A 56,194-nucleotide genomic window follows, 5' to 3' on the forward strand; every position below is an offset into this window, starting at 1 on the left:
CGCAACCGGATTACAGCGGTTTGTCGTACATATAGCGGCGCGACCACGGCAGGGTTTTCGCGCTGCGGCCGGCTTTGCGGCACACCACCTGGTAGATCGAGACGTCGTCGTTTTCGAACGCGTAGGCGCAACCCGCCAGATACACGCGCCAGATACGGAATTTCTCGTCGTCGACCAGCTTGCGAGCTTCTTCCGCATGCGTTTCGAAATTTTCCGCCCAGATGTTCAGCGTGTGCGCATAGTGACGGCGCAGGCTTTCGACGTCAACCGCTTCGAGCCCGCCGCGCTGCATGGCTTCGAGTGCGAGGCTGATATGCGGCAGCTCGCCGTCGGGGAACACATAGCGGTCGATGAATTCGCCGCCGCCGAGCGCGGTCTCACCGCTGTCCGAATCGCTCGAGGTAATGCCGTGATTCATGGCGACGCCGTCGTCGACCAGCAGATCGCGGATTTTCTCGAAGTAGCCCGGCAGATTCTTGCGGCCCACGTGCTCGAACATGCCGACGCTCGTAATGCGATCGAACTGCCCCTGCACGTCGCGGTAATCCTGCAGACGAATCTCGATCTGGCTTTCCAGGCCCGCGGCTTTCACGCGCGCGGTGGCAAGGTCGAACTGGTTCTGCGAGAGCGTCACGCCCACACACTTCGCGCCGAACTTCTGCGCCGCGCGCAAAACGAGCGCGCCCCAGCCGCAGCCGATATCGAGCAGGCGCTGCCCCGGTTGCAACTGGATCTTGGTGAGGATGTGGTCGATCTTCTTGATCTGCGCGGTGGCGAGATCTTCGTCGCCGTTCTCGAAGTACGCGCACGAGTACACCATGTTCTCGTCGAGCCACAACCTGTAGAACTCGTTCGAGACGTCGTAGTGATACTCGATCGCCTTCTTGTCCGACGCCTTCGAATGATTGAAGTAGCGCCGCACGCGCGCCAGCTTGCCCGCGGTCGTGACGGTATTGCGCGCCAATTCGTAGCTGACATTGATGATGTCCGACAGCTTGCCCTCGATGTCGATCTTGCCTTTCACGTACGCCTCACCGAGATTGTCGAGGCTCGGTTCGAGCAGATAGGGCAGCGCCGTGGCGCTTTTGACATGTAGCGTGACCTGAGGCGCGGCGAACTGCCCGAAGTCGTGTTGCTGACCGTCCCAGAGCACGAGGCGCGCCGGAACATTAGCTTTGGTTTTTACATCTTCCACCCACTGCGCCAGCTTCTTCTCCCAGAACATGTGATCTCTCCGTGTCCGTTGAATTAAAGCAAAGCTTGTGTGGATTGCAGCTCGATGCGGCGCAGCTCCCATGCCGCGAGATGCCATCCGGCCGGCGCGCGCTGCTGCGTTGGCAGCGCACTTGCCGGCGTTGTATTCCAATTCAGGGCGACAGGCGGGAGATTTGCCAGTCGCTATGTTCGTTCGAACGAGTGTAGAGCAAACGGTCGTGAAGACGTGATGGCCGGCCCTGCCAGAACTCGATTGCTTCGGGCACCAAACGATAGCCGCCCCAATGTGGCGGACGCGGCGGTTGGTCGCCGTATTGCAGGCTGAATTCGCGTTCGCGCGTTTCGAGCTGCGAACGGCTTTCAATTGGCTGACTTTGATTCGATGCCCACGCGCCGATACGCGAACCGAGCGGACGCGACGCGAAGTACCCGTCGCTTTCTTCCGCGCTGGTTTTGACGATGCGCCCCTCGACGCGTACCTGCCGCTCCAGTTCGATCCAGTAGAACAGCAGGCTTGCGTAAGGATTGGCCGCCAGTTCGCGGCCTTTACGGCTTTCGTAATTGGTGAAGAACACAAAGCCACGCTCGTCGACGCCTTTGATCAACACGATGCGCGCCGAGGGCCGGCCGCGCGAGTCGACCGTCGCCACCGTCATGGTGTTCGGTTCGGGCAGTTGAGCGTCCACGGCCTGTTTAAACCACGTATCGAATTGACGAAACGGGTTGCGGTCGACATCGCCGACGTCCAGAGAACCCAGCGAATAGTTTTTTCGAAGTTCGGCGAGTGAGGTCATGTTCTTATGCGAACGCTACAGTTTAACCAGTATAGCCAAGGCGCTAATTTTTTGCGCGCAGCCAAGTCAAGGTCTAGCGTGGTGAGCGGAGCATGCCGACGCGCCGCGAGCCTTTGAGTTGTTCTCTACCCGGCGATGCAACTTGGTGCGTTCAGGCAAAATACGGGGCTGCGTATGCATTCGCGTCGCCACCTTGTATTTTTGCCTGACCAACGAGCCCTGCCATCATGTCCAGCACCACCGCGCCATCCGATCTTACTACCAGCCTCGACGGGAGTGAAACCGCCGACCGCGCGCGGCGCTTCGGCGGCATTGCCCGCCTGTACGGCGCACCGGCGCTCGCCGCCTTCGAAGGCGCGCACGTGGCCGTGATCGGCATTGGCGGCGTGGGGTCGTGGGTGGCCGAGGCGCTCGCGCGCAGCGCGGTCGGCACGCTGACACTGATCGACCTCGACAACGTCGCCGAGAGCAACACTAACCGGCAGATCCACGCGCTCGACGGCAACTACGGGAAACCGAAGGTCGAAGCGATGGCGGAACGCATCGCGGCGATCAATCCGTTTTGCGACGTGCGGCTGATCGAAGACTTCGTCGAGCCGGACAATTTTGACGCCACCCTCGGCGGCGGCTTCGATTACGTGATCGATGCGATCGACAGCGTGCGCACCAAGACCGCGTTGATCGCATGGTGCGTGGAGAGGAAGCAGCCGTTGATCACGATTGGCGGCGCGGGTGGTCAACTCGATCCGACGCGCATTCGCATCGACGATCTCGCGCTGACGATCCAGGACCCGTTGCTGTCGAAAGTGCGCGGACAGTTGCGCAAGCAGCACGGTTTTCCGCGCGGGCCGAAGGCCAGGTTCAAGGTGAGCGCGGTGTATTCCGACGAACCGTTGATCTATCCGGAAGCCGCCGTCTGCGATATCGACGCGGAAGCCGAGCACGTGAGCACGTCGCCGGGACACACGGGACCGGTCGGTTTGAACTGCGCGGGATTTGGTTCGAGCGTGTGCGTGACGGCGAGCTTCGGTTTTGCCGCGGCCGCGCACGTGCTGCGGGCGTTGGCGAAGCAGGCGACAGCTTGAGGTGATTCACGTCGCGGCAAATGCCGCGGCGTCTTCAGGAATTGAGACCTGCAGGCATTCAGGCGCGGCACAGTGGCCACGCCCGAACACTGGTCAGGCGGATCAGTACAGCGCGGCGCTCAGCTTGCGCCGCCATTGCGCCACCAGCTCCGGCTGATGCGCGGCCAGATCGAACACCGACAGCATCGTCTTACGGCCGATATCGTCACGGAACGTGCGGTCGCGTTGCACGATCGCCAGCAGTTGTTCGAGCGCTTCCGCGTATTTGAGGCGGGCGATGAACGCGCTGGCCAGATCGAAGCGCGCTTCGAGATCGGTTGGGTCGGCGGCGACCTTGGCTTCCAGCGCGTCGGTCGGCGGCAAGTCCGCGGCGGCGTCTACCGCGTCGAGGCGCGTCTTGATCGCGTTGAAACGCGCGTCGATACCTTGCGTGGTTTTCGGCGATAGCAGATCGATTTCGTTGCGGACCTCGTCGATACGGTTGTCTTCGAGCAGCATTTCAATGCGGTCCATGCGTGCTTCGTCGAAACCCGGGTCGTAGGCGAGGGCGGCTTGCAGCGCGTCGTAGGCATCGTCGCGGCGGCCTTCGGCCAGTGCGGTTTGCGCCTCGAGGCGCGCGGCGTCAGCGCCCTGCGGCACGAGCCGCTCGATAAACTCGCGCAACTGGCCTTCAGGCAGCACGCCGACAAACTGATCGACCGGCTGTCCGTCAGCAAAGGCCATGACGTGCGGAATGCTGCGCACCTGGAAGTGCGCGGCCAGTTCCTGGTTTTCGTCTACGTTGACTTTCACCAGCTTCCATTTGCCGGCGGCTTCGGCTTCGAGCTTTTCGAGCATCGGGCCGAGAGTCTTGCACGGGCCGCACCAGGGCGCCCAGAAATCGACCAGCACGGGGGCCAGTGTCGACGCCGTGATGACGTCCTGTTCGAAAGTGGCCAGAGTGGTGTCCATTGCGTCCTCGTCGATAAAACGGTCTATTGATTATTTGGGGCCGAACGCCGCGGATTCAATGCGGGCCGAGCGCGCTTGCGCCGATTCTCGCTCAGTTGCGCTTACTTGCGCGCCTTGGCGATCATTTACGCTGGGGCAGCGGAATCCATTCGGTTTCGCCCGGCACCTTGCCCATTTCCTGATTGGTCCATGCGAGCTTCGCGGCTTCGATTTTCTCGCGCGAACTGGCGACGAAATTCCACTCGATAAAGCGCTCGCCCTCCAGCTTCTCGCCGCCGAGCAGCATGACGCGCGCGCCGTGGGTGCTCGCCAGCGTGACCGTTTCGTCGAGCGCAAGCACGGCCATCTGGCCGACTTCGAGCGGCGTGCCGTCGATTTCCAGATCGCCGTCCACGAGATAGACGCCGCGTTCCTCGTGCTCCGGTTCGAGCGCGAAGGCGCCGCCCGGCGCGAATTCGCCGGCGACATACAGCGTGCCCGAAAACGTCGCGACCGGCGAGGTCGCGCCGAACGCCGTGCCCGCGATCACCCGCAGCGTCACGCCGTTGCGCTCGACCACCGGCAGCGTGTCCGCCGCGTGATGGGCGAACGATGGCTCGATCTCTTCGTCTTCGAGCGGCAGCGCGACCCACGTCTGAATGCCGTGCATGGTCAGGCCGCTCGCGCGGTCCTCTTCCGGCGTGCGCTCGGAGTGGACGATACCGCGCCCAGCCGTCATCCAGTTGACGTCGCCGGGGACGATCTTCTGCGCCGAGCCGAGGCTGTCGCGATGCATGATCGCGCCTTCGAACAGATAGGTCACCGTGGCAAGGCCGATATGCGGATGCGGGCGCACGTCGAGGCCGACACCGGGTTCCAGGGTGGCCGGGCCCATATGGTCGAAGAAGATGAACGGACCGATCAGACGCGCCGCCATGGCCGGCAGCACGCGCCGCACGGTCAGACTGCCGACGTCGCGCAGGTGCGGCTTGAGGACTGCTTTGATCGAGGAAGACATGGGCAGACTCGGCTGGGAAGGTGGGAGGAAATTTTTGCTGAATGGACGATTCTACTGCGGAGGACGCAATGATGAGGGCTGAGCGCCATGTCGACGCTCCGGGAATCCGTAGCGCGGCCCGTCGCTTGCCGTTGCCGGCTCCGCTAAACTGCCGGATCGAACAATCAATTGGAGACCGGGATGTCGCCCAAGGATTTGCTGCTCGCGCTGGTTGTCGTCGTGGCGTGGGGCGTCAACTTCGTCGTGATCAAGGTCGGCCTGCATGGCGTGCCGCCCATGCTGCTCGGCGCGCTGCGCTTCACGCTCGCCGCGGTGCCGGCGGTGTTTTTCATCAAACGGCCCAACCTGCCGTGGCGCTGGCTGCTCGCGTACGGCGCGACGATTTCATTCGGGCAGTTCGCTTTTCTGTTCTCGGCCATGTATGTCGGCATGCCGGCCGGACTCGCTTCGCTGGTGTTGCAGGCGCAGGCGTTTTTTACGCTGATATTCGCGGCCATCTTCCTGCATGAGCGGTTCCGCTTGCCGAATGTCGTGGGTTTGGTGATCGCGGCGGGCGGGCTTGCCGTGATCGGACTGCAAGGCGGCCACGCCATGACGCTGGCCGGATTTGTCCTCACATTGTGCGCCGCGTGCTCGTGGGCGCTGGGCAACATCGTCACGAAGAAGGTCGGCAAGGTCGATCTCGTCGGACTCGTGGTGTGGGGCAGCCTGATTCCGCCGCTGCCGTTTTTCGCGCTGTCGTATGCGTTCGAGGGGCCGCAGCGGATCGTCGCGGCGCTTTCTGGCATCAGCGCGATGTCGATCTTCGCCATCGTGTATCTCGCGTTCATCGCCACGCTGATCGGCTACGGATTGTGGAGCCGCCTGCTGTCGCGCTATCCGGCAAGCCAGGTCGCGCCGTTTTCGCTGCTGGTGCCGATCGTCGGGCTCGCGTCGGCTTCGCTGTTTCTCGACGAGCAACTGTCCGCGGCGCAGATCGCCGGCGCTTTGCTGGTGATGGCAGGGTTGGCCGTGAACGTGTTCGGCGGCTGGGTCATGCAGCGGTTTTTACCGGCGCGCCGGGCAACCGGCGCGTCCGATTGAGGACGAAAAAGCGGACGAAAATGCGGACAAAAAGACGCGGACGATAAAACGCAAACCAGAGCGCGCACAGCGCCGACAACCACACCACCAACGAAACTACGGCCGCATCGAGCGGCCGTGTTTCATTGCATCGTTGCAAGCGAAAGCATCACGTCATGCGGTTCTTCGCGAGCGGCGGATTCGCCGCGAAATAGCGCTTGATGCCGGTCATGATCGCATCGGCCATCTTGTCGCGATACGCGTCGTCGTTCAGGCGGCGCTCTTCGTCCGGGTTGCTGATGAAGGCGGTTTCCACGAGGATCGACGGAATGTCCGGCGCCTTCAGCACCGCGAACCCCGCCTGTTCGACCGAGCCCTTGTGCAGCTTGTTGATGCCGCCAATTTCCTTCAGCACGAAGTTGCCGTAGCGCATCGAGTCGCGAATCTGCGCGGTAGTGGACATATCGAACAGTGCGCGGTTGACGGTGGCGTCGGCGGACTTGATATTGATCCCGCCGATCTCATCCGACGAGTTCTCCTTGTTCGCCATCCAGCGCGCCGCGGCGCTCGACGCGCCATGCTCGGACAGCGCGAACACCGACGAGCCCTTGGCGTCGGGCGTGGTGAACGCGTCGGCGTGGATCGATACGAACAGGTCCGCGCCGACGCGGCGCGCTTTCTGCACACGTACGTTCAGCGGCACGAAGAAGTCGGCGTCGCGCGTCATCATGGAGCGCATGTTCGGTTGCGCGTCGATCTTCGCGCGCAGCTTCTTGGCGATGTCGAGCGCGACGTGTTTCTCGTAGGTGCCCGAGCCGCCGATCGCGCCCGGGTCTTCGCCGCCGTGACCCGGGTCGATCGCGACAGTCAGCAAACGCACCGTGTTGCTCTTGCCGGATTTTGGCGTGGTGAATGCGTAGGTATCGTCGCTGCTGGCATCGTCCGCGCCCAGCGTGCTGGCGCTGTTGCCGCTATTGCCTTTATTGCGCGCGATGGCCGTGGACGGCGCCGGCGGCGTGGCGGGCTTGCCGACGATCGGCGGTGCAGGCGTTGGCGTGACATGCACAGGCGGACGCGGCACGTTCGGCGTGGACCCGCTGCCGCCGTTCTGCGCGTAACGCTCGAAGAATGCCTCGCTGTTGTCGGCGGCGGGCGGCGTGGTGCCCGGACCGCTCAAGGTGGCGGGCGGTGGCGCGGCGTTCTGGTCGTTCAGCGTCTGCTGCTTGCGTTCTGTCTGCGCGAGCAGATCCATCAATGGATCGGGCGCGACCGCGGGATACAGGTCGAACACGAGCCGGTATTTGTATGCGCCGACCGGTGGCAGCGTGAACACCTGCGGCTTCACCGAGCCCTTCAGGTCGAACACCATGCGCACCACATGCGGCTGATATTGCCCCACACGCACCGATTGAATTTGCGGATCGTTCGGTGTGATTTTCGACACGAGGTCCTTGAGCGCCTGATCCAGATCGAGGCCGCTCAGATCGACCACCAGCCGGTCAGGTCCCTGCAGCAACTGCTGGGCGTTCTGCAAAGGTTGATCGGATTCGATCGTGACGCGCGTGTAGTCGCGCGCGGGCCAGACCCGCACGCCGAGCACCGAGCTGGCCCACGCAAGACGCGGCGCGACGAGGCCGAGCACGAGCGTGGACGCACCCGCGCGCAGAATCTGCCGGCGCCGCCAGTTATGCGTTGCGGTAGCCGCCGATTCGATCGAGCGGAACGGTTTGATCAACATCTTTCGAGACATGCCTTTCCTGGTTCGCTGTATGCCCGTGCGACGAGTACACGGCCGTCGCCTTGGTTCTCATTGTCGAGGTCGAGCGAGAAGACGAGATCCGGCACGCCTAAGAGACGCCCTGCGCGTTGCGGCCATTCGACGAGGCAGACGGCGCCGCTGTCGAAGTACTCGCGAAAGCCCGCGTCGGCCCATTCGGCCGGATCGGTGAATCTGTACAGATCGAAGTGATAGAGCGCGAGTTCCCCGCTGGGGCGTTCGAGCACGTAGGGTTCGACGAGTGTGTAGGTAGGACTGCGCACGCGGCCGGTGTGGCCGAGGCCGCGCAAGGTGGCGCGCACGAGGGTGGTTTTGCCGGCGCCAAGATCGCCGACGAGTTGCACTTGCAGCCCGTGGAATGCCGTGTTGTCTTGAACGCCCGGCGCGTGTTGCGACGCTTCACGCACGCTTTCAATCGCCTTCGCGAAGCGCTCGCCGAATGCGAGTGTGGCGGCTTCGTCCGCGAGCGCGAAGGTGCGTTCGAGCAGGACATTGGCGGGCGGTTGGATCGCGAGATCGGGATTGTCAGGCATTCTCGTAAAATGGCGTGATGAACCGAAGTCCGGAGTCCCCTGTTTCCTGCCCGCCTGCGTCTGACGACGATGCGCGTGCCGAGCGTCATTTCGATGAAACGGCGCTGAATGCGCTCGCGCTGAACATCAAAACGTGGGGCCGTGAACTGGGTTTCGGAGCAATCGGCATTAGCGACACCGATCTCTCCGCGGCCGAAGCGCCGCTTGCAGCCTGGCTGGAAGCGGGGTGCCACGGCGAGATGGATTATATGGCGAAACACGGCATGAAACGCGCGCGGCCCGCCGAGCTTGTGGCCGGCACGCGACGTGTGATTACCGCGCGCATCGCTTATTTGCCCGCTCAGACACTGAGCGGAAAGGCGCCCGAAAGCGCTTTGCATGACGGCCCGCTGATGCAGGACAGCCGGGACTGGCGCGCAGCCGAGCATGCGCGGCTCGCGGACCCGTCGGCGGCGGTGGTGTCGATCTATGCGCGCGGCCGCGACTATCACAAGGTCATGCGTAACCGTCTGCAACATCTCGCCGAAAAAATCGAGGCGGAGATCGGCGCATTTGGCTACCGCGTATTTACCGATTCGGCGCCGGTGCTGGAGGTAGAACTTGCCCAGAAGGCCGGCATCGGCTGGCGCGGCAAGCACACGCTGCTGTTGCAGCGCGACGCCGGGTCGCTGTTTTTTCTCGGCGAAATCTATGTCGATGTGCCGTTGCCGACGGATGCCGAAACCTCGCCCGAGGTCGCGCCCGAAACGCCGGGCTCGCACTGCGGCAGTTGCACACGTTGCCTCGGCGCCTGTCCGACCGGCGCGATCGTCGCGCCTTACAAGGTCGATGCGCGTTTGTGCATCTCCTATCTGACGATCGAATTGAAGGGCAGCATTCCGCTGGAAATGCGTCCGCTGATCGGCAATCGCGTGTACGGTTGCGACGATTGTCAGCTCGTGTGCCCATGGAACAAGTTCGCACAGGCCGCGCCGGTCGCCGATTTCGACGTGCGGCATGGACTAGATCGCGCGTCGCTTGTCGAGCTTTTCTCGTGGAGCGCGGACGAGTTCGATACGCGCATGCAGGGCAGTGCGATTCGCCGGATCGGCTATGAGAGCTGGCTGCGCAATCTCGCGGTGGGCATGGGCAACGCGCTGCGTGCGTCGCGCGATACTTTGAGCGAGCCGGCGCGCGAGGCGATCGTGCAGGCGCTGAAATCGCGGGCCGGCGACGCTTCGGCCGTTGTGCGCGAGCATGTGGAATGGGCGTTGGAAGCGGCGTAAAGTAGCGGCACACTATTGGGTTCGGCGTGTGCAGCGTGACGCACGACATGCTAGTGCGCCAACCTTGCAAATCGGAGCGCCGCGCCAGCAAGGAGCAGGCAATCATGTTCAACGCAGTGATCGATGCGCCGTTCGGCAAGGTCGGCATCCGTCTCGAAAACGAGGCCGTGCGCGAGATCGTCTATCTGCCGGATTCCATGCAAAGCGTCGCGCCCGACACGCCGTTGGCGAGGCGGGCGGCCGAACAGATCGAACGGTATTTCGAACGTGCTTCGGCGAAATTCGAGTTGCCGCTTGCCCCGGTCGGCACCGCATTTCAGAAGCGCGTCTGGCAGGCCATCAGCGACATTGCGCCAGGCGTCGTGCTGACCTATGGGCAATTGGCGAGGCAACTCGGCAGCGCGCCGCGCGCGGTCGGTCAGGCGTGCGGCGCGAATTACTTTCCGATCGTGATTCCCTGCCATCGGGTGGTAAGTTCGAGCGGCATCGGCGGTTTTGCGAATCACGCCGAAGATGGTTTCTTCCGCAACGTCAAGCGCTGGCTGCTGGCGCATGAAGGCATTCTCTACGCATGAGCGATACCTTGATCGACGACGCGCCCGCCGCGTCCCCTCTCTTTGTTGCAAGCTCGGCATCGATCGATGCGTTCTGCGACGCACTGTGGCTCGAACATGGCCTGTCGCGCAACACGCTCGACGCATACCGCCGCGATCTGCGTCTCTTTTGCGAATGGCTCGCGCAGAGCCGCGACGCTTCACTCGACACCGCGAGCGAAGCCGATCTGAACGCGTATAGCGCTGCACGCCAGAAGGACAAATCGACTTCGGCGAACCGGCGGCTTTCGGTGTTTCGCCGCTACTACGGTTGGGCCGTGCGCGAGCATCGCACGAAGGTCGACCCGACGGTGCGCATCCGCTCGGCGAAACAGCCGCCGCGTTTTCCGTCGACGCTCACCGAAGCGCAAGTCGAAGCACTGCTCGGCGCGCCCGACATCGATACGCCTTTGGGCCTGCGTGATCGCACGATGCTTGAACTGATGTATGCGAGCGGTTTGCGCGTGACCGAACTGGTCACGCTGAAAACCGTGGAAGTGGGACTGAACGAGGGCGTGGTCCGTGTGATGGGCAAGGGCTCGAAGGAGCGCCTGATTCCGTTCGGCGAAGAGGCGCATGGCTGGATCGAACGCTATCTGCGCGAGGCGCGGCCCGGGTTGCTCGGCGCGCGCGCAACAGATGCACTGTTCGTGACGAACCGTGCGGAGGGCATGACGCGCCAGCAGTTCTGGAACATCATCAAACGCCACGCGTTGGCGGCCGGTGTGAATGCACCTTTGTCGCCGCATACGTTGCGGCACGCGTTCGCCACGCATCTGCTCAATCACGGCGCCGATTTGCGTGTCGTGCAACTGCTGCTCGGCCACACGGATATTTCGACCACGCAGATCTACACGCACGTGGCCCGCGAACGGTTGAAGTCACTGCATGCGCAGCATCATCCGCGAGGGTGATTTGCGTTTCGCCTGGCTTGGCTCTCGTTCAGAGAAACTCGCGCAGCCGATGCTTCAGAATCTTGCCGGTTGATGCAGCCGGCAACACGGCGAGTACCTTGACTTCGGCAGGCCGCTTGTACGGCGCGAGACGCTCGCCGCACCAGTCGATCAATTCGGCGGGCGTGACGTCCGCGCCGGCCATCAACTCGACGAACGCCACCACTTCCTCGTTGCCTTCCACCGCGCGCCCGACCACCGCCGACTGCACGACCTGCGGATGCGCGTTCAACACATGCTCGACCTCGGCCGGATACACATTGAACCCCGAGCGGATGATCAACTCCTTGCTGCGCCCGACGATATGCAAGGCGCCGTCCGCGTCCTGGCGCGCGAGATCGCCGGTTTTGAGCCAGCCGTCTTCGGTCACGACCGCACGCGTCTGCTCGGGGCTGCGGTAGTAGCCGAGCATCACGTTCGGACCGCGCACCCATAGCTCGCCGATCTCGCCTTTCGCGGCATCGACACCGTCGAGTCCCACGAAACGCACCTCGACGCCCGGAATGACCTCGCCGACCGAGCAGTCGCTGCGCGGCGCGTCGAGCATGGTGTGCGACACGGTCGGGCTGCTCTCGGTCATGCCGTAGCCGTTGTGCAGCGGCAGACCGTAGACGCTCTCCACCTGCGCTTTCAGCGCGGCGTCGAGCGGCGAGCCGCCGGAATACGCGAAGCGCAATTGCGGCGCGGACCACGAGTGGCCGTGCGTGTGCAGATGCTCGAGCAATTTGGCGTGCATGGCGGGCACACCCTGGAAGATCGATACGCGTTCTTCGGCGAGAGCGCGGCGCACGGCTTCCGGCGCGAAGCGCGGCACGAGCCGCAAAGTTGCGCCTGCGTGCAGGCTGCCCAGGCACACCGACGCGAAGCCATAGACATGCGAAATCGGCAGCACGGCATAAACGACATCGTCCGGGCCGACTTTGCGCAGGCGGCTCGAGATTGCGGCAATGAAGAGCAAATTGTGATGCGAGAGCATCACGCCCTTCGGTGCGCCGGTCGTGCCGGTGGTGTAAATCAGCGCGGCGCATTGGCGGTGGTTTTCGGCTTCGACCGGTTCGGCTATCGCCGCGTTGTCCACGGTGTAGGACCACGCGCCGATATCTGGCGTGATGGCCGGCGCCGCGCTGGCTTGATGCCGCTGCGCGTGCTGCTGGGCATCGGTCGAACTTTCGGTGGCGTAGGCGACCACGCGAGGCTGCGCATGAGCGCGGATCGAATCGAGTTCGCCCGCCGACAGGCGCGCGTTCGACACCAGCGCCCACGCGTCGAGCCTCGCGGCTGCGAACAGCAGGACGATCTGCGCGATGCTGTTCTCCGCGACGATCATTACGCGATCGCCGCCACGCACGCCCCATTCGCGCAGCAGCGCGGTAGCGGCGTCCACTGCTTGCAGCAGTTGCGCGCTGCTCAAACGGCGCGCATCCTCGATCAAGGCGATATGCTGCGGATCGCGCGCGGCGGCGAGCGCCGGAATGTCGGCGATACGCGCGGGCAGGGCGGCCAGCAGCGCGGGGATGTCGATCGTGGAACGGGGGGATGAATCTGGGTTCAACGCTGTCTCCTTGGAACGGCACGTTGCCCGGCGTGCGGTGCGCCGGAATATTTTCGAACGATCGTGCCATAATCGCCGGTCCCGCACAATTGACCATTCAGCAAATAGCCGTTGCGGAAAGTCGCCATTACAATGCGCCGATGAGCAAATCCCGACACGTCTCCGAAACGCCAGCCACGCAGTTTCTGCGCCGCCACGGCGTCACTTTCGGCGAACATCCTTATGATTATGTCGAGCATGGCGGCACCGGAGAATCGGCACGTCAGCTCGGCGTGGACGAACATCACGTCGTGAAGACGCTGGTCATGGAAGACGAGCACGCCAAGCCGCTGATCGTGCTGATGCACGGCGACCGCACCGTCAGCACCAAGAACCTCGCGCGGCAGATTGGCGCGAAGCGCGTCGAGCCGTGCAAGCCTGAAGTGGCGAACCGGCATTCCGGCTACCTGATCGGCGGCACCTCGCCGTTCGGCACGAAGAAGCAGATGCCGGTGTATGTCGAGTCGAGCATTCTCGAGATGGACAAGATCTGGTTGAACGGCGGGCGGCGCGGTTTCCTGGTCAGCATCGAGCCGAAGGTGTTGACGGCGTTGCTGGCGGCAAAGGCGGTTCAGTGCGCGAGCGTCGATTGACGTTTGCCTGAATGTTTTCCGGGCGCGCCCGTTCGGTAGAATGTGCGCCGCTTTGTTCCGAGTTGCGCGCCCTGTTGCGGTTGGGGTATCGAGTTTCAGACCGCCGATCCTTATAAGAGTCCCAGATGCAAAACCTGATCGTTGCTGTCGTTGCCTACCTGATCGGTTCGGTGTCGTTTGCCGTGATCGTGAGCGCCGCGATGGGCCTCGACGACCCCCGCTCCTATGGCTCGGGCAACCCGGGCGCCACCAACGTGCTGCGCAGCGGCAGCAAGAAGGCCGCGATTCTCACGCTGATCGGCGACGCGTTCAAGGGCTGGCTGCCGGTGTGGTTCGTCGTGCATTTCGGCGCGCGCTATGGGCTCGACGAGACTTCGGTGGCGATTGCGTCGGTTGCCGTGTTTCTCGGTCACCTGTACCCGGTTTTCTTCCGCTTCAAAGGCGGCAAGGGCGTGGCGACCGCGGCGGGCGTGCTGCTCGCGATCAATCCGATCCTCGGCGTGGCGACCCTGCTGACCTGGCTGATCGTGGCGTTCTTCACGCGCTATTCGTCGCTGGCGGCACTGGCCGCGGCGGTATTCGCGCCGATCTTCGACGGTTTCCTGTTCGGGCCGCATATCATCGCGCTGGCGATCGTCGTGATGAGTTCGCTGCTGGTGTGGCGCCATCGCGGCAACATCGCCAAGCTGATGCGCGGGCAGGAGAGCCGCATTGGCGACAAGAAGAAGGCGGATGCGGCGGCAAAGCCGGCGGCGGGGAGCGACGTCTGACGGGTTGATGCATTGGCGCGCGGCGTTCGCGCGCCGAAGCATCAGTCGCGGAAGTTATTGAAGTCGAGCGGCGTGTCCGTCACGTCCTTGCGCAGCATGGCGATCACGCTTTGCAGGTCGTCGCGCTTGCCGCCGGTGATGCGCACCGCGTCGCCCTGAATGCTCGCCTGGACCTTGATCTTGCTGTCCTTCACGAGGCGCACGATTTTCTTCGACAGATCGCCCGACACGCCTTTCTTGATCTTGATGACCTGCTTGACCTTGTCGCCGCCGATCTTCTCGATCTTGCCGTAGTCGAGGAAGCGCACGTCCACGTTGCGCTTGGCCATTTTCGACAGCAGCACGTCTTTTACCTGGCCGAGTTTGAAATCATCGTCCGCGTAGGCCGTGATTTCGTTTTCCTTGTGTTCGACGCGCGCGTCCGACCCTTTGAAGTCGAAGCGCGTTGAAATTTCCTTGTTGGACTGCTCGATCGCGTTCTTGACTTCGATCATGTTCGCTTCGCAGACGACGTCAAACGATGGCATTGCTTTCTCCCAATAGTGCTGCGGTGCGCGACGCAGCCGGCCGGCTGCTCATGAGGCACTCGCTATAATCACGGACCGGACGTCATTTTACCGACGCCGCTCCCTTTTGCCCAAGGCCGCCGCGCATTGCCGCGCAGCCCGGGTCCGAAGCCGTTTTCATAGGCTGCTTATTTCGTCGTTTCATTCGTCGTTTCACTGTTCTCATTCCGATGTCCCACTCCGAATCTGCCGCGTTCGTTGCCGGCTATCCGCTGAAGCCGCACAACACCTTCGGCTTCGATGTTCGCGCGCAGTTTGCGTGCCGCATCGAGCGAGAAGAGCAATTGATGGCCGCGGTGCGTGATCCGCGCGCAGCCGGGCTGCCGCGCCTCGTGCTCGGCGGCGGCAGCAATGTCGTGCTGACCGGCGACTTTGGCGGCCTGGTGTTGCTGGTCGCGCTGCGGGGCCGCCGCGTGGTACGTGAAGACGATCATGCATGGTACGTCGAAGCGGCCGGCGGCGAGCCGTGGCATGAGTTTGTGGCCTGGACTTTGTCGCAAGGCATGGCTGGCCTCGAGAACCTCGCGCTGATTCCGGGCACGGTGGGCGCGGCGCCGATCCAGAACATCGGCGCGTACGGGTTGGAGATGTGCGAGCGTTTCGCGTCGCTGCGCGCGGTGGAGCTGGCCACGGGCGCCGTGGTCGAGCTGGACGCGCAGGCTTGCCGCTTCGGCTATCGCGACAGTTTTTTCAAGCGGGAAGGGCGCGAGCGTTTCGTGATTACGTCGGTGACGTTCCGTTTGCCGAAGGTCTGGCAGCCGCGCGCCGGGTATGCGGATCTCGCTCGCGAACTGGCCGCGAACGGCCACGCCGATACGCCGCCGACCGCGCAGGCTATCTTCGATGCGGTGGTGGCGGTGCGGCGCGCCAAGCTGCCCGATCCGCTGGAGCTCGGCAATGCCGGCAGCTTCTTCAAGAATCCTGTGGTCGAGGCGGCGCAGTTCGAGGCGCTGAAGCTCCGGGAGCCGGAAGTCGTGTCCTATGTGCAGCCGGATGGCCGGGTGAAGCTTGCCGCGGGCTGGCTGATCGATCGATGCGGCTGGAAAGGTCGCGCGATGGGCGCGGCGGCCGTGCACGAACGGCAGGCGCTGGTGCTGGTGAATCGCGGCGGCGCGAGCGGCGCGGAGGTGTTGGCGCTGGCGAAGGCGATTCAGCGCGATGTGCTGGAGAGGTTTGGGGTGGAGCTGGAGGCGGAGCCGGTTTGTTTGTGATGGGTTGAGTCGGGTTGGTCGGTGCGGACGTGTTGATGCGGATGTGTTGGTGATAAAAAAGGCGCCGGGAGTTTCCTCCCGGCGCCTTTTTTGCGTTTGGCTTCGGCCGCGCCTTTCGGCGCTGAACTTCGCTAGCGCGAAGTTAGCCTGCTGCCAAGCCGTGCTTCATCAATCGCGCTGACGGCGAGCGTTTTCCGCAATCCGCATACGCAGTGCGTTCAGCTTGATGAACCCGCCAGCGTCGGCCTGGTTGTAAGCGCCGCCGTCGTCGTCGAAAGTGGCGATGGTCTTGTCGAACAGCGTTTCCTTCGAATCGCGCGCGACGACCGACACGCTGCCCTTGTACAGCTTCACGCGCACCCAGCCGTTGACCTTCTCTTGCGTATGGTCGATCAGCACCTGGAGCGCACGGCGCTCCGGGCTCCACCAGTAGCCGTTATAGATCAGCGCCGCGTAGCGGGGCATCAGGTCGTCTTTCAGGTGAGCCACTTCACGGTCGAGCGTGATCGACTCGATGCCGCGGTGCGCCTTCAGCATGATCGTGCCGCCCGGCGTTTCATAGCAGCCGCGCGACTTCATGCCGACGTAACGGTTTTCCACCAGATCCAGACGGCCAATGCCGTGCTTGCCGCCCAGGCGGTTCAGCTCGGTGAGCATTTCCGCGGCCGACAGACGCTTGCCGTTGATCGCAACCGGATCGCCGTGCTCGTACTCGATGTCGAGGTATTCAGCCTGGTCCGGCGCCTCTTCCGGCGACACGGTCCAACGCCACATATCGGCTTCCGCTTCCGCTTTCGGATCTTCCAGGTGACGACCTTCGAACGAAATGTGCAGCAGGTTCGCGTCCATCGAATACGGCGCGCCGCCTTGCTTGTGCTTCATTTCGATCGGAATGCCGGCCTTTTCGGCGTACGCGAGCAGCTTTTCACGCGACAGCAGATCCCATTCGCGCCACGGCGCGATGACCTTGATACCCGGTTCCAGCGCGTAGTAACCGAGTTCGAAGCGAACCTGGTCGTTGCCCTTGCCGGTTGCGCCGTGCGAGACCGCTTGCGCGCCGGTGGCGCGCGCGATTTCGATCTGACGCTTGGCGATCAGCGGACGCGCGATCGACGTGCCCAGCAGATACTCGCCTTCATAGATCGTGTTGGCGCGGAACATCGGGAACACGAAGTCACGCACGAACTCTTCGCGCAGGTCTTCGATAAAGATGTTTTCCGGCTTGATGCCGAGTTGCAGGGCCTTCTTGCGCGCCGGTTCCAGCTCTTCGCCCTGGCCGATGTCGGCCGTGAACGTGACGACTTCGGCGTCGTAATTGTCCTGCAACCACTTCAGGATGACGGAGGTGTCGAGGCCGCCCGAATAGGCGAGCACGACTTTCTTGATATCGCTCATGGTGAACTCGTAGCTGGAGAAAGCGGGAAAACAAGGCGCGCCGGCGGTCCCGGAGCGCGGAAAACCACTATTTTGACACTAAACCGCGGGTTGCCCGCGTTTTTGGGGCGATGCGGTGACGAAGCCGGGTCCGCTTGACGCAGTGGACGCCGGCTCGATGCGTGGCGCTAAACGTGGATGCCTTGCCTCGTATTCAAGGCCCCGTCGCGCTACACGCAGATGCTGCATTGGGTGCTGCATTAAATGCCGGGCAGCGGCTCGCTCAGTGATTCAGCTTGCCGAGCAGCAGATATTCCATCAAGGCCTTTTGCACGTGCAAACGATTTTCCGCCTCGTCCCACACGACGCTTTGCGGGCCGTCGATCACTTCGGCGCTGACTTCCTCGCCGCGATGGGCAGGCAGGCAGTGCATAAAGAGCGCATCTGCATTGGCACGCGCCATCATGTCGGCGTCGACGCACCAGTCGGCGAAGGCTTTCTTGCGCGCTTCGTTCTCGGCCTCGAAGCCCATGCTGGTCCAGACGTCGGTGGTCACGAGGTCGGCGCCCGTGCAGGCCTCGTTCGGATCGTCGAATTCTTCGTAGAACGGCGCGCTCTCGGCGGCGACCATGGCGCGGTCGAGCTTGTAGCCCGGCGGCGTGGACAGGCGCAGCTTGAAGCCGAGAATCTGCGCGGCTTCGATCCACGTGTACAGCATGTTGTTGGCGTCGCCGACCCACGCAACCGTCTTGCCGCGAATCGGACCGCGATGCTCGAAGTACGTGAAGATGTCCGCCAGCACCTGGCACGGGTGATATTCGTTGGTCAGCCCGTTGATTACCGGCACGCGCGAATTCTCGGCGAAGCGGGTGAGAATGTCCTGGCCGAACGTGCGGATCATGATGATGTCGACCATGCGCGAGATCACTTGCGCTGCGTCTTCGATCGGTTCGCCGCGGCCAAGTTGCGTGTCACGCGTGCTCATGAAAACGGCGTGACCGCCCAACTGGAAGATGCCGGCTTCGAACGACAGGCGCGTGCGTGTCGAATTTTTTTCGAAGATCATCGCCAGCGTGCGATCGTGCAGCGGATGGTAGGTCTCGTAGTTCTTGAATTTGCGTTTCAGAATGCGCGCGCGTTCCAGCACGTACTCGTAGTCTTCCAGCGAGAAATCCTTGAACTGCAGGTAGTGGCGAATTTTCTTGGCGGTCATGAAACAAATACGGCGGTCTCACCCGGCAGGATTGCCGGACGACGCCGCCGTCGTTTGTGGTAACTCAATGCAGCATAAAGGATTTCGCCCGATTTGACGAGTCGGCCAAAAGGCCGGGCAAGCCGGCTGAAAGCGTCGCCGATATCTCAGACTTGTCTTGTGTGCGCTGCGGAAAAAGGTCCGCTGCGCTATAATCTACGGGTTATCCCAAAGCCCAGCAGGCCGGTATTTCGCTTGCGGGACACGGCTCGCGCGGCTCGGAAAGGCCTGCTCGCGGTGTGCCGTCATGACAAGCGCAAAGGCGGCTCAGCCGGCCCTTCGCGGTTTCGGTGGTGTGGTTCGCCATCGCGGCACGGTCGGCGAGTCCAGGCAATTCAAAGCCGCTTCGCCGTTCGCTTTGCCGTCATCCCGCTGGGCAGTCACACAGGTATTCCTACATGGCCGAAGCAGCTCCAACCGAATATTTCATTCAGGGCATTACGTCGACGGGAAAAAAGTTTCGGCCGAGCGACTGGTCGGAGCGCCTCGCAGGCGTCATGGCATGCTTCGGCCCCGGTGCAAGGAAGGGGCCGAACGCTTATATGCAGTACTCGCTTTACGTCCGGCCGACCATGCTCGGCGACCTCAAATGCGTGATTCTCGATTCGCGCTTGCGTGACATCGAGCCGATGGCTTTCGACTTCGTCCTCAACTTCGCGAAAGACAACGACCTTATCGTGACCGAGGCTTGCGAGTTGCCGCCGGAGCATGGCACGCAGCAGACCAAGAACACGCGCTAAGGCGCAAGCCAGTCGAGTCGGCAAAAACAAAAACCCGCCAGCAGCGGGTTTTTTTGCGGCCGAAGCATCGGCATCGGCGAGTGGGGCGCACCATCGGCCTGCGCCGGTGCCAAGCAAAAAAGCCCGCCGAGGCGGGCCTTTCTGTGCAGCGGAAACAGGAGGTAGCCCACCGAAGCGGGCTGACCGGAATTACTGCGCTGCGGACGCTTGCAGACCCTTGATGGCTGCAGCGAGGCGGCTCTTATGGCGAGCAGCCTTGTTCTTGTGAACGATGTTCTTGTCGGCAATGATGTCGATGGTCTTCGACGATGCCTGGAAGATCTCAGCGGCCTTAGCCTTGTCGCCGGCGTCGATCGCCTTGCGGACAGCCTTGATAGCCGTGCGGAACTTCGAGCGCAGTGCCGAGTTGTGCGAGTTTGCCTTGGCGGCCTGGCGGGCGCGCTTGCGTGCTTGTGCGGAGTTAGCCATGACGGTTCCTTATCCTGTTCCTGTTTCCAGTACCTGACCTTCAAGTGGTGAGGTGCTGCTTTTAGATCGAACTCTTGGAAGCGATTGCCCAAGAGCGCAAAAGTGTCGAAAAAAATCGATCGGACTACGTGAAGGCTGGCCTGTGTTTTCGGGCTATTCGAGGATGTTCGCAGGTGGCGTGTCGCCGGCCGCGACCTCGTCTGGAAGTAGACCGAAAGTTGAGCGAGCTTCGAAACCGGCGATTATAGCAACAAAATCAGGCACGTGGCAACGGGAAAGCGCTACGAAGTCCTGCCGCCCCGTGGCGTAAAGCCTGGCACCCGGCTGGCGGCGATGCCGGGGCCGCCGCCCGAAGTCTGGCCGGAGTCCGCCTGGAAGTGGGCTGCGGGGATGTCCGACAGGACGCCGCCGCGCGGGCGGGCCACAAAAAACGCGCCAATCCGCCTGTCGGATCGAACGTCTGCGCGGCAAATCGGTCCGAATCGCGTTCCGGCTCGTCGTCCGCACTTGCGGCACCCGTATAATAAGCGCCCCATGAATCTATTCCGAGCCCTGCTGACGGTCAGCGGCTTCACGCTGCTGTCGCGCGTGACCGGACTGGCCCGCGAAACGCTGATCGCACGCGCGTTCGGTGCCAGTCAATACACTGACGCGTTCTACGTCGCCTTCCGCATTCCGAACCTGTTGCGCCGCATCTCCGCTGAAGGCGCGTTCTCGCAGGCCTTCGTGCCGATCCTCGCCGAGTTCAAGAATCAGCAAGGCCATGACGCCACCAAGGCGCTGGTGGACGCCACGTCGACGGTGCTCGCCTGGGCGCTCGCCGTCCTCTCGCTGATCGGCGTGGTCGGCGCGTCGGGCGTGGTGTTCATTGTCGCTTCGGGCCTCGCGCACGAGGGCCAGGCGTACGCGCTCGCGGTCACCATGACGCGCATCATGTTCCCGTACATCATTTTCATTTCGCTGACGTCGCTGGCGTCGGGCGTGCTGAATACGTACAAGAACTTCTCGCTGCCCGCATTCGCGCCGGTTCTGCTGAACGTCGCGTTCATCGTCGCCGCCGTGTTCGTCGCGCCGCGCCTGCAAACGCCGGTCTATGCGCTCGCGTGGGCGGTGATCGCGGGCGGCGTGCTGCAGTTCGTCGTGCAACTGCCGGGTCTGAAGAAGATCGACATGATTCCGCGCATCGGCCTGAATCCGGTGAAGGCGCTCGCGCATCGCGGCGTGAAGCGCGTGCTGTCCAAGATGGTGCCCGCGATGTTCGCCGTCTCGGTCGCGCAGATCAGCCTGATCATCAACACGAATATCGCGTCGCGCATCGGCCCGGGGGCGGTGTCCTGGATCAACTACGCCGACCGGCTGATGGAGTTCCCGACCGCGCTGCTGGGTGTCGCGCTCGGCACGATCCTGCTGCCGAGCCTCTCGAAGGCGCACGTCGACGCTGATCCGCACGAGTATTCGTCGCTGCTCGATTGGGGCTTGCGCGTCACCTTTCTGCTCGCCGCGCCGAGCGCCGTCGCACTGTTCTTCTTCGCAGAGCCGCTGACCGCCACGCTGTTCCACTACGGCAAGTTCGACGGCAACTCGGTGGTGATGACCTCTCGCGCGCTGTCCGCGTACGGCGTCGGGCTGATCGGCCTGATTCTCATCAAGATCCTCGCGCCGGGTTTCTACGCCAAGCAGGACATCAAGACGCCGGTGAAGATCGGTGTCGGCGTGTTGATTCTCACGCAGTTGAGCAACTATCTGTTCGTGCCGATCTTCGCTCATGCGGGTTTGACGCTGAGCGTTGGGCTCGGCGCTTGCGGTAATGCGCTGCTGCTGTTTCTCGGCCTGCGCAAACGCGACATCTATACGCCGTCGAGCGGCTGGCTCAAATTCTTCGTGCAGTTGCTCGGCGCCTGCCTCGTGCTGGCTGGCGCGATGCACTGGCTGGCGATCAGCTTCGACTGGATCGGCTTGCATAGCCGGCCGGTCGACCGCATGGCGTTGCTCGCAGCGTGCCTCGTTCTGTTCGCCGCGCTATATTTCGGTATGCTTTGGCTGATGGGCTTCAAGTACGCGTATTTCAAAAGGCGAGCGAAGTGATCACGATGACGCGAGTTCTCGACTATTTCAGCACGCTGGTTGCCGAAGACGACAGTCTTCCGTTGACCGAGGCGGCGCTCTCGCTCGCGCAGGATGCTTATCCCGACCTCGATCTGCAAGCCACGCTCGCCGAGATCGACGAGCTGGTGGTGCGTCTGCAGCGGCGCATGCCGGACGACGCCGACATCAAGCAGAAAGTCGGCATTCTGAACCGGTTCTTCTTTCGCGAGCTGGGTTTCGCCAGCAATCTCAACGACTATTACGACCCGGACAACAGCCATCTGAACGCGGTGCTCAAGCGGCGCCGCGGCATTCCGATTTCGCTGGCCGTGCTGTATCTGGAGATGGCTGAGCAGATCGGCGTTCCGGCGCGCGGCGTGTCTTTTCCCGGCCACTTCCTGTTGCGCGTGACCACGCCCGACGGCGACGTGATGCTCGATCCGACCAGCGGACATTCGCTGTCCGAGTCGGAGATGGTGGAGATGCTGGAGCCTTATGTCGCGTCGGCGGGCGAATCGGTGAGCAGGGCGCTGCGCATGCTGCTGCAACCGGCCACGCGCCGCGAGATCATCGCCCGCATGCTGCGCAACCTGAAGTCCACGTATCTTCAGACGGAACGCTGGCAGCGTTTGCTGGCGGTGCAGCAGCGTCTCGTGATCCTGCTGCCGGAGAGTATCGAAGAAGTGCGCGACCGCGGCTTCGCGTATGCGCGGCTCGATTACCTGCGCCCCGCGCTCGAAGACCTGGAGCGTTATCTGGGCGACCGGCCGGATGCCGAAGACGCAACGGTGGTCGAGTCGCAATTGCACGAACTGCGTCAGCGTACCCAGCACAACGATCGCGAGTAGGCAGTGCGCAGTGGGGGTAGCGCCCGCTGGTACGGCTCAAAACAAAACGCCTGCACACATTCGTGTGCAGGCGTTTTTTCATTGACGCGCCCCTTTCAGACGGCACGCCGCATGGACGCTCACTTCGGCTGCATGCGGATCGCGCCGTCCAGACGGATCACTTCGCCATTGAGCATCGGGTTGTCGAAGATCTGCTTGGCCAGCATCGCGTACTCCGCCGGTTTGCCAAGACGCGGTGGGAACGGCACCATTGCGCCGAGGGCGTCCTGCACTTCCTGCGGCATGCCGAGCAGCATGGGCGTTTCGAAAATGCCCGGCGCAATGGTCATCACGCGGATCGCGTTGCGCGACAGGTCACGGGCGATGGGCAGCGTCATGCCGACCACGCCGCTCTTGGACGCGGCGTAAGCCGCCTGGCCGATCTGGCCATCATAGGCGGCCACCGACGCCGTATTGATGATCACGCCACGCTCGCCATTCGCATTCGGCTCGTTCTTCGACATGGCCGCGGCGGCAAGCCGGATCATGTTGAACGTGCCGATCAGGTTGATCGAGATGGTGCGCGCGAACGAATCGAGCGGATGGGGGCCGTCCTTGCCGACCGTTTTGATGGCAGGCGCGACACCCGCGCAATTGACGAGGCCGCGCAGCGTGCCGAGTTTGGTGGCGGCTTCGACGGCTTGCGTGGCGTCGTCTTCACGGCTGACGTCGCATTTGACGAAGACACCGCCGAGTTCGTTGGCGAGCGCTTCGCCGGCCTCCACGTTCAGATCGGCGAGCACCACCTTGCCGCCATTTTCGACGAGCAGGCGTGCGGTGGCTGCGCCCAAGCCTGACGCACCGCCGGTGATCAGGAACACATTGTCACGAATCTCCATGTCTTCTCCTTTGCTACGGTTCAGTAGTGTCTAGATCGAATATTTTTTCGATGATCGATTGTAACGACTATGCTGCAACGCGGAAAGCGCGACGGGCTGAAAGCAAACCATTATGGATCGCTAAGTAATACGGGGTGCAGCGCGCGGAGAACGGGCACTGCATCCGCGCAATGCAATAAAAAACCCGCCGGCAAGGGCGGGTCCTATTGAAACAAACGCAAACGAAAACGCGCTTACTTCAATGCCTCGAATGCGCGTTCACGAATTTCCTCGACGCTGCCGAGCCCCGAAATGCGGCGATACTGCGGCGCCTTCAACGAGGTCGACGAATCGCCGTTCTTCGCCCAGGTGTTGTAGTACTCGATCAACGGCTTGGTTTGCGCCTCGTACACTTCCAGACGCTTCTTGACCGTTTCTTCCTTGTCGTCGTCGCGCTGAATCAGCGGTTCGCCCGTCACGTCGTCCACGCCTTCCACTTTCGGCGGATTGAACTTGACGTGGTACGTACGGCCCGACGCGGCGTGCGAGCGGCGACCGCTCATACGCAAGATGATCTCGTCGAACGGCACGTCGATTTCCAGCACGTAGTCGATCGCGACGCCGGCCTGCTTCATCGCCTCGGCTTGCGGAATGGTGCGCGGAAAACCGTCGAACAGATAGCCGTTCGCGCAGTCGGCCTGCTGCAGACGTTCCTTCACCAAGTTGATGATCAACTCGTCCGTGACCAGTTCGCCGGCATCCATGAAGCGCTTCGCTTCGAGGCCAAGCGGCGTGCCTGCCTTGACGGCCGCACGCAGCATGTCGCCGGTGGAAATTTGCGGAATGCCGAACTTTTCCTTGATGAAGGTCGCCTGGGTGCCCTTACCCGCGCCGGGCGCACCCAATAGGATCAAACGCATGTGCTATCTCCAGATCTATGTGAATTCTTTGGTGGCGCTGCAGCCGTCCCACGATGTCTCGAGGGCTCCGCGTCGGCTGCCGGTACGAGTCTCGCGCTGCACGTTAAAGAAACGGCGCTGCAGGACCGTAACGGCGCGACCGGGCAAACCCTGAACCTCGTTTGTCTCGGGAGGCGCGCACAACCGTCCGATTATGCCATGGGTTTTTGCGCTCAAGACCCGAATAAAGCCTGCACGCGCGCGAGATCGGCGGGCGTGTCGACGCCGGGCAGCGGCACGTCGTGGGTGACGAGCACCGCGATTCGCTCGCCATGCCACATCGCGCGCAGTTGTTCGAGCGCTTCGACCTGTTCGATCGGCGAGATCGCGAGGCTCGGGTAGGTGCGCAGGAATTGCGCGCGGTACGCGTACAGGCCGATATGCCGATGAACCACCGCGGGCGCGGGCGGAGTGGGCATCGACGCGACATTGGGCCAGTGCGGCTGATACGCGTCGCGTGCCCAGGGAATCGGCGCGCGCGAGAAGTACAGCGCGACGCCGCGCGCGTCGAGCACGACCTTGACGACGTTCGGGTTGAAAATTTCGGCGGGGTCGGTGATCGGGTGGGCAGCAGTGGCGATCGCGCAACCACTGCTCGCCGCAAGGTGCGACGCCACGCCGCACACGAGCGCGGGATCGATCAGCGGCTCGTCGCCCTGCACGTTGACCACGATCGTGTCGTCGCTCCAGCCGAATTGCGCCGCGACTTCCGCGAGGCGGTCCGTGCCGGACGGATGGTCCGCGCGCGTCAACACGGCTTCGAAGCCGTGATCGCGGGCGGCGTCGAGCACCGCTTGCGCGTCCGAGGCGACCAGCACCTGCTGCGCGCCGGATTCGCGCGCGCGTTCCGCGACCCGCACCACCATCGGCTTGCCGCCGATATCGGCGAGCGGCTTGTTGGGCAGACGCGTCGAGGCGAGCCGGGCCGGGACGACGGCGATGAACGGAGGCGTGGTGGTGTTGGCGTGGGTCATCGGCAGGACAGGCGCAGAGACGGGCGGAACGGCGGGCGGCGATGAAGCCGCGGGAAGGTGGCCGCGCAAACTGCAAGGGCGCGGACCGGAAAGACGGCGGATGCGGATCGAAACACAAGGGGCGCCCGCATGGCGGCCGCCCGGTGCGAGTCGCTCCGGCTTCAGGCCACGGAACCCGGATTCAGATCGACCGGCGTGCCTTCCACGGTTTGCCGCGCTTCGTCGACGAGCATGACGGGAATCCCGTCGCGGATCGGATAGGCGAGCTTGTCCGCATTGCAGATCAGTTCCTGCGCGGCGCGGTCGTAGCTGAGCGGGCCCTTGCAGATCGGGCAGACGAGAATTTCAAGCAGGCGAGCGTCCACGGACTTTCTCCACAACTAATGCGATGAGGCGATGATCGAGCGCGGCTTCGACCGGGACTACCCAGATGCGCGCGTCGTGCCAGGACCCTAATTTTACCGCATCCTTTTCTGTTATCAGGATGGCGTCGGCGTCCACGTCGGTAAAAGGATTGCGTTCGAACGCGTAATGATCCGGCAACGCGCGGGTGGCCGGCGTCAGGCCGGCGGCGCGCAGCGTGGCGAAAAAACGCTCCGGCGCGCCGATGCCGGCCGCGGCCAGCACGCGATCGCCGCTGAATTGCGCGAGCGGTCGGCGCAACGCGGGATTGTCCAGATGCCACGCGTCGCCGGGCGTGAGTTTCAACGCGAAGGTGTTCGGCCACGCGGGCAGCGTGCGCGCGTAAGGATCATTGACGAGCGTCGCATCGCGGCGGCGCGACAAGGGCTCGCGCAGCGGGCCGGCCGGCAGCAGGAAACCATTGCCGCCGAGCCGGTGATCGAACACGACCAGTTCGGCATCGCGTTCGAGCCGGTAATGCTGCAAGCCGTCATCGCTCACGATCACGTCGACTTCGCGGTGCGCGGCGCACAGCGCCTGCGCAGCCGCCACGCGATCCGGACAGACCCAGACCGGCGCGCCGGTACGGCGGGCGATCAGCAGCGGCTCGTCGCCGCCCACGCTCGCCGCCGATGCAGGCGTGACCCGTGTCGGGCTCGTCACGCGCGCGCCGTAGCCGCGCGACACCACGCCGGGCTTGAAGCCCGCGGCGCGTAACGCTTCGACGAGCGCGATCACCGTGGGCGTCTTGCCGGTGCCCCCGACGGTCACATTGCCGACCACCACCACGGGCACGCCGATGCGAACCGATTTCAACCAGCCGAACGAAAAGGCGGCGCGGCGCGCGGCGGCGATCGCGCCGAACACGCAGGCGAACGGCGTCAGCGCCCATGCAAGCGGGCCACGCTGCTGCCATTCGCGCGCAAGGCGTGCTTCGAGACGGTTGTGAATTTCGCTCATGGGCGGGTCGCACGGACGAACGGCGCGCCGCCCGTCGGAAAGCGCCGGGACGGCGGCATGAAGGAGCTAGGCGCAAAACGCGGGGCAAGCATCAACGCGGTTCTCCGGACTGTCGATAATGAGGCCAAAGGCGAAACAGGGCGGCACAGGGCGAGGGTGCCGCAATGCCGGACGCCGCGAGGACGTTCGGCATGCCGTCGAACCCGCCACTCTAGCGCGCGTGCGTCCCGCCCGGCAAGTCGCCTGCGGGGCGGCGCGCGTCGAAACGGCCCTGACGATGTCGGGCGCCGCCTGTGGATAACTTTGTGGAGAACCTGCCATCCGACGAGCGGAGAGGGCCGGTCCGTGCGCTCGTGATCGGTAATCATTCTCTTTAGTGAGATGTAAACGCCATATAAATCAACGACATGCTTTGAATTCATGCGCTTGCGCAGGCAGTCTGGCGCGATTCGTCTGGCAGGTCCCGCCATGTGGACACTTTTAACAATTCGAGCGCCACGCTGGACGGCAATGGCCGCTCGGTCTATCGTCTATCCGGCCAGCCACCCCTATTCCTCGCATGAATCCCGAAAGCCCTTTTTCCTCGTCGGCCGCGCCCGGCGGTGAAGTCGTCGTTCCCGTCTCGGCGCTCAATCGCGCGATCGGCACGATGCTCGAACGCTCGTTTCCGCTCGTCTGGGTCGCCGGCGAAGTGTCCAACTTCACCCGTGCCGCAAGCGGCCATTGGTATTTCTCGATCAAGGACGCGCAGGCGCAGATGCGTTGCGTGATGTTCCGCGGGCGGGCGCAATACGCCGAATTCACGCCACGCGAAGGCGATCGCATCGAAGTGCGCGCGCTGGTGACGATGTACGAGCCGCGCGGCGAACTGCAATTGAATGTGGAAGCGGTGCGGCGCACGGGGCAGGGGCGTCTTTACGAAGCGTTTCTCCGGCTGAAAGCGCAGCTCGAAGCCGAGGGTCTCTTTGCCGCCGAGCGAAAACGCGCGTTGCCGGCTCATCCGCGAGCGATCGGCATTGTCACATCGTTGCAGGCCGCGGCCTTGCGCGATGTCCTGACCACGCTGTCGCGCCGCGCGCCGCACATTCCGGTGATCGTCTATCCAGCGCCGGTGCAGGGTGTGGGCGTGAGCGCCAAGCTCGCCGCGATGGTCGACGCCGCCAACGCAAGGCGCGAAGTCGACGTGCTGATCGTCTGCCGTGGCGGCGGCTCGATCGAAGACCTGTGGGCGTTCAACGAAGAAGTCCTGGCGCGCGCGATTGCGGAAAGCGCCATTCCGGTGGTGAGCGGAGTCGGTCACGAAACCGATTTCACGATTGCCGATTTCGCCGCCGACGTGCGCGCACCGACACCGACCGGCGCCGCCGAACTGGTGAGTCCGCAGCGCGTGCTGCTGCTGCGTGAGCTCGACCATCGTCATGCGACGCTCGCACGCGGCTTCGGCCGCATGATGGAGCGGCGCGCCCAGCAACTCGACTGGCTCGCGCGCCGGCTGGTGTCGCCGGCCGAACGTCTTGCGCGGCAGCGCACGCATGTGCAGCAGTTGAGCGTGCGGCTCGCATCGGCGGGCGCGCGCCCGGTGCGCGACGCACGAGCACGGTTTTCGCTGCTACAGATGCGCTGGCAGCGCTGGCGTCCGGATCTCGCCGGGCATCAGGCGAAGCTCGGCAATCTCGCGCAGCGTCTGGACGCGGCTTTGTTACGCCAGCATGAACGTCAGACCGCGCGCATCGACACGCTTGCCGCGCGTCTCGAAGTGCTCAGTCCGCAGCGTACGCTCGAGCGTGGTTATGCTGCCGTGCTGGACGCCCAGAGCGGGCGCGCGGTGCGCGCGCCGTCGTCGTTGAAGCCGGGGCGGCGTTTGACGGTGCATCTCGCCGAAGGCAGCGCGGACATTGCGCTCGCGGATGTGCAGCCACGCCTGACGGACGGTTTCTGACACTTCGCCGACGGTGTGAGCGGACGTACTTTTTGACGATGGCAACGATCGGGCACACCGCGTGCGAAGGCATTAATCACGCTATGTGTGCGGCATGTTCGCCGATGCCGGACATAAAGTCCGTTGGTTTGCGGGGTTTTTCCAACTCGCCTACAATCGAGTGCTCTAAAGCGTTATCCGCAGACTCCCCCACAACAGATACAGACAGAAGGAAAGCACCATGGAACATACGCTCCCGCCGCTGCCGTTCGCGAAAAACGCACTCGCTCCGAACATGTCGGAAGAGACGCTCGAGTTTCACTACGGCAAGCATCACCAGACCTATGTGACCAACCTGAACAATCTGATCAAGGGCACGGAGTTCGAGAACCTGTCGCTCGAGGAAATCGTCAAGAAGGCATCGGGCGGCGTGTTCAACAACGCGGCTCAAGTGTGGAACCACACGTTCTTCTGGAACAGCCTGTCGCCGCAAGGTGGCGGTGCTCCGACCGGCGCGCTGGCTGAAGCGATCAACGCCAAGTGGGGTTCGTTCGAGAAGTTCAAGGAAGAGTTCGCCAAGACCGCAGTCGGCACGTTCGGCTCGGGTTGGGCATGGCTCGTGAAGAAGGCTGACGGTTCGCTCGACCTGGTGTCGACGAGCAACGCCGCCACGCCGCTGACCACCGACGCGAAAGCACTGCTGACGATCGACGTGTGGGAACACGCTTACTACATCGACTACCGCAATGCGCGTCCGAAGTTCGTCGAAGCGTACTGGAACATCGTCAATTGGGAATTCGCGTCGAAGAACTTCGCGTGAGTTTGCGGTTGAGCAAAGGTTGATGCGGTCTCCCGCAATAAGCTTTGCAAACTGTCGCCAATATGAAAGCCCTCCGCGAGAGGGCTTTTTTGTGCCCGCGATTCGTTTTACACAATTGGTTCACACGATTCATTTCACAAGGCATTCGAGCGAGGCGGTTGCTCGGGGGTAGTATGAGTGTCGAGAGAATCGAAGGTTGAAGTCTGCGAGTCTCCTCGATCAGGAAGTCGTAGCCTGTCGCGGCCTTCTGCGCGAATCGACAATTCATGCATGCATCATGGAGCCCAATCGGAGTTCCTCATGAAAGGCAGTCAACTGACGCTGTTTGCAGCCAACCAGAGCCACCGCAAGAGCCACATGACCATCGTCGACTGGATTCTCGACAGGACGAAGGCGGCCGGCATCGAGGGTGCGACGGTGATCGAAGTGAGCGAAAGCATCGACGCGCACGGCAAGTACCACGCGGCGCGGTTTTTCGAATTGGTCGACCAACCGGTGGTCGTCACGGTGGCGGCGGCGGATGATCGCATCGACGCACTACTCGATAGCCTTCGGCATGGCGGTGTTCATCTCTTCTACACGCGTTGTCCCATCGAATACGAAGTGCTTGGCGCGGACGCACAGGAGGGTGGCGAGTAGCGTCCGCGTTTATGCCGATGTTCGGCAGAGACCCCGGTCGCCCCCGCAGGCGCGACAGTGCCGGGCACGCTCGTGTGTCGTGTGGGCGATAGACTAGAATGAATCAAGCTGGCCGCGACCCCGCGTCCGGCAGCGGAGAGGCACGATGAACGGCTATCAACTGACGTTCTATACGGAACACAACCGGAAGCACGGCCATCAGACCGTATGCGAATGGCTGTTGCATGAGGTGCGCCAACTCGGGATCGGCGGCGCGACCGTCATCAATTGTGCCGAAGGGATCGGCCACGCCGGTTCGCGTCACGCGGCGCATATGCTCAAACTCGACGATCAGCCGGTGCAGATCATTCTTGCCGTGACGGAAGCGGAAGCGCAGCAGCTTCTCGATATTGTGCGCGCCGAAAACGTCCATGTGTTCTACATGCGTTTTCCGATCGAATTCGGTGTGATCGGCGACGCCGCCCCGCACAAAGCGTCAAAGCATTTTTCCCTGTTTGGTCGTTCGGCGGGCTAGCAGGAACACGGGCCTTGCGTGTGTTTGTGCTTCGATAAAGTATCGGATGCCTAATCAATACTCAGGCTGATTCTCCGGGCTTCAATGCAATCCACGTGGTTTGCCATGCGCGATGGCTCGCGAGGGAGCGCGAGCGATTGCCGAGCATCCAGACACACTTCGTGTTGCCCGGAAGGAACGATTCTCTTTGATTGGGCGAGCGGTCATGTCGTCGGCCCGACTCGAAACATGATGCGGGAGTGCCGTTTCCGGGGGGCGTTGTGTTATCCCTGCTGCCGTGCAGCGTGCTCATTGCGGCCGGGGCGTTTTCCATCCTGGCACCGAGCAAACGCCTTTCCGGTGGCCACGTTATAGTCACGACCTATCAATACCATTGCAGGAAACGCTTTCTATTGCGAGAAACTCTCACGTATATTTTAGTTCCCAACAGATCTGAAACGGTGAGCCATTCTCGTCCAATTGCACGCCACGATAGCCCGCGTCGCAGCACGGCCCCGTGCCGCGGGTGATCAGCCGCGGTACGTCAGAAAGCGCGCACCACGAGGTTTCAGGCAGACCCGCCAGCGCCGGATCGTCGTCGCGCCTGGCGGTCTGACGCCACAGTAGAACATCCCGGTTTACGTCTCCCAAGGAGGTAACGCATGTCAAGCGAAGCAAAGTGCCCGTTCAATCATGCCGCCGGCGGCGGCACCACGAACCGTGACTGGTGGCCGAAGCAGTTGCGGCTGGATTTGCTCAGCCAGCACTCCGGCAAGTCGAACCCGTTGGACAGCAGCTTCAACTATGCTGAGGCGTTCAAGAGCCTCGACCTGGCGGCAGTGAAGAAGGACCTTGCGGCATTGATGACCAACTCGCAGGATTGGTGGCCCGCGGACTTCGGCCACTACGGCCCGCTGTTCATCCGCATGGCGTGGCACAGCGCAGGCACCTATCGAATCGGCGACGGCCGCGGCGGCGCAGGGCGCGGCCAGCAACGGTTCGCGCCGCTCAACAGCTGGCCTGACAACGTCAGCCTGGATAAGGCTCGCCGCCTGCTTTGGCCGATCAAGCAAAAGTACGGGCAGAAGATTTCCTGGGCCGACCTGTTGATTCTCACCGGCAACGTCGCGCTCGAAACCATGGGCTTCAAGACGTTCGGTTTCGCGGGTGGTCGCGAGGACACGTGGGAGCCGGACCAGGACGTCTACTGGGGCAATGAAAAGACCTGGCTCGGTGGCGACGTCCGCTATGGCAAAGGCGCAGCCGGCGACAACGACGACGGTGGCGTGATCGTCGCTGACGAAGAAAAGCACGGCGAAGAGGTGAGCCGCGACACCAGCGGGCGAACCCTGGAAAATCCGCTGGGTGCGGTGCAGATGGGCCTCATCTATGTGAACCCGGAAGGTCCCGACGGCAATCCGGACCCGCTCGCCGCGGCACACGACATTCGCGAAACCTTCGCGCGCATGGCCATGAACGACGAAGAGACCGTCGCGCTGATCGCCGGCGGTCACACGTTCGGCAAGACGCATGGCGCAGGTCCGGCCGACAACGTCGGCCCTGAACCCGAGGCCGCCGATCTCGAGAACCAGGGGCTTGGGTGGAAGAACAGCTTCGGCACGGGCAAGGGCGGCGACACGATCACCAGCGGTCTGGAAGTGACCTGGACCACCACGCCGACCAAGTGGGGCAACGGCTTCTTCGAAAACCTCTTCAAGTACGAATGGGAGTTGACCAAGAGTCCCGCCGGCGCGCATCAGTGGGTCGCCAAGGATGCCGGCGAAACGATCCCGCATGCTCACGATCCCTCGAAGAAGCTGCGCCCGACGATGCTCACCACGGACCTCTCGCTGCGCTTCGACCCCGCCTACGAGAAGATTTCGCGGCGTTTCCTGGAGAACCCGGACCAGCTCGCCGATGCGTTCGCCCGTGCCTGGTTCAAGCTGACTCACCGCGACATGGGGCCGTATGCCCGTTATCTCGGACCGGAAGTGCCGGCCGAAAAACTGATCTGGCAGGACCCGATTCCGGAGGTCGACCATCCGCTGGTGAACGAGCAGGACATCGCCTCGCTCAAGCAGAAGACTCTCGCGTCGGGACTGTCGGTCTCGCAACTGGCGTCGACGGCATGGGCGTCGGCCTCCACGTTCCGCGGCTCGGACAAACGTGGCGGCGCCAACGGTGCGCGCATTCGCCTCGCGCCGCAGAAAGACTGGGCGGTGAACCAGCCTGAGCAACTGGCGAAGGTGCTGAAAGTTCTCGAAGGCATCCAGAGCGAGTTCAATGGCGCGCAGGCTGGCGGCAAGAAAATTTCGCTGGCCGACCTGATCGTGCTGGCCGGTGGCGCCGCCGTCGAGCAGGCGGCGAAGAGCGCCGGTCATCAGGTGAGCGTGCCTTTCACGCCGGGCCGCATGGACGCCTCGCAGGAGCAGACCGACGTGCAATCCGTCGCGGCGCTCGAACCGCTTGCCGATGGCTTTCGCAACTACCTGAAGGCCAAGTACCGCGCCCCGGCGGAAGCGTTGCTGATCGACAAGGCGCAATTGCTGACGTTGACCGCGCCGGAGATGACGGTGCTGATCGGCGGCTTGCGCGCGTTGAATGTTCACGCGGGGCAGGATTCGCACGGCGTATTCACCCACAGGCCAGAGACGCTGTCCAATGACTTCTTCCGTAACCTGCTCGATATGGGTACGGAGTGGAAGCCGCTGTCCTCCGCCCGTGATGTGTTCGAGGGGCGTGATCGCAAGACCGGCGAGCTCAAATGGACGGGCACGCGCGTCGACCTGGTCTTTGGTTCGCATGCCCAACTGCGAGCGCTGTGCGAAGTCTATGCAAGCGAAGACGCACAGGAAAAATTCATCCGCGACTTCGTTGCAGCCTGGGCCAAAGTGATGGATCTCGACCGCTTCGACATCGCCCGATAGGTCGAATCGCCCCGTCAGCTCAGTTCCTCTGACGGGGCCTTTTGACGCATGTGGCGAGCCAGATCATCTTTGTCACAGTTGGTAACGGCAATCAGGCGCTCAAAGCGTTTTCAGCCTGTCGGCGGCGCATCTCGATATACGCGGTAAAAATACGGTAACTATCTCGTAAACAAGGCGCACGCAAATTGGCCTACCGTATGTTTCTCTCATGAAGAAACGTGCGCCCCCATGATCTCAAGTCTTAAATCGATACGCGTCGCGCTGCCTGCGGGCGCGGTTGCTCTGGCGCTCCTTGGCGGCTGTGCGGTAGTGCCGCCGAGCGGTCCTTCCATTGTCGCGCTGCCGCGCAGCGGCGAGCCGCTCAATCAGTTCCAGCAGGACGACTATAGTTGCCGCGACTACGCCTACCATTCGTCTGACGCGGCCGGCGCGGCGCAGAGTTCGACCACGAACAGCGTCAATAGCGCTGCGGTGGGCACGCTGGGCGGTGCCGCGGTCGGCGCGCTCATCGGCGCGGCGGCGGGCAACGCGGGCGCGGGCGCGGCCATTGGCGCGGGCAGCGGCTTGCTGCTCGGCGGCGCGGCCGGCGCAAACGGCGCACAGTATTCGGCCAACAGCATGCAGGCGCGGTACGACGCAGCGTACGCGCAGTGCATGACGTCGAAGGGCAACACGATCGCGCAGCCGCAGATGCCGGTCTATGCGCCGCAGCCGGTATATGTTGCTCCGCCGCCCCGTTACTACGGGCCGCCGCCGGTAATGTATGCCCCTTATCCGTACTACTGATCGAGTTCCGTCCAGCGCCTGCTGCAGCCAGGCCGCGTTCCCCTCAGGTATTGCCATGTATGGCGGCGAGAGGCGAAACGATGGCGGCAAACACCTTTGCAAACAGCGTACGGTTAATCCACCGTAAGGGCAACCAACGCATTCAACGATCGGAAGACGCACGTGGCGAACTCCTCTCTTACGGCACGCGACGTGATTCTCCACGCACACCGTTCGTTGTGCGGAGCTGACCGTCGCATCGTTCAGGAGACGAGGCGAATATGCGAATCTCGCAAGCTGGCGTTGAGACGTCCGTGCTGGGCGTATGGTCCCGCCAAGGGACAGTGGCGGCTCTGATCGCCGTTGCCACTTGTTTCGTTTCGTGCGGTGGCGGTGGTGGCGGCGGCGCGCCCGCTACGGCTTCGGGGGCAGCGGGTGGAAGTGGTAGCGGATCGGCAAGCGGCTCGGGTTCGGGCAGTACGGGCACCAGTGGCACCGGGACCAGCGGCACCGGTTCCGGAATGAGTAGCACCGGCACTGGCTCGACCACCAGCGCCGGAACGGGCACAGGCACTGGAACGAGCAGTACGGGCGCTACTGCGGCGGCAGCGACGGCCTACGCCACCGACGTCCTCATGCATCACAACGATCTCGGCCGTACCGGTCAGATGCTCGCCGAGACTACGCTCACGCCGGCGAACGTCAATTCGACAAACTTCGGCAAAGTCGCGTTTCTTGCAGCAGACGGCAAGGTCGACGGTCAGCCGCTTTTCGTCACGAACCTGCCGATCGGCGGTGCATCGCGCGACGTGGTGTACGTGGTCACCGAACACAACAGCGTCTACGCCTATGACGCCACATCTTTCGTGCAACTGTGGAAGGTCTCGTTGACCGGCAGCGGCGAAACGTCCAGCGACGACCGCGGTTGCCAGGACATCACCCCGGAGATTGGCATTACGTCGACGCCGGTTATCGACCGCAGTCGCGGCACGAATGGCGTGCTGTATGCCGTGGCCATGACGAAAGACAGTGGCGGGGGCATCCATCACCGGCTGCACGCGCTCGATCTGACGACCGGCGCTGAAGTGCTGGGCGGCCCGACGGAGATTTCGGCAACTTACCCGGGTAACGGCGCGGGCAGCATTAACGGCGTGATTACCTTCAACCCTTCGTTGCACACGGAACGCGCGGCGCTCACGCTGGTTGGCGGCAACATCTACATGGGCTGGACCGCGCACTGCATGTCGGGCGCATACACCGGCTGGCTGATGGCGTATAGCGCCGACACGCTGAAACAGACCAGTGCGCTCAACATCACGCCGAACGGCAGTCAGGGCTCGATCTGGATGGCCGGCTCCGGCATGGCGTCGGACGGCACGTCGCTCTACGTCGTGGACGGCAACGGTACGTTCGGCACTTCGCTCAATGCACAGGGCTTTCCTGTCGATGGCGACCTCGGCAACTCGATGATGAAACTCTCCTTGGGCAACCTGCAGGTGACCGATTACTTCGCGATGTCCAACGTGGTCGAGGAAGCGGGCACGGACAACGATTTCGGCTCGGGCGGCGCGATGGTGTTACCGGACCAGACGACAGCGGGCGGGGTGGTCAAACATCTCGCGGTGGCGGCCGGCAAGGACAACCACATTTACGTCGTCGATCGTGATGCGATGGGCAAATTCAGCCCGAGCGCCAACAACATCTGGCAGGAGTTGATCGGCACACTGGCGGGGGGCATCTGGGGATCGCCGGCTTACTACAATGGTGTGGTCTATTACGGCGGTCTGAACGACAACCTGAAGGCGTTGCCGGTCGCGGGGGCGTTCCTCGCGACGACCGCCGCCTCAAAGAGTCCGACTACCTTCGCTTATCCGGGTGCGACGCCGGCCGTGTCGGCGAACGGTGCGAGCAACGGCATCGTCTGGGCGGCGGAAAACGGTACGACGGGCGCTTTACACGCTTACAACGCGGGCAATCTCGCCGTCGAGTTGTACAACAGCAATCAGGCCGGCACGCGCGACCAATGGGGCGCGGGCAACAAATTCATCACGCCGATGATCGCGCGCGGCAAGGTGTACGTGGGCGCGACCAATGGCGTGGCGGTGTTCGGGTTGCTGTGAGCGGAAGAGGGGCTTACATGGGGCGGCGCGGCGTGGTTGCGGTTGCGGTCGAGCTTGCTCGCATGGGCGGCGAGACGTAGCGTCGGCGGTTAGCCGTTTGTGACGGTTCGGGGCGCGTGAGAAAGAGCCCTGTTCGGTTTCGGCAAACTGAACTGCACCCCAAAAGTTGAACTCCTACCCAACGGTTAGTGATGCAGTTCAAACACGGCCTACTGCTTGATGCGGGGTTCACTCACGTTGCGACGCATCACGCCGTGTGCGGGGTACGTCCCGCCCGTTCAGGGCAAGGGCGTTCATTTCGCGTTGAACCCACTTCAAACCGGCGCGCCGCGCGCCGGTTTGCGACGCTCATTGCGTGTCGCTCGTCGCGGCCGACTTGCGCGGACGACGACTACGCGCCGCGGTTTTGCGTGCGGTCTTTCTTGCTGGCGCTGACGCTTCTTCCGCTGTGGCGGCAGGGGCCACCGTTTCGGCAGGGGCTGCAATCTCCGGAATATCTTCAATGCTTCTCGGCGCAGCCTTCTTTGGTTTTTTCGCGGCCGTCTTGCGGGGGGCGCGCTCTTTACGGCGCGTGGGTTGCTTGTCGCCTGCATGCGGCTCGTTGGCTCCGCTGTCAACGCCGCCTGTCTCTTCAGCCGTCGAAGTTTCCGCCGACGCTATCGGCGCTTCCGGTAGTTCAAAAATGAACTCGCTGTTCTTCGGCGTATGCGCGGGCAGGTCTTCCGTTTGAGCCTGTGCGCCGGCGAGGTGTTCGACAGCAATACGCTCTTCATGCACGGCTTCCTGCTGGCCGCGGCCCGCCTTGCGATTGCCTCGCCCACGACGGCGTGACTCGTGTTTGCCGCCCGACTCGGCGCTCACGACTTCGGCTACCTGCGCTTCATACAACTGTTCCGCCGACTCGGAAGCTTCGGTGGTTTCGCTCGCATTTTCGCCCGCGACGTTCGCGGCCGTACTGCGATACACATATGCGCCCGACTTCTCGTCGCGGCCGAATTCGAGCAGCCCGCGAGCATGCGCCTCTTCCAGCAGATTGCCGAAGGCGCGAAAACCGTAGTACGTTTCGTTGAAATCCGGCTTGCGGCGTTTGATCGCGTTCTTCAGCACCGACGCCCAGATCTTGCCGCTGTCTCCGCGCTCCGACGCAAGCGCGTCGAACGTTTGCACAGCAATTTCGACCGCCTTGGTACGGCGTTTTTCGAGGTCTTCCTTGTTGCGAGTCTTTTCTTCGTCGGGCGCGCGTTTGGCCGCCGGCTGGGCGGCGTGTGGCGGACGCGACGACTCGCGTTTGGCGACCGTGCGCTGACTCTCTCGCACGAGGTCATCGTAAAAAAAGAACTCGTCGCAGTTCGCGACCAGCAGATCCGACGTGGATTGCTGCACACCGACGCCGATCACCTGCTTGGCGTTTTCACGCAGCTTCGACACCAGCGGCGAGAAGTCGGAGTCGCCGCTGATGATGACGAACGTGTTGACGTGAGACTTTGTGTAGCAAAGGTCGAGCGCGTCCACGACGAGCCGGATGTCAGCCGAATTCTTGCCCGATTGGCGCACGTGCGGAATTTCGATCAATTCGAAATTGGCCTCGTGCATCGCGCCTTTAAAACTCTTGTAGCGGTCCCAGTCGCAGTACGCCTTCTTCACGACGATGCTGCCCTTGAGCAGCAGCCGTTCGAGCACCAGCTTGATATCGAACTTATCGTATTTCGCATCGCGCACGCCAAGCGCGACGTTTTCGAAGTCGCAGAATAGCGCCATGCTGACGGTTTCGTTGGATGACGCCATGTATATCTCCATTGAAGCGATCGTCAAATTCGACGAATCGCGACCATGATAGCGATTCCAGCGGAGGTGATCAGCTTTTGTGTTCCACTCGCACCGATGCAGGCGGTGCGAACCCGCACAGGCCCACGCTCCTTGCGACGTTTGCCAAGGGTTTTTCAGCGCGGTTCACGCTGCGGCACGCGTAGTGCCCAAACGGTTCGGCGCAGCAGCCCGACACGGCGCGATGGCTTGACCACCGGACCACCGCACTAGCGTTCGTGCAAAAACGACGTGGGAGGGAGCGCCGCGCGCGTTTCCAGCACCTCGTCGACGAGACCATAAGTCCGGGCCGCATGTGCCGACATAAAATTGTCGCGGTCGGTGTCGCGCGCGATTTCCTCGATGCTGCGCCCGGTGCGCTCAGCCATTATGGTATTCAGGCGCTCTCGCAAATAAAGCACCTCCTTCGCCTGAATTTCGACGTCTGCGGCCGTGCCTTGGCTTCCCCCGGACGGCTGGTGAATCATGATGCGTGCGTTCGGCAACGCATACCGCTTCCCACGCTGGCCGGCGGTGAGAAGGAAGGTTCCCATGCTCGCGGCGAAGCCCGTGCATAAAGTGGATACCTCCGGTTTGATGAACTGCATGGTGTCGTAGATCGCGAGGCCGTCGTACACGGAACCACCCGGCGAATTGATGTAAAAAGAAATATCCTTGTCGGGATTCTCGGACTCCAGAAACAGCAGTTGCGCGACGATCACGCTGGCCGACTGCTCGTTCACGGGCCCGACCAGAAACACGATGCGCTCGCGCAGCAGACGCGAATAAATGTCATAAGCGCGCTCGCCGCGGCCGGATTGTTCGATCACGGTTGGCACGAGGCCAAGGCCGGTGATGGTTGGATAGCTGGAATGCATGTCGACCTCGTTTATGCCGCGTGGGTGACGGCGGGTGCTGGAGCGCCAGCGCATTCATTGCGCGGGTTGTTGTCCCTATGACGGCGCGGCAATGGGCGACGTGACAGAAATTTTTTTACGCGACGCTGTCACATCGTTCGATGCCCAGCCGTCAAGATGAAAAGAATGACGTTGTTGGCGCGCGCCCGGACAAGTTCGCAGGCAGCGCGCCGCGCGCTTTACACCACGCACGAACTGGAGGTCTATATATGACGGAACAAGCAATCGAGAAGGCATCCAGTTTCGAGGCCGCGCGTGCCCGCCTGTTTGCGCTGGCCTACCGAATGCTCGGCAGCCGCGCCGAAGCAGAAGACGTGGTGCAAGACGTGGGATTGAAATGGCACCTCGCGGACACGCAAGACGTGCAGACACCTGTTGCCTGGCTCACCACGATCACCACGCGCGCGGCGATCGACCGGCTGCGGCACGTGCAGCGCGAACGCGCGTCGCAAACCGCGGGCTGGTTGCCGGAACCGTGGCTCGACGAGGTCGCGCCCTCGGCAGAGGAATTGGCTTTGCGTGCAGCGGAGATGTCGTATGGCGTGATGCTGCTCCTCGAGCGGCTCAAGCCTGACGAACGAGCGGCGTTCGTGCTGCACGAAGCCTTCGACTGCGACTATGCGGAGATCGCGGCCATTCTCGAGCGCACGCCGGCCGCCTGCCGGCAGATCGTCCATCGGGCCAAGGCGCGTTTGCAACGGGCGGGTGCCCCGGTTGAGCGGCCTGATCCGGCCGCGCATGCACAGATCGTGGAGCGCTTGCGCGCGGCGCTGGAGGCGCAGGATCGAGCCGGCCTGTTGCGGCTCTTTAGTGACGCGCCGGAGGTCTTCAGCGACGCGCCGGTCGGCACCTCGGAACCGGCAGTGGCAGGGTGGATGGACACGGTAACGTCGCTGGTCGAGCGTGCGAGCAACGCCGGGACGGTGTCGGTCGCGGGAACATTGTGTGTCGCTTTGTTCTTCGAGGGCGAGGTCGTGGGGGTCCTCGACGTGTCCACGAATAGCCTTGCGGACGGCTCCACAAGAATCATCGCCATGCGCGTTGTGACGAGCGCGGCGCGCTTGCGTGCCATTAACCGCATGCTGGGCCGCGCAGCGGTCAGGCAACTGCTTGCGCGGATCCAGCAGACCGCTGTGACCTCAATTTCGGTGGGCCGCGACTTCCCAGTTGATGTCCACGCATAGCACCTGTGTACCAGTCGGCGTGTGTGCGGCGATCGAGGCAGTCACGCACAGGTGAGCTTCGTTGATCGACAGGTAGGGCGGGGTGAGATGCACCTGACCGGGCATGCGCATCGCCTGGATAAAGTACGGCCGGCGCTCCCAACTCGCGCCTTCCGAATGCAGCAGCGGGCGGAAGCGCTTGGCGCGTTGCGAGGCGCGCCCTGGCGGCAGCACGTTGTCGCCGATCTGCCGACCCGATCCGTCCAGCACGAAGCAGCGTGCCGTCTCGCCGAGCGTGAGGAGTGAGGCGGTGGCTTGCGCAACAGACTCGCCGGCCACCAGTTGCGCGGCTGCGGTTTCGAGCGCGGTAACGTACGGTGCGAGCCGCGCGGATTGTGCGCGCTCACGTGCGCCGACCCGTTCACGTAGCGCTGCGGAGAGCGAGTCCATCAAGCCGGCCGCCGCTTGCGGTTTGACCGGCTCGACGCTCGGACCAGCGAAGAATGCGCCTTGCACGAAGTCCACGTTGCATTCGAGCGCGATCAACGCGTCGCGTTCGGTGCTCAGGCCGCCCATCAGCACCAGTTGGCCGGATTCGTGCAGCAGCGAGACGAGGCCCGGCAGCACGCGCTCAATGTGCGAGTGTTCGCTTGCTTGCGCGAGAATGCAGCGGTCGAGCGTAACGATGTCCGGCCTCAGATTCCACACGCGGTCAATGTTCGAATGCTTCGCGCCAAAACCGTCGAGCGCGATCAGAAAGCCGGATTTACGCAGCGCATCGATGATTTCGGCAAAGCGCGTGGTTTCGCCGCCCGCCTGTTCGGAAACTTCCAGCACCACGCGCTGCGGCGGCAGGCCGAGCGCCTTGAGGCCGGCAAGCAGCGCGTCGCCGTAACTGGTGTCCATCAGCGCGGCCGGGTGCAGGCTCAGAAAGAGCCATTCGTCGTGGCTGTCGAACGCGTTGAAGTTGCCCAGATGCAGGGATTCAGCGAGCCGCCCGAGTTCGAGCAGATCGCCGCGCCGCGCGGCCTGTGTGAACACCTCGTGCGACGGCACTTGCAACCCGTGTTCGTCCCGGGCGCGCAGCGACGCGTGATAACCGATCGCGCGCCGGTGCGACACGGAGAAAACCGGCTGGAACACGCTGAAAACAGTGTAGCCGCCGTACAGAACGGTGCGCCGGGAACCCTCGTCGCCGGCCATTGGGCGCGGCGGCTGGAAACCGGGAGGATCGAGTTCGATCATGCTCATCATGTCAGTCGTGTGGGGTGGCGGCGCGCCTGCATGCTCGACATGAGTCCGCACGCGCAAAGCATCAGTTTACAGGATAGGCGAGCAAGAACTATGCGCGTCTGGAAACACAGCACGCATGCCCGACTGTCACACTCAGATAAGACGATTGTGCGCCAGCGCGGGCGCGAACGCGACGATTCGCACTTCGCTGGTGCGGCCCGCGCCCCGTTGCGGGTCGGCGGCGGAGCGCGCGGCTGGGGCGACACGCATCAGGTTCGTTCGGAAGGATCGGTCTTTTTCGCGGGCGTGCGGATGTCCGGCGACAGTTGCGCAAAGATCCACGACGAGCCTGCCGTGATGATGCCGACACACAGGAACGTCGCGTGAAACGCGGGCAGCGAATTGGCTGCCGTCACACGCGGCAACAGGCCCGTAAACGTGGCGAGCAGGGCGCCGGCCACGGTCACGCCCAGACTCATCGACAGCATCTGGACCAGTGAAAAGAGGCTGTTGCCGCTGCTCGCGCCGCCGGTGCCCAGGTCCTTGAGCGTCAACGTGTTCATTGCGGTGAACTGGATCGAGTTGACGCCGCCGAAGAATGCCAGTTGCACGAGCCGCAGCCACAGCGGCTGGTTCGCGGAGGTGAGCGCGAAGCTTGCCATCGTCAAGCCGACTAGAACTGTGTTGATAATCAGCACGCGCCGGTAGCTGTACTTGATGATCAACGTGGTCACGAGACGTTTGGATGCCATGCCCGCGGCCGCCACCGGCAGCATCATCATGCCGGCTTCGAAGGCGCTATAGCCTAGACTCACCTGCAATAGCAGAGGGATCAGATAGGGCATCGCGCCGCTGCCGATTCGCGCGAACAGATTGCCGAGCAGGCCGACGCTGAACGTGTGGATCTTGAAGAGGTCGAGCGAGAAAATCGGCGAGGGCTCACGCACGGCGTGCAAGCCGTAGGCGACAAAGCAGGCGAGGCTCAGGATCAGCAGCACCAGCACCGTGGCGTGCTGAATGCCTAATTCGGTACGGCCGTCGAGTGCGAACGAAATCGCCACCATGGCCACGATCAGCAACAAGTAGCCTTTCATATCGAACTTGCCGACGTGCTCGTTGCGGCTGTCCGGCATGAAGATGAACGTAGCGATGCAATCGATGATGCCCACCGGCACGTTGATCAGAAAGATCCAGTGCCAGGATGCGATCTTCACGAGCCAGCCGCCGAGCGTGGGGCCGATTAGCGGTCCGATGAGGCCCGGAATCGCCACGAATGAAAGCGCCGGCAAATAGCGCTCAGCCGGAAAGGTGCGCAACACCGCGAGGCGACCGACCGGCAATAGCATCGCACCGCCCACGCCTTGCATGATGCGGAAGGCCACGAGTTGATTCAGCGTGTGCGCGTTCGCGCACAACAACGAAGCGACCGCGAACACGAGGATCGCGCTGAAAAACACGCGGCGCGTGCCGAATTTGTCGGCGAGCCAGCCGGATACCGGGATCATCACGGCCATGGTCAGCGAATAGGCGATCACCACCGATTGCATGCGCAGCGGCAACTCGCCGAGGCTCGTCGCCATCGCCGGGAGCGCGGTGTTGACGATGGTCGAGTCGAGCGTCTGCATGAAGAAGCCGGTGGCGACGACCCACAGCATCACGGTGAGCGAGCGGGGCGAAGGCGCGCTGGGCGTTGTGGGCGCGAGGGCGGGCGGAGTCGGCGTGGACATGGAGGGCGGCTGGGCGCGCAGGACGGGCTGGGACTCGCTATTCTAGGGAAAAGCGCCGCGCGGCGCAGGGCGGGGAAGTCGCAGCGAGTCGGAAACGCGGCGATTGGTCACCCTGGCGCCTCGGTTCAGCGTCTCACTCCGAGCCCTCACTGTGCGGCTTCACTTTAAAACCTCACCCCAAAACCTCACCCCAAAACCTCACCCCAAAACCTCACCCCAAAACCTCACCCCGAAGCCGGCAACGCCACCGCAGCACGAAAGAACGCTTGCGCACGTGGGTCGTTACCAAACGCGATATGAATCCTGGTCCACGGACTGATCTCCATATTCGGCCGGAAGTAGTTGCCCGGCACCACGGTCACGCCCAGCGGCGCACCGCACTCCACCAATCTTTCCGCATTGGCCACGTGCGGCACGCGAGCCCACACGAATTTGCCGCCCACAGGTTTGTCGAAAATGTCCCAGCCGACGTCTTCGAGCGTCTGAATCGTCGAACCGAGCGCGTCGCGCATGCGCCGTCGCAGGCGTTCCAGATACTTGCGATAGGCGCCGCGTTCCAGCATCGACACGGCGACCGCTTCGGCAAAACGCGAGCCGCCGATGCTCGTCAGCATCTTGATATCGACCAGATCCTTGATGATCGCGTGGCTCGCCACCACACAACCGATCCTCAGCGACGACGACAGCGTCTTCGACAGGCCGCCCAGATAGATCACGTGTTCGAGCTGATCGAGCGTGGCCAGGCGGTCGGTGAGGTCGGTCTGAAAATCGGCGTAAATATCGTCTTCGATAATCGAGAACCCGTGCTCGCGCGCGAGCTGCAATAGCCGGAAAGCCACCTGCGGCGCGACCGTCGTGCCGGTCGGATTGTGGAACACGGTGTTGATGAACAGCAGCTTCGGCCGGTGCGACTTCAATTGCTCCTGCATCACGTCCAGGTCGGGACCGTTACGCGTGCGTGGAATTCCGATCAGCTTCACGCCATGCAGCTTCAGCAGTCCGTAGAGGTTGTAGTAGCCGGGGTCTTCGACAAAGATCGTGTCGCCTGGCTTGAGCATGTAGCGCATCAGCAGATCGAATGCCTGGCTTGCGCCGTTGGTGATCAGAATCTGCGACGCGTCCGCCTGAATCCCCAACTGGCCGATGCGGCTTTGCAGGTGCTCGCGCAAAGTCAGGTTGCCGAGCGGCGTGGCGTAGTCGACCATGCTCGCCGGGTCGGTACGCGAGACGTGGCGGATCGCCTGCGCGATCCCGTCCATGTCGCGCCACGCCTCGGGGATGAAGCCGCTACCCAGTTTGAGCGTTTCGCCGGGGTGGTTGAACTGCTGCAGGAGATGATCCGATTCGTCTTCGGCACGGCGCGGATCCGTCGTGCCCTGGCAATGCGTGCTCGCCGGCTGACGGTCGGAGACGTAAAAGCCCGAGCCGTGGCGCGAGTCGATATAGCCGAGCGACACCAGCCGGTCGTAAGCCTCGATCACCGGAAAGCGGCTCACGCCGTAATCGGTGGCGAACTGGCGAATCGACGGCAGCTTCGAACCTGGGTGGGCGGTACGCGAGCGGATCCACGCCGTGACGCCCGTGACGATCTGCTCGGTCAGCGGCACGCCGTTGTCCCGATCAAGCTGGATTTCGAGTTTCATGCGGATCTCTTCCTTCGCCGGAGAGCAGGGCGGGTGCGCACGGGCTTTCCACTCGCGAACGACACGCGGTTCACGCCAACTGTCCGGTTTTTTGACTGAACAGTTCCGACCAAAGTGTTCGGAACTGTGCATGGGTATTCGATCATCGCACGTCAATAATCGGTACAACAGAAAAGCTCTTTGAAGGAGAAAAGCGATGCGTGAAGTCCGGATTTTCGAATTGGAACATGGCGAGCCCGCGTCGGCCTGGCGTGTCGCGCGTCCGTCGATCTTCAAGGTGATCTCGGGCGAGATCTGGCTGACCGTCGAGGGTGACAGCGAGGATCACTGGCTTGCCGCCGGCGAGTCGATCGAGTTGCCGCGCCGGGTCGTGGCGTGGATCAGCGCGGGGCAGACCGGCGCGCGCTTTGCGCTGGCAAGCGGTTCCGAGCGTCCCGCCAACAGGACGGCGTCGGGGTTTCCGGTGCTGAGCTGGCTGCCGCGCTGGCTGGGCACGGCCTGACGATTCGTCGAGTATCAGCACCGAGGGCGCTGCGCCTCAATTCGGCCCGGCAGCCTCGTATTCCCCGATGTAGCGCGCCCGCGGCCGGATCAACCGGCCGTCGCGCGCCTGTTCCATGGCGTGGGCAATCCAGCCGACGGTCCGGCCTACCGCGAACAGCGTGAAGGCGCTGCCGGCCGGCAGCGCCAGCACCCGCTCGATGGCGGCGAGCGCGAAGTCCAGAGTCGGCTCCGCGCCGGTCGTGTCGCGCACCGCGCGAGCCAATCCGAGCACATCCGCTAACGGCGAACGAGCCGGCGCGCAGTCGGCGAGCATGCCGAGCAGCAGCCGCGCACGAGGGTCGCCCTCCGGATAAAGCGGATGACCAAAGCCCGACAGGATTGGCCCATGCACGCCGTTTTCATGCCGCGCGAGCCGGTTCGCCAGATAGCGGTCGAGATCGGGCGCGCGCGACGCTTCTTCGAGTAGCGCGGCGATGCGCACCGTTTCGCCACCATGACGCGGACCCGACAAAGCGGCGAGGCCGCCCGCCACCGCGCCGAACAGATGCGCTCCTGTCGACGTGATACAGCGCACCGTGAAAGTCGACGCATTCAACTCGTGATCCGCGCACGCTACCAGCGCCGCGCGCAGCAGGTTGGCCTGCTGGCGGTTACGCACCTGCCACGTTGAAGCCAGTTGCCGGTGCAGCGGCTCGTTCGACGGCGTCGCCGAGATCATCGCGGCAGCCAGCAGACGCGTGACGGCGCAAGCCGTATTGAGTTGCGCGTCACGCCCGAGCGCCCACACCCGCGGCATTTGCGCCGCCGCGGCCGGCAACAGCACGAGCGCGCGATCGAGCGGCGTGCTGTCGCTCCACAGCTTGAGCCACGCGGCCCACTGCGCGGTCGCGAACGGCACGGCCGGCGCATCGGCGATCCGCTTCACGCTGCATTCCCACAGCAGCGCGGCGACGTCCTCCAACGATGCACTTCGCGCCAGTTCCATGGCGTCGTACCCGCGATACAGCAGACGGCCCTCGGCGACCAGCGTGATCGACGATTCGAGCACCGGCACGCCCCAATCCAGCACCTTCTGCGCGACCTTGCCCGCGCGCTTGCCGTCTTCCTTGCGACGCGCGAGGCGGCGCACTTCGCCGGCGTCGTAGAGACGATGCTTGCCTTGCGCATCCGGCGACGAACTCAGCATGCCTCGGCTCACATAGGCGTAGAGCGTCGGCAAGCTGATGCCGAGCGCGGCGGCGGCTTCAGCGGCGGTGAGGGAATTCGAGGTCGGCATGGGAAAGGACGGAAACCGAAGAAATCAATATATATTGATTATCATAATCAAGATTGATTGCAACGTCGCGGACTTCTAGACTCGGTTCACTTCTTCCCGCTCCGTGATGAAACGCCATGACGCCCGAACTTGCTCTCCAACATATCTGGACGCTTGCCGGATGCGACCCGACTGCGCTGAGGTCGGTCACGCTGACCGGCGCCGATCCTGGTTTGCCATCGGTCTACCGGGTCGGCAGCCTGGCCTCGGCGAGCATCGCCGCGACCGGACTGGCGGCCGCGGAATATCACCGTCTGCGCACGGGCCGGCGGCAACACGTGACGGTGGAGATGCGACGTGCGTTGGCATCGTTTCGCAGCGAACGTTATTTGCGAATCAACGACGGGCCGCCGCCTGCCCTGCGCGATCCGGTCATGGGTTTCTACGAGACACGCGACGGCCGCTGGATTCAGTTGCATACGAACTTCCCGCATCACTTGCAGGGTGTATTGACGGTGCTCGGCTGCGCGAACGATCGGGATGCGGTGGCCTCGGCGATTCGCGGTTGGGACGGCGCGACGCTCGACCAGACGCTCGCCGACGCGGGCCTATGCGCCGCATTGATTCGCACGCCGCAAGAGTGGGCCGCGCTCGATCAGGCGAAAGCGATTGCGAGCTTGCCGCTTTTCGAGATCGAGCGCATCGGCGACGCGCCGGTCGAGCCGCCGCGTCAGCGCGGCGCGGACCGGCCGCTGGCGGGCGTGCGCGTGCTGGATCTGTCGCGCATCATTGCTGGGCCTGTCGCCGGCCGCGCGCTCGCGCAGCATGGCGCGGACGTGTTGATGATCAACGGGCCGCATCTGCCGAATATCGCGCCGCTGGTGATCGACAACGGACGCGGCAAGCGTTCGGCGCTCGTCGATCTGCGCGAGCCGGCGGGGCGCGAGGCGTTGCGGGCTCTCGCCGGCGACGCCGATGTATTTCTCCAGGCATATCGCCCGGGGGCGCTGGCCGCGCGCGGTTTCGGTGCCGAGGAGATGGCGCGTGTGCGGCCAGGGATCGTCTACGTTTCGGTGTCGGCCTACGGTCACGAGGGGCCTTGGGCACAGCGGCGCGGGTTCGACAGTCTGGTCCAGTCGGCGAGCGGAATTGCCTTTACCGAGCGGCAGGCGGCAGGGTGGAACGAGCCTAAGCATCTGCCGTGTCAGGCGCTGGATCATGCGACCGGGTATCTGGCTGCCTTCGGTGCGAAGGCCGCGTTGGCGCGGCGGGCTACTGAAGGGGGAAGCTGGCATGTGCGCGTCTCGCTCGCACAAACAGGCCGGTGGTTGCAGTCGTTCGGGCAGATGCCCGAGGGTTGGAAAGCGCCCGACGTCGCGCTCGAAGATGTGCGCGATTGTCTCGCAACCGTGGAGTCGGAGTTTGGAAGTGTGCTGGGCGTGCAGCCGGCCGAAGTGCTGGATGAGACGCCTGCGTATTTTGCGCTGCCGCCGACCCGAGTGGGCGCACATGAGGCAGCGTGGGTGTGAGAGCTAAAGTGCTTGCGAGGGCGTGAACGGAAACTGCGCGGAAACGGCGCGGCAAACAACCCGCCCACGGCACGAAGACTTGAAAACTACTTCCTCAATTCCGCCACAAAGTCGTAGTAATCGTTGCGGCAGTAAGTGTCGGTCAACTCGATAGCCCGTTGGTCGGCGGTGTAGCCCACGCGCGTGATCAGCAGCAGCGCCTCGTTCGGGGCGATGCTCATCTGCTGCGCGATTTCCTCGCTCGCGTTCACCGCGCGAAAATGCTGGAGCGCGCGGACAATCGACAGACCGCGATTCTCGAGGTACGTGTAAAGCGAATCGCCGATTGCTTGAGGATCGGGAATCACCGCGGCGGGGAACGTGGAATTCTCCACCGCCATCACGATGCCGTCGGCCAGTCGCAAGCGCCGCAGGCGCGTGACCGCCGCGGCCGGCGACAAGCCGAGCTGAATCACTTCGTCGCGGTTCGCCGGCAGGATTTCGCGCGACAGCCACTTCGAACTCGGTGTAAAACCCCGCCGCCGCAGCATTTCGCTGAAGCTCGACAGACGCGACAGCGGATCTTCGTAGCGCGGCGTGATGAAACTGCCTGCGCCCTGCGTGCGCCGAATCAGACCCTGCTCGACCAGCAAGGCAATGGCCTTGCGTGAAGTGATCCGCGATACGCCCAGCGCCTCCGAGAGCACGCGTTCCGAGGGCAGCGCCTCGCCGGCGTTCCAGCGGTTCTCGTGGATGGCGGCGCCGAGCTTGCGAGCAAGTTGCAGGTATAGCGGCGTGTCGTTTTCCGGGTCCGGGCGCAGGTCGCGCCAGCGGTCTTCCGAGGCAGAGGTCATGGAGCTCACGCAAGAAGGGCAAGGGGCAATTCTATGACATCGGCGCGCTGCGTTATAGCGGGCTTTTGCCTGGTGCCCGATCCAATGCCCATCGAACCGCTAAACTCGTCGCTATGTTCTTCGTGGCATGCGCCGCGCATTCACCTGCGCCGCGGCATTGCCGACCATTGAGCCACTTCGAGGAGTCAGCATGACGAGCGACATCGCAAGCGTGAGCCTGCCCGACGGCGAACGCATTCCGAAACTGGGGCAGGGCACCTGGGAGATGGGGGAAAACCCGGCGCGGCGGGCCGCTGAAATCGACGCGCTGCGTTGCGGCGTCGAACTCGGCATGACGTTGATCGACACGGCGGAAATGTATGGCGATGGCGCGACCGAATCGCTGCTGGGCGCCGCGCTGAACGGGTTGCGCGACAAGGTGTTTCTGGTCAGCAAGGTATATCCGCATAACGCCAGCCGGCGCGGCGTGATCGCGGCCTGCGAGCAAAGCCTCAAGCGTTTGAAGACGGACCAGCTCGATCTGTATCTGCTGCACTGGCGCGGCTCGGTGCCGCTCGCGGAAACGGTCGAGGGATTCGAGGCGTTGCGGCGGGCGGGCAAGATTCGCCATTGGGGCGTCAGCAATTTCGACACCGAGGACATGGAAGAACTCGCCGACACGCCGGGCGGCGATGCTTGCGCGACCAATCAGATTCTCTACAACGTGGCGCGGCGCGGGCCGGAATTCGATCTGCTGCCGTGGCTCGCCGCGCGCAAGATGCCGGCCATGGCGTACAGCCCGATCGATCACGCCCGCTTGCCGAAACGTTCACCGCTTGACGATATTGCCGACGCGCGCGGCGTCTCCGTGTTCCAGGTGGCACTCGCATGGGTGTTGCTCAAGCCCGGCGTGTTCGCGATTCCGAAGGCGGGGCGGGTCGAGCATGTGCGCGACAACCACCGCGCGTCGCAGCTGCAACTCGGCGCCGATGAGCTTGCCGCTATCGACGCTTACTTCAAGCCGCCACGCGGCAAGCGTCCGCTAGAAATGCTGTAAGCGCGGCGATCGTCTGGTGCGCAACAGGCCGCTGCAGGCGTGTCATCGATTCGGATTGACATGCAACGGCCACGCTGCGCGCGAGCGATCAATTGCAGCTGTGGTGCATGTGCACGGAGCCCAGCACCGCGACTTCGGCGGGGGTGTGCTTGAGTGAATCTTCGTTGACCTGGGCGGCGTCCGCGACGAATTCGTCGACGATCGACGACACCTGCGTATTGCGCAGACACAGCGAGACGCGCTGCGTTTCATTGGCCGGCAGGGCGGCGCGCTGACCGAGGAACAGCACGCCGTACTGATAGCCGTGGATGATGCCGCGAATTGCGCCGACACATTGGCCTTGCGCGACGTTGTCGTTTTTCTGCTTGCAGGTCTGCACGAGCGAATAGGCGGAGAAAGTGGGATCGACTGGCGGTGCGGCTTGTGACAGCGTCGGCGACAGTGGCTGTGCGGCTTGTGCCCCTTGCGCTGTTTGTGCCGTCTGTGCCGTCTGCGCGGGAGTTTTTTGCGCCGGCGTTTGCGCATGAGCGAGCGATGCGAGGCCGAGCGCGGCGGCCATCAACAGGCCGGAGGCCGCGTGTGCCGCGCAGGGTAGGGTATTTCGTTGCATGTTGTGGTGCCCTCATATCGAACGTTGAATCTGATATGAGGCGATCGCCCCGGTTTGGTTCCGGTCTCGTGCGTTTGCGCGCCTGATTGTTCGAGTAATGGCCGCGCCACGGGCGCGCTCGTTGAGCAGGTACTGGATGGGTGCGATGCGCACGAGCGAAAAACAGGCGAAAACGTTTCGGCGATGAAATATGCGGCCGTGAAGCCGCATCATGTGGCGCTATTCGTTGCGCCCGGCATTCTCGGGCGCGCTTTCCGGGCCGTTGCCCGGGATCTTCCTGGCGAGGTCCGCATCATCGCGAGAAACGGCTTGCAGCGCACGCAATTCATCGACAGGAATGTGGCAGCGGATTCGATGCGCGGACGGCCCTGTGGTGTTGCCCACAGCGGCGTCGAGGAAAGACGGATCCTGCTGTTCGCAGATCGCGCCTAGCTTACGCGGGCAGCGTGTGTGGAACACGCAACCCGACGGCGGCGATGCCGCGCTCGGCAGCTCGCCAAAGAGCCGGATGCGGGTTGTGCCGCCGTGGCCATCGAGCGTCGGTACCGAAGACAGCAACGCTTCGGTATAAGGATGATGCGGTCCGCCAAACACCTCCGCAGCCGGTCCGATTTCCAGCAGCCTGCCCAGATACAGCACGGCGATGCGATCCGACAGATAGCGCACCACATGCAGATCGTGCGAGATGAAAACGTAACTCACGCCGCGTTCGCGTTGCAGATCGGCGAGCAGGTTCAGAATCGCGGCCTGCACGGAGACGTCGAGTGCGGAAGTCGGTTCGTCGCAAACCACCACGCGCGGCTCGCCTGCAAACGCGCGAGCTATCGCCACGCGCTGCTTGAGTCCGCCGGACAGTTGCCGCGTGCGCGAGCCGAGATAGCGCTGCGGCAATCGCACGGCCGCCGCCAGCGAGGCGAGCCGTTCATCGATTGCCGGCCCGCGCAGCGTAGTGAGGCGCGACAGCGCGCGGCCAATCAGCCGTTTCACCGAATGCGCGCGATTGAGCGCCGAGTCCGGATTCTGGAATACGATCTGCAGCGACTTGACCTGAGCGTCGTTCCGCCGTGTCACGCGCGCGGCGAGCGGCGCACCGTCGAGTTCGAGCACGCTGCCCGGATCCGGGGTGAGCAGGCCGAGCATCAGCTTGGCAAGCGTCGTCTTGCCGCTACCCGATTCGCCGACGAGGCCGAGCGTTTCGCCGCTGGCGAGATCGATCGAAACATTGTCGACCGCGCGCAGCGGAGTGCCGGACACATGGAACGTCTTCGAGAGGTTTTGCGCGCGCAGCACGATAGCCGGACGCTTGCCGTCGAACGGCGCACCGTCGTGCTCGGGCAACGTTTGCGCGCTCGCACGCGGCAATTCGATCGCGCGTTCGTGGTAATGGCAGCGTGACATCTGATCGCCGTGCGCGGCGCTAACGCGATGCGGCGGCGGCGCCTCGCGGCGGCAGCGGTCGTCGGCGAGGCGGCAGCGGTCCGCGTAAATGCAGCCCTGCGTTACCGAACCCGGCAACGGCAGGCTGCCGGCAATCGTGTCGAGCCGCTCGCTATCTTTGCTGCGTCCGGCCGTGGGCAGACAACGCAACAGTCCGACCGTATAGGGATGGCGCGGCCGCGTGAAGACATCTTGAGTCGCGCCTTCTTCGACCAGCTTGCCCGCGTAAAGTACGCCGACGCGTTCGCACATGCGCCCGATCACCGCGAGGTTGTGGCTGATGAAGAGCACGGCCGTGCCGAGTTCCGCGCGCAACTGCGCAACGAGGTCGAGCACTTCGGCTTCGACAGTAGCGTCGAGCCCGGTAGTCGGTTCATCGAGAATCAGCAGCGCGGGGTTCGAGGCGAGCGCCATGGCGATCACCACGCGCTGTTGCATGCCCCCCGACAATTGATGAGGATAGCTGTCCATCACGCGCTCGGGCGCGGCGATGCGCACCCGTCGCAGCATTTCAAGCGTGCGCCGCAACGCTTCGTCGCGCGCGACGCCGGCGGCTTCGAACGCCTCGGAGACTTGCCGCGCGACCGTCAGCGACGGATTCAGCGCGCGCCCCGGGTCCTGATAGACCATCGAAATCGCTTTGGCGCGCATGTTGCGTAGCGCGTCGGCGTCGAGCTTCTGCACGTCCTCGCCGGCAATGATGATCTTGCCGGCCTTCACTTTGCCGTTGCGCGGCAGATAGCGCAGCGTCGCCATCGCGACGGTCGACTTGCCGCAACCCGACTCGCCGACGAGACCATACGCTTCGCCGCGCCGCACGCGAAACGAAATGTCCTGCAGCACCTCGCGATCACGTCCGCGCATGCGGTACGTGACCGTCAGTCCGATGACGGTCAGCGCATCCGTGCGATCGCTCTTCGAAACGTCGAAGGCGGGGAACGAGGAGGGCGGCGGGCCGTTCATTGGTCGAGCACGCCTTGCACGCTGTCGGCGATCAGATTCACGCCGACCACCAGGCTCGCAATCGCGCCGGCCGCGAACACCACGGTCCACCACGCGCCGCCCGCCATTAGCGTGTACGACTCGGACAGCGCGAGACCCCAGTCGGCCGACGGCGGCTGAATGCCGAAGCCGAGAAACGACAGCGTGGCGACCGCGAAGATCGCGTAACCGAGCCGCACCGTCGCTTCGACGATGATGGGTGGCAGCACGTTCGGCAGAATCTCGGCGAACATGATGTAGGGGGCGCGCTCGCCGCGCAGTTGCGCCGCCGCGACGTAGTCGAGATGCCGTTCGGCGAACACGGCGGCGCGCACGGTGCGCGCGGTGATCGGCGTGAAGGTGATGCCGATCACGAGGATGACCGTGAAGTTCGACGCGCCGACCGCGGCCAGCGCGAGCAGCGCGACGATCACGAGCGGCAGCGCGAGCACGGCGTCGATCGCGCGTCCGACCACGTTGTCGACCCAGCCTTCAAAGTAGCCGACGATCAATCCCAGCGCCGTGCCCGCCACCGTGCCGAGCAGCGTGGCGAGCGGCGCAATGGTGAGGATGTCGCGCGCACCGACGATCACGCGCGAGAACACGTCGCGGCCGAGTTGATCGGTGCCGAACCAGTGCGTGCTGTCAGGCGGCGTCAGCGAATTGAGCGGGTCGGACGCGTAAGGGTCGATGCGCACGATCCATTGCCCGGCGATGGCGCAAACGATCCACCAAGCGACGATCACCACGCCCACCACGAACGTGGGCGAGCGCAGCAGCACACGCAACTGGTCGAAGCGTGGTTCGGTAGCCGGGCCTGGAGTTGGACTCGGCCCTGGAGTCGGCGGCGCGGCCGGCGGAACGATGGCGCTCATTCGGCGCTCCTCACCCGCAGCCGCGGATTGAGCAGGACATGCAGCGCATCCGCGACGAGATTGGCAGCGGTATAGACCACGCCGATTGTCAGTACGCCTGCTTCGAGCATCGGAAAGTCTTTGGCCTTGGCGGCGTTGTAGATCAGCGAGCCGATGCCCTGATAGTGGAACAGCGTCTCGACCACCACGAGGCCGCCGATCATATAACCGAGTTGCGTGGCGGCGACCGTGATGGTGGGCAGCAACGCGTTGCGCAACACATGCCGCCAGATCACGATATGACGCGGCAGGCCTTTGAGAATCGCGGTGCGTGTGTAGTCGGCATCGAGTGCCTCGACGGTGCCGGCGCGCGCCATTCTCGCTATGTAGCCGAAGAACACGAGTACGAGCGGCAACACCGGCAGTACCAGATGACGCAACTGTTCGAGTGCGCTCGCTTCGGGCGGATACGACGCTTCGATCGGCAGCCAGCGCAGCCACACGCCGAACACCAGGATCAACACGATCGACGACACGAATTCCGGCACCACCGTCGCCGACAGTCCCGCGATGCTGATCGTGCGATCGAGCCAGCGTCCCGCGTGCATAGCCGACCACACGCCGCCCGCAATGCCGAGCGGCACGACCACGATGAACGCGAGCAAACCGAGCTTGGCGGAATGCGCGAGCGCGTCGGCGATAAACGGTCCGACCGGCTCGCGATACGCATGCGAGATGCCCATATCGCCACGCACGAAATGCGAAATCCACTCGATGTATTGCGTCGTTAGCGGACGGTCCGCGCCGAGTTGATGATTGAGCGCGGCGACCGCGCGCGCATCGGCGAGCGGGCCGAGCACCGCGCGGCCGATGTCGCCGGGCAGCAGTTGTCCACCCGCGAAGACGATCACCGACAGCAGCCATAGCGTGATCAACGACAAGCCGACACGCGTCGCCAGAAACCGCACGACGCGGCCCGCGTTGCCGCTCGACGCAGGCGGTGCGGAAGGGGTCACCGTGGTCGACATCGTGCTCTCCTGCCGAATGCGCGCGGGCGCTTCACCATTACGCGCTCAACACCGCGCGGTCGAAATAGAGCTGCGCGAGCGCGGTGAAGCGCACGCCGTTCACGCCCTTGCGCATGGCGATCAGTTGATCGTAGAAGAATGGAATGATGATGGGCGTTTCATCGAGCAGCAGTGTCTGGATCTGCCCGGAGATTTTCTTCTGCGAGCCGAGATCGACGGCGGCGACGAATTGCGCGACCAGTTGATCGTATTGCGGATTCTTGAAGTGCGCCGCGTTCCACGTGCCGGTGCTGGTGAGCGGCGCATTCAGGAAAACGTTCGGCACGCCGCGATGACCGTAGTCGGTAATGCCGAGCGGCGAATCGAGCCAATCCGATTTGCCCGGCGTGCCCGCGCCGTAATACAGCGACTGGCTTTCGACCTTCAGATTGATACGTACACCAATGGCTTTCGCCGCGTTCTGCACGACCACCGCGAGATCGGGAATCTCCATGTATTTTTCGGTGGTCAGCGTCACGTCGAAGCCGTTCGGCACACCGGCTTGTGCAAGCAATTGCTTCGCCTTCGCGACGTCGATCTTGCGTTGCGCAACACCTGCATCCGATGACGGAAACACCGGCGCAAACGGACTGTCGTTGCCAAGTTGCGCGCGACCTTTGAAGAGGCCTCGCACCAGCACGTCGCGATCGAGCGACAACGCCAGCGCCTGGCGCACACGCTTGTCCTTGAACAGCGGATTGTCGTTGCGCATGTGAATCTGCCGGTGCGCGCTCGACTTCACGCCCACGGCCTTGTAATCCGGATTGTTCAGAATGCCGGCGCCGCCCTGCACGGTGAAGGTGCCCATCACATCGGCCTGATGGCCTTGCAGTGCGAGCAGTTGAGCCTGTTCGTCGGCGTAGAAGGAGAACTGTACGCGTTGCGGTAACGCTTTGTCGCCCCAGTAATCGGGATTGCGCACGAACGACGCACCGACCTTCGCCTGATACTTTTCAAGCTTGAACGGACCCGTGCCGATGAAGCTCTTTTCATAGCCCCCCGCGTAGTTCGCAGGCAGAATCACGGCGTTGTAATTGTCCGAGGA

50 protein-coding genes (1 of these 50 cut by a window edge) are annotated in these 56,194 nt (G+C 63.4%); 22 read left to right on the forward strand and 28 right to left on the reverse strand.

Going from position 1 to position 56,194, the window contains the following annotated elements; genetic code table 11:
- Positions 1 to 10: 10 nt before the first annotated feature.
- Positions 11 to 1,225, reverse strand: coding sequence for a class I SAM-dependent methyltransferase (locus tag P0D70_RS22045; protein WP_091799516.1), 1,215 nt, complete (start codon positions 1,223 to 1,225; stop codon positions 11 to 13).
- A gap of 142 nt (positions 1,226 to 1,367) precedes the next feature.
- On the reverse strand, positions 1,368 to 2,009 hold the full coding sequence (gene pdxH, locus P0D70_RS22050) for a pyridoxamine 5'-phosphate oxidase (RefSeq protein WP_091799519.1): 642 nt from the start codon (positions 2,007 to 2,009) through the stop codon (positions 1,368 to 1,370).
- A 227-nt stretch (positions 2,010 to 2,236) separates the two neighbouring features.
- Here pdxH and tcdA point away from each other — a divergent pair, with 227 nt between their 5' ends.
- Positions 2,237 to 3,094, forward strand: coding sequence for a tRNA cyclic N6-threonylcarbamoyladenosine(37) synthase TcdA (gene tcdA / locus P0D70_RS22055; protein WP_408186037.1), 858 nt, complete (start codon positions 2,237 to 2,239; stop codon positions 3,092 to 3,094).
- 102 nt (positions 3,095 to 3,196) lie between these two features.
- Here the strand turns inward: tcdA and trxA are convergent, their stop codons facing one another.
- Positions 3,197 to 4,045 carry a thioredoxin gene (gene trxA, locus P0D70_RS22060; protein WP_408186038.1) on the reverse strand — a complete coding sequence of 283 codons (849 nt, stop codon included), beginning with the start codon at positions 4,043 to 4,045 and terminating at the stop codon, positions 3,197 to 3,199.
- Positions 4,046 to 4,166: 121 nt separating this feature from the next.
- Positions 4,167 to 5,042, reverse strand: a complete 876-nt coding sequence (locus P0D70_RS22065; RefSeq protein ID WP_408186039.1) for a pirin family protein — start codon at positions 5,040 to 5,042, stop codon at positions 4,167 to 4,169.
- 180 nt (positions 5,043 to 5,222) lie between these two features.
- Between P0D70_RS22065 and P0D70_RS22070 the strand changes: the two genes are divergently transcribed.
- Positions 5,223 to 6,125 carry an EamA family transporter gene (locus tag P0D70_RS22070; RefSeq protein WP_408186040.1) on the forward strand — a complete coding sequence of 301 codons (903 nt, stop codon included), beginning with the start codon at positions 5,223 to 5,225 and terminating at the stop codon, positions 6,123 to 6,125.
- Positions 6,126 to 6,273: 148 nt separating this feature from the next.
- Here the strand turns inward: P0D70_RS22070 and P0D70_RS22075 are convergent, their stop codons facing one another.
- Positions 6,274 to 7,854 (reverse strand): N-acetylmuramoyl-L-alanine amidase, encoded by a 1,581-nt coding sequence (locus P0D70_RS22075; protein WP_408186041.1) that lies wholly within the window; start codon positions 7,852 to 7,854, stop codon positions 6,274 to 6,276.
- Positions 7,836 to 8,414, reverse strand: coding sequence for a tRNA (adenosine(37)-N6)-threonylcarbamoyltransferase complex ATPase subunit type 1 TsaE (tsaE, locus tag P0D70_RS22080; RefSeq protein ID WP_091799537.1), 579 nt, complete (start codon positions 8,412 to 8,414; stop codon positions 7,836 to 7,838). The genes P0D70_RS22075 and tsaE overlap by 19 nt, the downstream gene beginning before the upstream one ends.
- A gap of 17 nt (positions 8,415 to 8,431) precedes the next feature.
- On the opposite strand from tsaE, the gene queG reads away from it, so the two are divergent.
- The 3 genes from queG to xerD all read left to right on the forward strand — a co-directional run bounded on the left by queG (position 8,432) and on the right by xerD (position 11,186).
- Positions 8,432 to 9,679 (forward strand): tRNA epoxyqueuosine(34) reductase QueG, encoded by a 1,248-nt coding sequence (gene queG / locus P0D70_RS22085; RefSeq protein WP_408186042.1) that lies wholly within the window; start codon positions 8,432 to 8,434, stop codon positions 9,677 to 9,679.
- A gap of 104 nt (positions 9,680 to 9,783) precedes the next feature.
- The gene (locus P0D70_RS22090; RefSeq protein WP_408186043.1) at positions 9,784 to 10,254 is read left to right on the forward strand and encodes a methylated-DNA--[protein]-cysteine S-methyltransferase; all 471 of its coding nucleotides are present in this window, start codon (positions 9,784 to 9,786) and stop codon (positions 10,252 to 10,254) included.
- On the forward strand, positions 10,251 to 11,186 hold the full coding sequence (gene xerD, locus P0D70_RS22095) for a site-specific tyrosine recombinase XerD (protein WP_408186044.1): 936 nt from the start codon (positions 10,251 to 10,253) through the stop codon (positions 11,184 to 11,186). Before P0D70_RS22090 ends, xerD begins: the two co-directional genes overlap by 4 nt.
- 28 nt (positions 11,187 to 11,214) lie before the next feature.
- Here the strand turns inward: xerD and P0D70_RS22100 are convergent, their stop codons facing one another.
- Positions 11,215 to 12,777, reverse strand: coding sequence for a class I adenylate-forming enzyme family protein (locus tag P0D70_RS22100; RefSeq protein ID WP_408186045.1), 1,563 nt, complete (start codon positions 12,775 to 12,777; stop codon positions 11,215 to 11,217).
- Between the two features lie 140 nt (positions 12,778 to 12,917).
- Between P0D70_RS22100 and ybaK the strand changes: the two genes are divergently transcribed.
- The gene (gene ybaK, locus P0D70_RS22105) at positions 12,918 to 13,409 is read left to right on the forward strand and encodes a Cys-tRNA(Pro) deacylase (RefSeq protein ID WP_091799554.1); all 492 of its coding nucleotides are present in this window, start codon (positions 12,918 to 12,920) and stop codon (positions 13,407 to 13,409) included.
- Between the two features lie 125 nt (positions 13,410 to 13,534).
- A complete protein-coding gene (plsY, locus tag P0D70_RS22110; protein WP_408186046.1) occupies positions 13,535 to 14,179 on the forward strand; it encodes a glycerol-3-phosphate 1-O-acyltransferase PlsY in 645 nt (214 codons plus the stop codon).
- A 41-nt stretch (positions 14,180 to 14,220) separates the two neighbouring features.
- Here the strand turns inward: plsY and P0D70_RS22115 are convergent, their stop codons facing one another.
- On the reverse strand, positions 14,221 to 14,706 hold the full coding sequence (locus P0D70_RS22115) for a YajQ family cyclic di-GMP-binding protein (RefSeq protein WP_007180572.1): 486 nt from the start codon (positions 14,704 to 14,706) through the stop codon (positions 14,221 to 14,223).
- Between the two features lie 209 nt (positions 14,707 to 14,915).
- On the opposite strand from P0D70_RS22115, the gene murB reads away from it, so the two are divergent.
- Entirely contained in the window at positions 14,916 to 15,956 is a 1,041-nt protein-coding gene (gene murB, locus P0D70_RS22120; protein ID WP_408186047.1) for a UDP-N-acetylmuramate dehydrogenase, read from the forward strand.
- Positions 15,957 to 16,124: 168 nt separating this feature from the next.
- On the opposite strand, the gene P0D70_RS22125 is transcribed toward murB, so the two are convergent.
- The gene (locus P0D70_RS22125) at positions 16,125 to 17,351 is read right to left on the reverse strand and encodes an argininosuccinate synthase (protein ID WP_091799562.1); all 1,227 of its coding nucleotides are present in this window, start codon (positions 17,349 to 17,351) and stop codon (positions 16,125 to 16,127) included.
- Positions 17,352 to 17,613: 262 nt separating this feature from the next.
- Positions 17,614 to 18,543 carry an ornithine carbamoyltransferase gene (gene argF, locus P0D70_RS22130; protein ID WP_091799565.1) on the reverse strand — a complete coding sequence of 310 codons (930 nt, stop codon included), beginning with the start codon at positions 18,541 to 18,543 and terminating at the stop codon, positions 17,614 to 17,616.
- A 437-nt stretch (positions 18,544 to 18,980) separates the two neighbouring features.
- Here argF and P0D70_RS22135 point away from each other — a divergent pair, with 437 nt between their 5' ends.
- Positions 18,981 to 19,322 (forward strand): DUF3579 domain-containing protein, encoded by a 342-nt coding sequence (locus P0D70_RS22135; RefSeq protein ID WP_091799568.1) that lies wholly within the window; start codon positions 18,981 to 18,983, stop codon positions 19,320 to 19,322.
- Between the two features lie 189 nt (positions 19,323 to 19,511).
- On the opposite strand, the gene rpsT is transcribed toward P0D70_RS22135, so the two are convergent.
- A complete protein-coding gene (gene rpsT / locus P0D70_RS22140) occupies positions 19,512 to 19,790 on the reverse strand; it encodes a 30S ribosomal protein S20 (RefSeq protein ID WP_012434165.1) in 279 nt (92 codons plus the stop codon).
- A gap of 534 nt (positions 19,791 to 20,324) precedes the next feature.
- Here rpsT and murJ point away from each other — a divergent pair.
- Complete coding sequence (murJ, locus tag P0D70_RS22145; protein WP_408186048.1) at positions 20,325 to 21,875, forward strand: murein biosynthesis integral membrane protein MurJ; 1,551 nt, start codon at positions 20,325 to 20,327, stop codon at positions 21,873 to 21,875.
- Positions 21,876 to 21,880: 5 nt separating this feature from the next.
- The gene (locus P0D70_RS22150) at positions 21,881 to 22,723 is read left to right on the forward strand and encodes a SirB1 family protein (RefSeq protein WP_408186049.1); all 843 of its coding nucleotides are present in this window, start codon (positions 21,881 to 21,883) and stop codon (positions 22,721 to 22,723) included.
- 119 nt (positions 22,724 to 22,842) lie between these two features.
- Here the strand turns inward: P0D70_RS22150 and P0D70_RS22155 are convergent, their stop codons facing one another.
- The 5 genes from P0D70_RS22155 to lpxK all read right to left on the reverse strand — a co-directional run bounded on the left by P0D70_RS22155 (position 22,843) and on the right by lpxK (position 26,875).
- Entirely contained in the window at positions 22,843 to 23,601 is a 759-nt protein-coding gene (locus P0D70_RS22155; RefSeq protein ID WP_408186050.1) for a 3-hydroxyacyl-CoA dehydrogenase, read from the reverse strand.
- Positions 23,602 to 23,834: 233 nt separating this feature from the next.
- Positions 23,835 to 24,500: an adenylate kinase gene (adk, locus tag P0D70_RS22160; RefSeq protein ID WP_091799577.1), complete on the reverse strand. Its 666-nt coding sequence runs from the start codon at positions 24,498 to 24,500 to the stop codon at positions 23,835 to 23,837.
- 212 nt (positions 24,501 to 24,712) lie between these two features.
- A complete protein-coding gene (gene kdsB, locus P0D70_RS22165; RefSeq protein WP_408186051.1) occupies positions 24,713 to 25,513 on the reverse strand; it encodes a 3-deoxy-manno-octulosonate cytidylyltransferase in 801 nt (266 codons plus the stop codon).
- Positions 25,514 to 25,674: 161 nt separating this feature from the next.
- Entirely contained in the window at positions 25,675 to 25,878 is a 204-nt protein-coding gene (locus P0D70_RS22170; protein WP_007180583.1) for a Trm112 family protein, read from the reverse strand.
- Positions 25,859 to 26,875 (reverse strand): tetraacyldisaccharide 4'-kinase, encoded by a 1,017-nt coding sequence (gene lpxK, locus P0D70_RS22175; protein ID WP_408186052.1) that lies wholly within the window; start codon positions 26,873 to 26,875, stop codon positions 25,859 to 25,861. The genes P0D70_RS22170 and lpxK overlap by 20 nt, the downstream gene beginning before the upstream one ends.
- A gap of 559 nt (positions 26,876 to 27,434) precedes the next feature.
- On the opposite strand from lpxK, the gene xseA reads away from it, so the two are divergent.
- The 7 genes from xseA to P0D70_RS22210 all read left to right on the forward strand — a co-directional run bounded on the left by xseA (position 27,435) and on the right by P0D70_RS22210 (position 36,557).
- Complete coding sequence (xseA, locus tag P0D70_RS22180; protein WP_408186053.1) at positions 27,435 to 28,814, forward strand: exodeoxyribonuclease VII large subunit; 1,380 nt, start codon at positions 27,435 to 27,437, stop codon at positions 28,812 to 28,814.
- Positions 28,815 to 29,034: 220 nt separating this feature from the next.
- Positions 29,035 to 29,613, forward strand: coding sequence for a superoxide dismutase [Fe] (gene sodB / locus P0D70_RS22185; RefSeq protein WP_408186054.1), 579 nt, complete (start codon positions 29,035 to 29,037; stop codon positions 29,611 to 29,613).
- Between the two features lie 300 nt (positions 29,614 to 29,913).
- Complete coding sequence (locus P0D70_RS22190; protein ID WP_091799591.1) at positions 29,914 to 30,252, forward strand: DUF190 domain-containing protein; 339 nt, start codon at positions 29,914 to 29,916, stop codon at positions 30,250 to 30,252.
- A gap of 145 nt (positions 30,253 to 30,397) precedes the next feature.
- Complete coding sequence (locus P0D70_RS22195; RefSeq protein WP_408186055.1) at positions 30,398 to 30,766, forward strand: DUF190 domain-containing protein; 369 nt, start codon at positions 30,398 to 30,400, stop codon at positions 30,764 to 30,766.
- A gap of 641 nt (positions 30,767 to 31,407) precedes the next feature.
- Positions 31,408 to 33,672 carry a catalase/peroxidase HPI gene (katG, locus tag P0D70_RS22200; protein WP_408186056.1) on the forward strand — a complete coding sequence of 755 codons (2,265 nt, stop codon included), beginning with the start codon at positions 31,408 to 31,410 and terminating at the stop codon, positions 33,670 to 33,672.
- Positions 33,673 to 33,900: 228 nt separating this feature from the next.
- Entirely contained in the window at positions 33,901 to 34,458 is a 558-nt protein-coding gene (locus P0D70_RS22205; protein ID WP_091799601.1) for a glycine zipper family protein, read from the forward strand.
- Between the two features lie 260 nt (positions 34,459 to 34,718).
- The gene (locus P0D70_RS22210) at positions 34,719 to 36,557 is read left to right on the forward strand and encodes a PQQ-binding-like beta-propeller repeat protein (protein WP_408186057.1); all 1,839 of its coding nucleotides are present in this window, start codon (positions 34,719 to 34,721) and stop codon (positions 36,555 to 36,557) included.
- Positions 36,558 to 36,905: 348 nt separating this feature from the next.
- Here the strand turns inward: P0D70_RS22210 and P0D70_RS22215 are convergent, their stop codons facing one another.
- Both P0D70_RS22215 and clpP read right to left on the reverse strand, forming a co-directional pair.
- Entirely contained in the window at positions 36,906 to 38,342 is a 1,437-nt protein-coding gene (locus P0D70_RS22215; protein ID WP_408186058.1) for an NYN domain-containing protein, read from the reverse strand.
- Between the two features lie 248 nt (positions 38,343 to 38,590).
- Entirely contained in the window at positions 38,591 to 39,238 is a 648-nt protein-coding gene (gene clpP / locus P0D70_RS22220) for an ATP-dependent Clp endopeptidase proteolytic subunit ClpP (protein ID WP_408186074.1), read from the reverse strand.
- 248 nt (positions 39,239 to 39,486) lie between these two features.
- On the opposite strand from clpP, the gene P0D70_RS22225 reads away from it, so the two are divergent.
- Positions 39,487 to 40,461, forward strand: a complete 975-nt coding sequence (locus tag P0D70_RS22225; protein ID WP_408186059.1) for a sigma-70 family RNA polymerase sigma factor — start codon at positions 39,487 to 39,489, stop codon at positions 40,459 to 40,461.
- On the opposite strand, the gene P0D70_RS22230 is transcribed toward P0D70_RS22225, so the two are convergent.
- The 3 genes from P0D70_RS22230 to P0D70_RS22240 all read right to left on the reverse strand — a co-directional run bounded on the left by P0D70_RS22230 (position 40,417) and on the right by P0D70_RS22240 (position 45,043).
- Positions 40,417 to 41,691, reverse strand: coding sequence for an EAL domain-containing protein (locus P0D70_RS22230; protein WP_091801047.1), 1,275 nt, complete (start codon positions 41,689 to 41,691; stop codon positions 40,417 to 40,419). The two genes, P0D70_RS22225 and P0D70_RS22230, sit on opposite strands and share 45 nt — an antisense overlap.
- A 251-nt stretch (positions 41,692 to 41,942) precedes the next feature.
- Positions 41,943 to 43,400, reverse strand: coding sequence for a multidrug transporter subunit MdtD (gene mdtD, locus P0D70_RS22235; RefSeq protein ID WP_408186060.1), 1,458 nt, complete (start codon positions 43,398 to 43,400; stop codon positions 41,943 to 41,945).
- Between the two features lie 224 nt (positions 43,401 to 43,624).
- Positions 43,625 to 45,043 carry an aminotransferase-like domain-containing protein gene (locus P0D70_RS22240; protein WP_408186061.1) on the reverse strand — a complete coding sequence of 473 codons (1,419 nt, stop codon included), beginning with the start codon at positions 45,041 to 45,043 and terminating at the stop codon, positions 43,625 to 43,627.
- A gap of 196 nt (positions 45,044 to 45,239) precedes the next feature.
- Here P0D70_RS22240 and P0D70_RS22245 point away from each other — a divergent pair, with 196 nt between their 5' ends.
- Entirely contained in the window at positions 45,240 to 45,545 is a 306-nt protein-coding gene (locus P0D70_RS22245; RefSeq protein WP_408186062.1) for a DUF2917 domain-containing protein, read from the forward strand.
- Between the two features lie 36 nt (positions 45,546 to 45,581).
- Here P0D70_RS22245 and P0D70_RS22250 read toward each other — a convergent pair whose 3' ends face one another.
- Positions 45,582 to 46,823, reverse strand: coding sequence for a citrate/2-methylcitrate synthase (locus P0D70_RS22250; protein WP_408186063.1), 1,242 nt, complete (start codon positions 46,821 to 46,823; stop codon positions 45,582 to 45,584).
- Positions 46,824 to 46,939: 116 nt separating this feature from the next.
- Here P0D70_RS22250 and P0D70_RS22255 point away from each other — a divergent pair, with 116 nt between their 5' ends.
- The gene (locus P0D70_RS22255; protein WP_408186064.1) at positions 46,940 to 48,331 is read left to right on the forward strand and encodes a CoA transferase; all 1,392 of its coding nucleotides are present in this window, start codon (positions 46,940 to 46,942) and stop codon (positions 48,329 to 48,331) included.
- 86 nt (positions 48,332 to 48,417) lie between these two features.
- Here P0D70_RS22255 and P0D70_RS22260 read toward each other — a convergent pair whose 3' ends face one another.
- Positions 48,418 to 49,164 (reverse strand): GntR family transcriptional regulator, encoded by a 747-nt coding sequence (locus tag P0D70_RS22260; protein WP_091799633.1) that lies wholly within the window; start codon positions 49,162 to 49,164, stop codon positions 48,418 to 48,420.
- A gap of 190 nt (positions 49,165 to 49,354) precedes the next feature.
- Between P0D70_RS22260 and P0D70_RS22265 the strand changes: the two genes are divergently transcribed.
- Positions 49,355 to 50,200, forward strand: a complete 846-nt coding sequence (locus P0D70_RS22265; RefSeq protein ID WP_408186065.1) for an aldo/keto reductase — start codon at positions 49,355 to 49,357, stop codon at positions 50,198 to 50,200.
- An 88-nt stretch (positions 50,201 to 50,288) separates the two neighbouring features.
- Here the strand turns inward: P0D70_RS22265 and P0D70_RS22270 are convergent, their stop codons facing one another.
- From P0D70_RS22270 to P0D70_RS22290, 5 genes are all read right to left on the reverse strand, one after another.
- Positions 50,289 to 50,810 carry a hypothetical protein gene (locus P0D70_RS22270; protein ID WP_408186066.1) on the reverse strand — a complete coding sequence of 174 codons (522 nt, stop codon included), beginning with the start codon at positions 50,808 to 50,810 and terminating at the stop codon, positions 50,289 to 50,291.
- Positions 50,811 to 51,029: 219 nt separating this feature from the next.
- Positions 51,030 to 53,210 carry an ABC transporter ATP-binding protein gene (locus P0D70_RS22275; protein ID WP_408186067.1) on the reverse strand — a complete coding sequence of 727 codons (2,181 nt, stop codon included), beginning with the start codon at positions 53,208 to 53,210 and terminating at the stop codon, positions 51,030 to 51,032.
- Positions 53,207 to 54,103, reverse strand: a complete 897-nt coding sequence (locus P0D70_RS22280) for an ABC transporter permease (protein ID WP_408186068.1) — start codon at positions 54,101 to 54,103, stop codon at positions 53,207 to 53,209. Before P0D70_RS22280 ends, P0D70_RS22275 begins: the two co-directional genes overlap by 4 nt.
- On the reverse strand, positions 54,100 to 55,110 hold the full coding sequence (locus tag P0D70_RS22285; RefSeq protein WP_408186069.1) for an ABC transporter permease: 1,011 nt from the start codon (positions 55,108 to 55,110) through the stop codon (positions 54,100 to 54,102). The genes P0D70_RS22280 and P0D70_RS22285 overlap by 4 nt, the downstream gene beginning before the upstream one ends.
- Before the next feature lie 37 nt (positions 55,111 to 55,147).
- Positions 55,148 to 56,194, reverse strand: partial view of an ABC transporter substrate-binding protein gene (locus P0D70_RS22290; protein ID WP_408186070.1) — the 3' portion only. Its footprint extends 618 nt past the window's final position; the window shows 1,047 of its 1,665 coding nt (coding positions 619-1,665); its start codon lies off the right edge, out of view; its stop codon occupies positions 55,148 to 55,150.

Source organism: Paraburkholderia sp. RL17-381-BIF-C (assembly GCF_046026435.1).
In the GTDB taxonomy this organism is placed as follows: domain Bacteria; phylum Pseudomonadota; class Gammaproteobacteria; order Burkholderiales; family Burkholderiaceae; genus Paraburkholderia.

What these genes read in the sequence shown, in the direction of transcription:
- murB (WP_408186047.1), top strand. Translation starts at nt 14,916, where the DNA reads ATGTCCCACTCCGAATCTGCCGCGTTCGTTGCCGGCTATCCGCTGAAG.
- P0D70_RS22210 (WP_408186057.1), top strand. Translation starts at nt 34,719, where the DNA reads ATGCGAATCTCGCAAGCTGGCGTTGAGACGTCCGTGCTGGGCGTATGG.
- P0D70_RS22215 (WP_408186058.1), bottom strand. Translation starts at nt 38,342, where the DNA reads ATGGCGTCATCCAACGAAACCGTCAGCATGGCGCTATTCTGCGACTTC.
- P0D70_RS22275 (WP_408186067.1), bottom strand. Translation starts at nt 53,210, where the DNA reads ATGAACGGCCCGCCGCCCTCCTCGTTCCCCGCCTTCGACGTTTCGAAG.
- P0D70_RS22045 (WP_091799516.1), bottom strand. Translation starts at nt 1,225, where the DNA reads ATGTTCTGGGAGAAGAAGCTGGCGCAGTGGGTGGAAGATGTAAAAACC.
- plsY (WP_408186046.1), top strand. Translation starts at nt 13,535, where the DNA reads ATGCAAAACCTGATCGTTGCTGTCGTTGCCTACCTGATCGGTTCGGTG.
- P0D70_RS22150 (WP_408186049.1), top strand. Translation starts at nt 21,881, where the DNA reads ATGACGCGAGTTCTCGACTATTTCAGCACGCTGGTTGCCGAAGACGAC.
- argF (WP_091799565.1), bottom strand. Translation starts at nt 18,543, where the DNA reads ATGACCGCCAAGAAAATTCGCCACTACCTGCAGTTCAAGGATTTCTCG.
- lpxK (WP_408186052.1), bottom strand. Translation starts at nt 26,875, where the DNA reads ATGAGCGAAATTCACAACCGTCTCGAAGCACGCCTTGCGCGCGAATGG.
- P0D70_RS22270 (WP_408186066.1), bottom strand. Translation starts at nt 50,810, where the DNA reads ATGCAACGAAATACCCTACCCTGCGCGGCACACGCGGCCTCCGGCCTG.
- murJ (WP_408186048.1), top strand. Translation starts at nt 20,325, where the DNA reads ATGAATCTATTCCGAGCCCTGCTGACGGTCAGCGGCTTCACGCTGCTG.
- P0D70_RS22135 (WP_091799568.1), top strand. Translation starts at nt 18,981, where the DNA reads ATGGCCGAAGCAGCTCCAACCGAATATTTCATTCAGGGCATTACGTCG.
- sodB (WP_408186054.1), top strand. Translation starts at nt 29,035, where the DNA reads ATGGAACATACGCTCCCGCCGCTGCCGTTCGCGAAAAACGCACTCGCT.
- adk (WP_091799577.1), bottom strand. Translation starts at nt 24,500, where the DNA reads ATGCGTTTGATCCTATTGGGTGCGCCCGGCGCGGGTAAGGGCACCCAG.
- tcdA (WP_408186037.1), top strand. Translation starts at nt 2,237, where the DNA reads ATGTCCAGCACCACCGCGCCATCCGATCTTACTACCAGCCTCGACGGG.
- P0D70_RS22255 (WP_408186064.1), top strand. Translation starts at nt 46,940, where the DNA reads ATGACGCCCGAACTTGCTCTCCAACATATCTGGACGCTTGCCGGATGC.
- clpP (WP_408186074.1), bottom strand. Translation starts at nt 39,238, where the DNA reads ATGCATTCCAGCTATCCAACCATCACCGGCCTTGGCCTCGTGCCAACC.
- P0D70_RS22250 (WP_408186063.1), bottom strand. Translation starts at nt 46,823, where the DNA reads ATGCCGACCTCGAATTCCCTCACCGCCGCTGAAGCCGCCGCCGCGCTC.
- P0D70_RS22260 (WP_091799633.1), bottom strand. Translation starts at nt 49,164, where the DNA reads ATGACCTCTGCCTCGGAAGACCGCTGGCGCGACCTGCGCCCGGACCCG.
- kdsB (WP_408186051.1), bottom strand. Translation starts at nt 25,513, where the DNA reads ATGACCCACGCCAACACCACCACGCCTCCGTTCATCGCCGTCGTCCCG.
- queG (WP_408186042.1), top strand. Translation starts at nt 8,432, where the DNA reads ATGAACCGAAGTCCGGAGTCCCCTGTTTCCTGCCCGCCTGCGTCTGAC.
- P0D70_RS22285 (WP_408186069.1), bottom strand. Translation starts at nt 55,110, where the DNA reads ATGTCGACCACGGTGACCCCTTCCGCACCGCCTGCGTCGAGCGGCAAC.
- rpsT (WP_012434165.1), bottom strand. Translation starts at nt 19,790, where the DNA reads ATGGCTAACTCCGCACAAGCACGCAAGCGCGCCCGCCAGGCCGCCAAG.
- P0D70_RS22070 (WP_408186040.1), top strand. Translation starts at nt 5,223, where the DNA reads ATGTCGCCCAAGGATTTGCTGCTCGCGCTGGTTGTCGTCGTGGCGTGG.
- P0D70_RS22075 (WP_408186041.1), bottom strand. Translation starts at nt 7,854, where the DNA reads ATGTCTCGAAAGATGTTGATCAAACCGTTCCGCTCGATCGAATCGGCG.
- P0D70_RS22265 (WP_408186065.1), top strand. Translation starts at nt 49,355, where the DNA reads ATGACGAGCGACATCGCAAGCGTGAGCCTGCCCGACGGCGAACGCATT.
- tsaE (WP_091799537.1), bottom strand. Translation starts at nt 8,414, where the DNA reads ATGCCTGACAATCCCGATCTCGCGATCCAACCGCCCGCCAATGTCCTG.
- P0D70_RS22225 (WP_408186059.1), top strand. Translation starts at nt 39,487, where the DNA reads ATGACGGAACAAGCAATCGAGAAGGCATCCAGTTTCGAGGCCGCGCGT.
- P0D70_RS22280 (WP_408186068.1), bottom strand. Translation starts at nt 54,103, where the DNA reads ATGAGCGCCATCGTTCCGCCGGCCGCGCCGCCGACTCCAGGGCCGAGT.
- pdxH (WP_091799519.1), bottom strand. Translation starts at nt 2,009, where the DNA reads ATGACCTCACTCGCCGAACTTCGAAAAAACTATTCGCTGGGTTCTCTG.
- xseA (WP_408186053.1), top strand. Translation starts at nt 27,435, where the DNA reads ATGAATCCCGAAAGCCCTTTTTCCTCGTCGGCCGCGCCCGGCGGTGAA.
- P0D70_RS22125 (WP_091799562.1), bottom strand. Translation starts at nt 17,351, where the DNA reads ATGAGCGATATCAAGAAAGTCGTGCTCGCCTATTCGGGCGGCCTCGAC.
- katG (WP_408186056.1), top strand. Translation starts at nt 31,408, where the DNA reads ATGTCAAGCGAAGCAAAGTGCCCGTTCAATCATGCCGCCGGCGGCGGC.
- P0D70_RS22115 (WP_007180572.1), bottom strand. Translation starts at nt 14,706, where the DNA reads ATGCCATCGTTTGACGTCGTCTGCGAAGCGAACATGATCGAAGTCAAG.
- P0D70_RS22195 (WP_408186055.1), top strand. Translation starts at nt 30,398, where the DNA reads ATGAACGGCTATCAACTGACGTTCTATACGGAACACAACCGGAAGCAC.
- P0D70_RS22065 (WP_408186039.1), bottom strand. Translation starts at nt 5,042, where the DNA reads ATGTCTTCCTCGATCAAAGCAGTCCTCAAGCCGCACCTGCGCGACGTC.
- mdtD (WP_408186060.1), bottom strand. Translation starts at nt 43,400, where the DNA reads ATGTCCACGCCGACTCCGCCCGCCCTCGCGCCCACAACGCCCAGCGCG.
- P0D70_RS22245 (WP_408186062.1), top strand. Translation starts at nt 45,240, where the DNA reads ATGCGTGAAGTCCGGATTTTCGAATTGGAACATGGCGAGCCCGCGTCG.
- P0D70_RS22090 (WP_408186043.1), top strand. Translation starts at nt 9,784, where the DNA reads ATGTTCAACGCAGTGATCGATGCGCCGTTCGGCAAGGTCGGCATCCGT.
- xerD (WP_408186044.1), top strand. Translation starts at nt 10,251, where the DNA reads ATGAGCGATACCTTGATCGACGACGCGCCCGCCGCGTCCCCTCTCTTT.
- P0D70_RS22190 (WP_091799591.1), top strand. Translation starts at nt 29,914, where the DNA reads ATGAAAGGCAGTCAACTGACGCTGTTTGCAGCCAACCAGAGCCACCGC.
- P0D70_RS22240 (WP_408186061.1), bottom strand. Translation starts at nt 45,043, where the DNA reads ATGAAACTCGAAATCCAGCTTGATCGGGACAACGGCGTGCCGCTGACC.
- P0D70_RS22155 (WP_408186050.1), bottom strand. Translation starts at nt 23,601, where the DNA reads ATGGAGATTCGTGACAATGTGTTCCTGATCACCGGCGGTGCGTCAGGC.
- P0D70_RS22205 (WP_091799601.1), top strand. Translation starts at nt 33,901, where the DNA reads ATGATCTCAAGTCTTAAATCGATACGCGTCGCGCTGCCTGCGGGCGCG.
- trxA (WP_408186038.1), bottom strand. Translation starts at nt 4,045, where the DNA reads ATGGACACCACTCTGGCCACTTTCGAACAGGACGTCATCACGGCGTCG.
- ybaK (WP_091799554.1), top strand. Translation starts at nt 12,918, where the DNA reads ATGAGCAAATCCCGACACGTCTCCGAAACGCCAGCCACGCAGTTTCTG.
- P0D70_RS22230 (WP_091801047.1), bottom strand. Translation starts at nt 41,691, where the DNA reads ATGAGCATGATCGAACTCGATCCTCCCGGTTTCCAGCCGCCGCGCCCA.